Origin of the sequence: Nocardia sp. NPDC050713 (genome assembly GCF_040654315.1) — a bacterium.
Classification (GTDB): domain Bacteria; phylum Actinomycetota; class Actinomycetes; order Mycobacteriales; family Mycobacteriaceae; genus Nocardia.
In genome coordinates this window covers 342676-397999 of sequence record NZ_JBFAHS010000002.1, presented here as the reverse complement: position 1 = coordinate 397999, position 55324 = coordinate 342676, and the positions used below count along the sequence as shown (strand labels likewise).

At 68.8% G+C, this 55324-nt stretch carries 58 protein-coding genes (2 of these 58 running past the window's edge); 27 read left to right on the top strand and 31 right to left on the bottom strand.

The window, feature by feature from the left end; genetic code table 11:
- The 3 genes from AB0H49_RS05180 to AB0H49_RS05170 all read left to right on the top strand — a co-directional run.
- Positions 1-1028, top strand: the 3' portion of a protein-coding gene (locus tag AB0H49_RS05180) for a GMC oxidoreductase (protein WP_357247353.1). It extends 568 nt beyond the left edge of the window; only the last 1028 of its 1596 coding nucleotides appear in the window; its start codon lies beyond the left edge, outside the window; its stop codon occupies positions 1026-1028.
- 81 nt (positions 1029-1109) lie between these two features.
- Positions 1110-1781 carry a TetR family transcriptional regulator gene (locus tag AB0H49_RS05175; RefSeq protein WP_355001524.1) on the top strand — a complete coding sequence of 224 codons (672 nt, stop codon included), beginning with the start codon at positions 1110-1112 and terminating at the stop codon, positions 1779-1781.
- 113 nt (positions 1782-1894) lie between these two features.
- Positions 1895-2338: a nuclear transport factor 2 family protein gene (locus tag AB0H49_RS05170; RefSeq protein ID WP_357247350.1), complete on the top strand. Its 444-nt coding sequence runs from the start codon at positions 1895-1897 to the stop codon at positions 2336-2338.
- 2 nt (positions 2339-2340) lie between these two features.
- On the opposite strand, the gene AB0H49_RS05165 is transcribed toward AB0H49_RS05170, so the two are convergent.
- The gene (locus tag AB0H49_RS05165) at positions 2341-3090 is read right to left on the bottom strand and encodes a Mut7-C RNAse domain-containing protein (protein ID WP_355001526.1); all 750 of its coding nucleotides are present in this window, start codon (positions 3088-3090) and stop codon (positions 2341-2343) included.
- 49 nt (positions 3091-3139) lie between these two features.
- On the opposite strand from AB0H49_RS05165, the gene AB0H49_RS05160 reads away from it, so the two are divergent.
- Entirely contained in the window at positions 3140-4231 is a 1092-nt protein-coding gene (locus AB0H49_RS05160) for a CapA family protein (protein ID WP_357247347.1), read from the top strand.
- Positions 4232-4254: 23 nt separating this feature from the next.
- Here the strand turns inward: AB0H49_RS05160 and AB0H49_RS05155 are convergent, their stop codons facing one another.
- A complete protein-coding gene (locus AB0H49_RS05155; RefSeq protein ID WP_357247344.1) occupies positions 4255-7152 on the bottom strand; it encodes a UPF0182 family protein in 2898 nt (965 codons plus the stop codon).
- 139 nt (positions 7153-7291) lie between these two features.
- Here AB0H49_RS05155 and AB0H49_RS05150 point away from each other — a divergent pair, with 139 nt between their 5' ends.
- Complete coding sequence (locus tag AB0H49_RS05150; RefSeq protein WP_357247341.1) at positions 7292-8449, top strand: glutamate--cysteine ligase; 1158 nt, start codon at positions 7292-7294, stop codon at positions 8447-8449.
- Between the two features lie 26 nt (positions 8450-8475).
- On the top strand, positions 8476-9102 hold the full coding sequence (locus AB0H49_RS05145) for a UdgX family uracil-DNA binding protein (RefSeq protein WP_355001530.1): 627 nt from the start codon (positions 8476-8478) through the stop codon (positions 9100-9102).
- A 42-nt stretch (positions 9103-9144) separates the two neighbouring features.
- Here the strand turns inward: AB0H49_RS05145 and AB0H49_RS05140 are convergent, their stop codons facing one another.
- On the bottom strand, positions 9145-9378 hold the full coding sequence (locus tag AB0H49_RS05140) for a hypothetical protein (RefSeq protein WP_355001531.1): 234 nt from the start codon (positions 9376-9378) through the stop codon (positions 9145-9147).
- A gap of 94 nt (positions 9379-9472) precedes the next feature.
- Here AB0H49_RS05140 and AB0H49_RS05135 point away from each other — a divergent pair, with 94 nt between their 5' ends.
- Positions 9473-9868, top strand: a complete 396-nt coding sequence (locus AB0H49_RS05135) for an ankyrin repeat domain-containing protein (protein ID WP_355001532.1) — start codon at positions 9473-9475, stop codon at positions 9866-9868.
- Positions 9869-9936: 68 nt separating this feature from the next.
- Positions 9937-10350 carry a nitroreductase family deazaflavin-dependent oxidoreductase gene (locus AB0H49_RS05130; protein WP_357247336.1) on the top strand — a complete coding sequence of 138 codons (414 nt, stop codon included), beginning with the start codon at positions 9937-9939 and terminating at the stop codon, positions 10348-10350.
- 1 nt (position 10351) lies between these two features.
- Here AB0H49_RS05130 and AB0H49_RS05125 read toward each other — a convergent pair whose 3' ends face one another.
- A complete protein-coding gene (locus AB0H49_RS05125) occupies positions 10352-11725 on the bottom strand; it encodes an FAD-dependent oxidoreductase (protein ID WP_357247333.1) in 1374 nt (457 codons plus the stop codon).
- 175 nt (positions 11726-11900) lie between these two features.
- Between AB0H49_RS05125 and AB0H49_RS05120 the strand changes: the two genes are divergently transcribed.
- The 3 genes from AB0H49_RS05120 (at position 11901) to AB0H49_RS05110 (ending at position 14896) form a co-directional block, all read left to right on the top strand.
- The gene (locus AB0H49_RS05120) at positions 11901-12233 is read left to right on the top strand and encodes a hypothetical protein (RefSeq protein WP_357247330.1); all 333 of its coding nucleotides are present in this window, start codon (positions 11901-11903) and stop codon (positions 12231-12233) included.
- Between the two features lie 218 nt (positions 12234-12451).
- Positions 12452-14005 carry an amino acid permease gene (locus tag AB0H49_RS05115; RefSeq protein ID WP_355001536.1) on the top strand — a complete coding sequence of 518 codons (1554 nt, stop codon included), beginning with the start codon at positions 12452-12454 and terminating at the stop codon, positions 14003-14005.
- Between the two features lie 198 nt (positions 14006-14203).
- Positions 14204-14896: a hypothetical protein gene (locus tag AB0H49_RS05110; RefSeq protein ID WP_357247326.1), complete on the top strand. Its 693-nt coding sequence runs from the start codon at positions 14204-14206 to the stop codon at positions 14894-14896.
- Positions 14897-14903: 7 nt separating this feature from the next.
- Here AB0H49_RS05110 and AB0H49_RS05105 read toward each other — a convergent pair whose 3' ends face one another.
- Positions 14904-15386 (bottom strand): carboxymuconolactone decarboxylase family protein, encoded by a 483-nt coding sequence (locus tag AB0H49_RS05105; RefSeq protein ID WP_067777980.1) that lies wholly within the window; start codon positions 15384-15386, stop codon positions 14904-14906.
- Positions 15383-16462, bottom strand: coding sequence for a dihydrodipicolinate reductase (locus tag AB0H49_RS05100; protein ID WP_357247323.1), 1080 nt, complete (start codon positions 16460-16462; stop codon positions 15383-15385). Before AB0H49_RS05100 ends, AB0H49_RS05105 begins: the two co-directional genes overlap by 4 nt.
- A gap of 404 nt (positions 16463-16866) precedes the next feature.
- On the opposite strand from AB0H49_RS05100, the gene AB0H49_RS05095 reads away from it, so the two are divergent.
- Positions 16867-17985, top strand: coding sequence for a tetratricopeptide repeat protein (locus AB0H49_RS05095; RefSeq protein WP_355001540.1), 1119 nt, complete (start codon positions 16867-16869; stop codon positions 17983-17985).
- Here AB0H49_RS05095 and AB0H49_RS05090 read toward each other — a convergent pair.
- Positions 17979-18530 carry an NADAR family protein gene (locus tag AB0H49_RS05090; RefSeq protein ID WP_355001541.1) on the bottom strand — a complete coding sequence of 184 codons (552 nt, stop codon included), beginning with the start codon at positions 18528-18530 and terminating at the stop codon, positions 17979-17981. The genes AB0H49_RS05095 and AB0H49_RS05090 overlap by 7 nt on opposite strands.
- Before the next feature lie 369 nt (positions 18531-18899).
- On the opposite strand from AB0H49_RS05090, the gene erm reads away from it, so the two are divergent.
- On the top strand, positions 18900-19712 hold the full coding sequence (erm, locus tag AB0H49_RS05085) for an ErmE/ErmH/ErmO/ErmR family 23S rRNA (adenine(2058)-N(6))-methyltransferase (RefSeq protein ID WP_355001542.1): 813 nt from the start codon (positions 18900-18902) through the stop codon (positions 19710-19712).
- Between the two features lie 57 nt (positions 19713-19769).
- Entirely contained in the window at positions 19770-22022 is a 2253-nt protein-coding gene (locus AB0H49_RS05080) for a serine/threonine-protein kinase (protein ID WP_357247318.1), read from the top strand.
- On the opposite strand, the gene AB0H49_RS05075 is transcribed toward AB0H49_RS05080, so the two are convergent.
- Entirely contained in the window at positions 22023-23981 is a 1959-nt protein-coding gene (locus AB0H49_RS05075) for an AMP-binding protein (protein ID WP_357247953.1), read from the bottom strand.
- A 329-nt stretch (positions 23982-24310) separates the two neighbouring features.
- On the opposite strand from AB0H49_RS05075, the gene AB0H49_RS05070 reads away from it, so the two are divergent.
- Together AB0H49_RS05070 and AB0H49_RS05065 are read left to right on the top strand one after the other, a co-directional pair.
- On the top strand, positions 24311-24532 hold the full coding sequence (locus AB0H49_RS05070) for a hypothetical protein (protein ID WP_355001544.1): 222 nt from the start codon (positions 24311-24313) through the stop codon (positions 24530-24532).
- Entirely contained in the window at positions 24532-25755 is a 1224-nt protein-coding gene (locus AB0H49_RS05065; protein WP_357247314.1) for a hypothetical protein, read from the top strand. The genes AB0H49_RS05070 and AB0H49_RS05065 overlap by 1 nt, the downstream gene beginning before the upstream one ends.
- A 63-nt stretch (positions 25756-25818) precedes the next feature.
- On the opposite strand, the gene AB0H49_RS05060 is transcribed toward AB0H49_RS05065, so the two are convergent.
- From AB0H49_RS05060 to AB0H49_RS05020, 9 genes are all read right to left on the bottom strand, one after another.
- Positions 25819-26439, bottom strand: a complete 621-nt coding sequence (locus AB0H49_RS05060) for a hypothetical protein (protein WP_357247311.1) — start codon at positions 26437-26439, stop codon at positions 25819-25821.
- A gap of 302 nt (positions 26440-26741) precedes the next feature.
- Positions 26742-27494 carry a hypothetical protein gene (locus AB0H49_RS05055; RefSeq protein WP_357247308.1) on the bottom strand — a complete coding sequence of 251 codons (753 nt, stop codon included), beginning with the start codon at positions 27492-27494 and terminating at the stop codon, positions 26742-26744.
- On the bottom strand, positions 27491-28672 hold the full coding sequence (locus tag AB0H49_RS05050; protein WP_357247306.1) for a M64 family metallopeptidase: 1182 nt from the start codon (positions 28670-28672) through the stop codon (positions 27491-27493). Before AB0H49_RS05050 ends, AB0H49_RS05055 begins: the two co-directional genes overlap by 4 nt.
- Entirely contained in the window at positions 28659-29102 is a 444-nt protein-coding gene (locus AB0H49_RS05045) for a hypothetical protein (RefSeq protein WP_357247304.1), read from the bottom strand. The genes AB0H49_RS05050 and AB0H49_RS05045 overlap by 14 nt, the downstream gene beginning before the upstream one ends.
- Positions 29103-29426: 324 nt before the next feature.
- The gene (thpD, locus tag AB0H49_RS05040) at positions 29427-30323 is read right to left on the bottom strand and encodes an ectoine hydroxylase (protein WP_357247300.1); all 897 of its coding nucleotides are present in this window, start codon (positions 30321-30323) and stop codon (positions 29427-29429) included.
- A gap of 15 nt (positions 30324-30338) precedes the next feature.
- A complete protein-coding gene (locus AB0H49_RS05035) occupies positions 30339-30734 on the bottom strand; it encodes an ectoine synthase (RefSeq protein ID WP_355001551.1) in 396 nt (131 codons plus the stop codon).
- Positions 30731-32041, bottom strand: coding sequence for a diaminobutyrate--2-oxoglutarate transaminase (gene ectB, locus AB0H49_RS05030; protein ID WP_355001552.1), 1311 nt, complete (start codon positions 32039-32041; stop codon positions 30731-30733). The genes AB0H49_RS05035 and ectB overlap by 4 nt, the downstream gene beginning before the upstream one ends.
- Positions 32038-32616 carry a diaminobutyrate acetyltransferase gene (ectA, locus tag AB0H49_RS05025; RefSeq protein WP_357247296.1) on the bottom strand — a complete coding sequence of 193 codons (579 nt, stop codon included), beginning with the start codon at positions 32614-32616 and terminating at the stop codon, positions 32038-32040. The genes ectB and ectA overlap by 4 nt, the downstream gene beginning before the upstream one ends.
- Positions 32617-32734: 118 nt before the next feature.
- Entirely contained in the window at positions 32735-33445 is a 711-nt protein-coding gene (locus tag AB0H49_RS05020) for a response regulator transcription factor (RefSeq protein WP_357247950.1), read from the bottom strand.
- A gap of 316 nt (positions 33446-33761) precedes the next feature.
- Here AB0H49_RS05020 and AB0H49_RS05015 point away from each other — a divergent pair, with 316 nt between their 5' ends.
- Entirely contained in the window at positions 33762-38468 is a 4707-nt protein-coding gene (locus AB0H49_RS05015; RefSeq protein ID WP_357247293.1) for a cation-translocating P-type ATPase, read from the top strand.
- Between the two features lie 62 nt (positions 38469-38530).
- Here the strand turns inward: AB0H49_RS05015 and AB0H49_RS05010 are convergent, their stop codons facing one another.
- Together AB0H49_RS05010 and AB0H49_RS05005 are read right to left on the bottom strand one after the other, a co-directional pair.
- Entirely contained in the window at positions 38531-38803 is a 273-nt protein-coding gene (locus AB0H49_RS05010; protein WP_355001555.1) for a hypothetical protein, read from the bottom strand.
- Positions 38804-38840: 37 nt separating this feature from the next.
- Complete coding sequence (locus AB0H49_RS05005) at positions 38841-39239, bottom strand: hypothetical protein (protein ID WP_355001556.1); 399 nt, start codon at positions 39237-39239, stop codon at positions 38841-38843.
- Positions 39240-39432: 193 nt separating this feature from the next.
- On the opposite strand from AB0H49_RS05005, the gene AB0H49_RS05000 reads away from it, so the two are divergent.
- Entirely contained in the window at positions 39433-39786 is a 354-nt protein-coding gene (locus AB0H49_RS05000; RefSeq protein ID WP_357247290.1) for a hypothetical protein, read from the top strand.
- Between the two features lie 74 nt (positions 39787-39860).
- Here the strand turns inward: AB0H49_RS05000 and AB0H49_RS04995 are convergent, their stop codons facing one another.
- The 5 genes from AB0H49_RS04995 to AB0H49_RS04975 all read right to left on the bottom strand — a co-directional run bounded on the left by AB0H49_RS04995 (position 39861) and on the right by AB0H49_RS04975 (position 44873).
- Entirely contained in the window at positions 39861-40646 is a 786-nt protein-coding gene (locus AB0H49_RS04995; protein WP_067777991.1) for an RNA polymerase sigma factor SigF, read from the bottom strand.
- On the bottom strand, positions 40636-41067 hold the full coding sequence (locus tag AB0H49_RS04990) for an anti-sigma factor (RefSeq protein WP_357247287.1): 432 nt from the start codon (positions 41065-41067) through the stop codon (positions 40636-40638). The genes AB0H49_RS04995 and AB0H49_RS04990 overlap by 11 nt, the downstream gene beginning before the upstream one ends.
- Before the next feature lie 158 nt (positions 41068-41225).
- Positions 41226-41846: a PAS and ANTAR domain-containing protein gene (locus AB0H49_RS04985; protein ID WP_355001719.1), complete on the bottom strand. Its 621-nt coding sequence runs from the start codon at positions 41844-41846 to the stop codon at positions 41226-41228.
- Positions 41847-41971: 125 nt separating this feature from the next.
- Positions 41972-42397 carry an STAS domain-containing protein gene (locus AB0H49_RS04980; RefSeq protein WP_355001559.1) on the bottom strand — a complete coding sequence of 142 codons (426 nt, stop codon included), beginning with the start codon at positions 42395-42397 and terminating at the stop codon, positions 41972-41974.
- A gap of 340 nt (positions 42398-42737) precedes the next feature.
- Positions 42738-44873: a catalase gene (locus tag AB0H49_RS04975; RefSeq protein WP_357247284.1), complete on the bottom strand. Its 2136-nt coding sequence runs from the start codon at positions 44871-44873 to the stop codon at positions 42738-42740.
- Between the two features lie 223 nt (positions 44874-45096).
- Here AB0H49_RS04975 and AB0H49_RS04970 point away from each other — a divergent pair, with 223 nt between their 5' ends.
- Complete coding sequence (locus AB0H49_RS04970) at positions 45097-46335, top strand: glycosyltransferase (RefSeq protein ID WP_355001561.1); 1239 nt, start codon at positions 45097-45099, stop codon at positions 46333-46335.
- Here the strand turns inward: AB0H49_RS04970 and AB0H49_RS04965 are convergent.
- Both AB0H49_RS04965 and AB0H49_RS04960 read right to left on the bottom strand, forming a co-directional pair.
- Positions 46289-46801 (bottom strand): DUF6328 family protein, encoded by a 513-nt coding sequence (locus tag AB0H49_RS04965; RefSeq protein ID WP_357247281.1) that lies wholly within the window; start codon positions 46799-46801, stop codon positions 46289-46291. The genes AB0H49_RS04970 and AB0H49_RS04965 overlap by 47 nt on opposite strands.
- Positions 46788-47210: a ChaB family protein gene (locus AB0H49_RS04960; protein ID WP_355001720.1), complete on the bottom strand. Its 423-nt coding sequence runs from the start codon at positions 47208-47210 to the stop codon at positions 46788-46790. Before AB0H49_RS04960 ends, AB0H49_RS04965 begins: the two co-directional genes overlap by 14 nt.
- Positions 47211-47333: 123 nt before the next feature.
- On the opposite strand from AB0H49_RS04960, the gene AB0H49_RS04955 reads away from it, so the two are divergent.
- From AB0H49_RS04955 to AB0H49_RS04945, 3 genes are read left to right on the top strand one after another with little or no spacing between them, the layout of a single operon-like run.
- The gene (locus AB0H49_RS04955) at positions 47334-47912 is read left to right on the top strand and encodes a hypothetical protein (protein ID WP_355001563.1); all 579 of its coding nucleotides are present in this window, start codon (positions 47334-47336) and stop codon (positions 47910-47912) included.
- 4 nt (positions 47913-47916) lie between these two features.
- Positions 47917-48180, top strand: coding sequence for a BON domain-containing protein (locus AB0H49_RS04950; RefSeq protein ID WP_355001564.1), 264 nt, complete (start codon positions 47917-47919; stop codon positions 48178-48180).
- Positions 48181-48184: 4 nt separating this feature from the next.
- Entirely contained in the window at positions 48185-48925 is a 741-nt protein-coding gene (locus AB0H49_RS04945) for a metallophosphoesterase (protein ID WP_355001565.1), read from the top strand.
- 47 nt (positions 48926-48972) lie between these two features.
- Here AB0H49_RS04945 and AB0H49_RS04940 read toward each other — a convergent pair whose 3' ends face one another.
- The gene (locus AB0H49_RS04940) at positions 48973-49392 is read right to left on the bottom strand and encodes a CBS domain-containing protein (protein ID WP_355001566.1); all 420 of its coding nucleotides are present in this window, start codon (positions 49390-49392) and stop codon (positions 48973-48975) included.
- Between the two features lie 212 nt (positions 49393-49604).
- On the opposite strand from AB0H49_RS04940, the gene AB0H49_RS04935 reads away from it, so the two are divergent.
- From AB0H49_RS04935 to AB0H49_RS04920, 4 genes are all read left to right on the top strand, one after another.
- Complete coding sequence (locus tag AB0H49_RS04935) at positions 49605-50540, top strand: glycosyltransferase (RefSeq protein WP_355001567.1); 936 nt, start codon at positions 49605-49607, stop codon at positions 50538-50540.
- A 70-nt stretch (positions 50541-50610) separates the two neighbouring features.
- Complete coding sequence (locus tag AB0H49_RS04930) at positions 50611-50925, top strand: hypothetical protein (RefSeq protein ID WP_355001568.1); 315 nt, start codon at positions 50611-50613, stop codon at positions 50923-50925.
- A gap of 2 nt (positions 50926-50927) precedes the next feature.
- A complete protein-coding gene (locus tag AB0H49_RS04925; protein ID WP_357247275.1) occupies positions 50928-51425 on the top strand; it encodes a hypothetical protein in 498 nt (165 codons plus the stop codon).
- A 25-nt stretch (positions 51426-51450) separates the two neighbouring features.
- Positions 51451-51762: a hypothetical protein gene (locus tag AB0H49_RS04920; RefSeq protein WP_355001570.1), complete on the top strand. Its 312-nt coding sequence runs from the start codon at positions 51451-51453 to the stop codon at positions 51760-51762.
- 72 nt (positions 51763-51834) lie between these two features.
- Here the strand turns inward: AB0H49_RS04920 and AB0H49_RS04915 are convergent, their stop codons facing one another.
- Positions 51835-52080, bottom strand: a complete 246-nt coding sequence (locus AB0H49_RS04915) for a CsbD family protein (protein WP_355001571.1) — start codon at positions 52078-52080, stop codon at positions 51835-51837.
- 174 nt (positions 52081-52254) lie between these two features.
- Between AB0H49_RS04915 and AB0H49_RS04910 the strand changes: the two genes are divergently transcribed.
- Complete coding sequence (locus AB0H49_RS04910) at positions 52255-53760, top strand: FAD-dependent oxidoreductase (RefSeq protein ID WP_357247271.1); 1506 nt, start codon at positions 52255-52257, stop codon at positions 53758-53760.
- A gap of 14 nt (positions 53761-53774) precedes the next feature.
- Here AB0H49_RS04910 and AB0H49_RS04905 read toward each other — a convergent pair whose 3' ends face one another.
- The 3 genes in view from AB0H49_RS04905 to AB0H49_RS04895 are tightly spaced (at most 19 nt apart) and all read right to left on the bottom strand, a layout consistent with a single transcriptional unit that may run on beyond the window.
- Positions 53775-54329: an AAA family ATPase gene (locus AB0H49_RS04905; RefSeq protein ID WP_357247268.1), complete on the bottom strand. Its 555-nt coding sequence runs from the start codon at positions 54327-54329 to the stop codon at positions 53775-53777.
- Positions 54330-54348: 19 nt separating this feature from the next.
- Positions 54349-55005, bottom strand: a complete 657-nt coding sequence (locus AB0H49_RS04900; RefSeq protein ID WP_357247265.1) for an FHA domain-containing protein — start codon at positions 55003-55005, stop codon at positions 54349-54351.
- Positions 55005-55324, bottom strand: partial view of a VWA domain-containing protein gene (locus tag AB0H49_RS04895; protein WP_357247262.1) — the 3' end only. It continues 967 nt past the right edge of the window; 320 of the gene's 1287 nt are visible here — the last part of the coding sequence; its start codon lies off the right edge, out of view; its stop codon occupies positions 55005-55007. Before AB0H49_RS04895 ends, AB0H49_RS04900 begins: the two co-directional genes overlap by 1 nt.

Genomic DNA, 55324 nt, shown 5'->3' with positions numbered 1-55324 from the left:
AGTTGATCGCGACCGAGAACTATCGGGCAGCGCGCGTCTTCGCCGACCGGGTGCGCCGGGCGGGAATGCCGCTGTCGAAGATCCCGATGCCGATCGATTGGGATTTCGCGCTCGCCGAGCTGCGCGGGGAGATGAAGGCGTCCTACACCAACGGCGATGGCGCCATGGGCGTGAACAACGGCGGAAAGCACTCCGTCGACGTCACCTACATCGCCGCCGCCGAAGCCACCGGATTGGTGCGGGTCGAAACGCTGCACGAGGTCACCGATGTCGAGCGCGCACCAGACGGTCGCTGGACGGTGCACGTGCAGCGCTTGGACACCAGCGGCGCGGTGGTCGAGAACAAGATCCTCACCACGCGCGCGTTGATCATGGCCGCCGGCAGTCTCAACACCACGCGATTGCTGGTCCGCGCCGGCGCGAAGGGGCTGATCCCCGATCTGCCGGACGGACTCGGTCAGGGCTGGGGCACCAACGCCGACCGCATCTACGTCTGGACCGATCCCTCCGCGGAATTCGGTGCGCCGCAAGGCGGTCCGGTGATCTACGGCAGCAAGAACTGGACGGATCCGCGGGCCGCCTACACCGTGATCCAGGCGTCCATCCCACCGCTCTCGCTCGATCCCGCCAGCACGATGCTGGTCGGCTACGGCGTCAGCGACGGACGCGGCGCGTTCACCTACGACGCCGCCCGCGACGACGCGATCCTGCACTGGCCGGAGCACGGCGACCGCGGCATCCAGGACAGCCACATCGGTCCCGCCGTGCACGAGATCGCCGGGCCCGACGGCATGCTGCTCGACACCAACGCGCTGTTCCCCTCGACCTGGCACCCGCTCGGCGGTGCGAGCATGGGCGCGGTCTGCGATCTGGACGGCCGGGTGCACGACCAGCCGGGACTCTACGTCCTCGACGGTGCGCTGATGCCGGGCAACACCGCGGCCTGCAATCCCTCGATGACCATCGCCGCGGTCGCCGAAAGGGCGCTGGACAATCTCGTCGCACACGACGTGGGAACGCGCATCTGATCGTCTTCGCCGAGCCGCCCTTCGCGGCGGCTCGGCGGTGCGGCGCCCGCGGTCATCCGACGACTGGATTACGGTTGGCGGGTGGCAAGGACTGGTGAGACCGAGACGGCAACCAAGATCATCGACACCGTGCTCTCGCTGCTCGACTCCGACGGTTACGACGCGGTTCAACTGCGCGCTGTCGCGAAGCAGGCGCACGTCTCGCTGGCCACGGTCTACAAGCTGTATCCAACGCGGGACGAACTGATTCTCGCCGCGGTCGAACAGTGGATGGCCACGAACATCTACACCGAACTGGCGCCGCCGCAGGAGAACGAGTCGCTGGCCGACGGTCTGCTGCGGTTGGTCCGGTACGTGTTCGAGCCGTGGGAACGCAACCCTCGGATGCTGACGGCCTATTACCGCGCGCGGTCCGGCCCCGGCGGTCAGCGACTCGACACCCAGGGCTTCGACGCCGTCCTGCCCGCCGCGACCGTTCTCTTCACCGGGATCGACGCCGACTACATCGCAGACGTGGGGCTGGTCCTGAGCAATATGGTCTATGCCCTCGTCGGTCGCTTCGCCAACGAGGATCTGGCGATCACCGAGATTTTGCCTGCGCTCGAACGAACCGTCCACCGGCTCACCGGTAACAACGAACCCCTTGCGGCGGCCGCTGGAACGCCCGCTTCCGACTCACCACCCTTCACCTGGAGCCCCGCGATCGTTTCGCCGTACTCCCCCGGTCCGGACGGCGCCGACCAACCGTCGTAGCAGTTCGACGCGTCCAGCGCGAATGGCTTTGCGGGTGCGGGATTTCCGGCGCGGCGCAGGAACGTGTTCTAGTGTGGGGCGACGCCCGCCGTATCGGAGCTTCGGAGGCACCCATGCTGTCATTGCAGGAGATTTCGGACCGGCTCGAGATCGAGGACCTGATGGTCCGGTACTCGCACGCCGTCGACACGCGGCAGTGGGACCTGCTCGACGAGATCTTCACCGCCGACGCCCACATCGATTACACGGCCATGGGCGGGCCCGCGGGCGATCTGGTTTCCACCAAGCAGTTCCTCGCCGCCGTCATGCCGAACTTCCCCGCCTTCCAGCACCTGGTGAGCAACTCCTCCATCACGGTGCACGGCGACACCGCGACGGCACGCACCATGTGCCACAACCCGATGCTCGTCGCGGGCGAGGACGGCGCGCAGAGTCTCATGCTGTGCGGGCTCTGGTACCTCGACACCTTCGCCCGCGTCGACGGAAGCTGGCGCATCCGGCAGCGCGTCGAGGAGAAGAGCTACATGTTCCTCGCGCAACAGGTGAGCGGCACGTGACCTCATCCACTCGCGGCGCGTATTCGGGCGACCATGTCGTCGAGCCGACGCTGATGTGAGCCCGGCCAGTAGACGCGGCCGCAGTCCGCGCACTGGCGGAAGGTGTCGTAGTAGCGGCGGGTGAGTGGTTCGAGCCGGTCGATGACGTCCCTCTTGGCGACGTCGGCGAGGAGGCCGCCGCAGCGCAGGCAGCGACTGAACGGCGCGAGCCGATCGGTCAGATCCAGTCGGCGGATCAGCTCGACGATCTGCTCGAACGGACGATCCGCGTGCACGAAGACGCCGTGGGTGACGGCGCGCCGCGCCAGCAGTCCGCGGTCGCGGGTGAGCAGGATGCGATGTTCGGCGGCCGCGATCTCGGCGAGGGCGGCGTCGTCGGCGTCCCATTCACAGCGGGCGTCGAGTCCCATCAAGCGCATGAGCCGCGCCAGCCCGCCGAGGTTGACGTCGACGACGAAGCGCGGATCGCGTAGCGGGCGGGCGCGCACCCGGGTCAGCGGCCCGACGTCCAGCGTCTCGAACATCGGGTACACCGCGAGCCGATCGCCGGGGCGCGGGTGGTGGCCGAAGTCGACGGAAACGCCGTTCACCAGCATCAGATCGATCTCGGTGTGCGGAACGCCCGCGGCTTCCACGATGTCCTTCACGGTCTGGTGCGGACGCATCGGGCGCCGCTGCGCCGTGTACCGGAGGTCCGGGTGCAGGAAGTCGTTCAGCTCGGCGTAGACGCGCAGTTCGACACCGGCGGTCATACGACCATTGTCGTCCCCGGACCGGCGCTCGGTGATCGACAATGGTGGTATGCCGACGGTGCTGCTCGGCGGCGATGTCATGCTGGGCCGCGGGGTGGATCAGATCCTGCCGCATCCCGGCGACCCGCTGCTGCGCGAACGGTATGTGCGCGACGCGCGGATGTATGTCGAGCTGGCCGAGGAGGCGAACGGCGTCTTCGACCTTCCGGTGGATTTCCGGCGGCCATGGGGCGACGCGCTGCCACTGCTCGCGCAAGCCGACGCCCGACTGATCAACCTCGAGACCGCCATCACCGCCGACGGAACGTTCGCACCCGCCAAGGGCATCCACTATCGGATGCGGCCGGACAACATTCCCGTGTTGACCGCCATCGCGCCGGTCGTCTGCGCCCTGGCCAACAATCATGTGCTCGATTTCGGTGCGCACGGGCTGACCGACACCCTCGACACCCTCGATGCCGCGGGCATCGACCACGCCGGAGCGGGAACGGATCTCGACGGCGCCCGCGCCCCGGCGACCGCGGAACTCGGCGACGGCAGCCGGGCGGTGATCGTCTCGGTCGCCGCCGGCTCGAGCGGGGTTCCGGAATACTGGGCGGCGCGTCATGATCGGCTCGGCCTGTGGCGGATCGGTGAGACGCCGAGCGCCACCGCCGCCGACGAGGTGGCCGCCGTGGTACTGGCCGCCACCGGCGATCAGGACGTCGCGATCGTCTCGATCCACTGGGGACCCAACTGGGGCTACCGTGTGACGCCGAGCGAACAACGCTTCGCGCACCGGCTGATCGACGCGGGAGTCGATGTGGTGCACGGACATTCGGCGCACCATCCGCGGCCCATCGAGTTCTACCGCGGCAAACCGATTCTGTACGGGTGCGGCGATGTCATCGACGACTACGAAGGCATCCACGGTCACGAGAGCTATCGCACCGACCTGCGCCTGCTGTTTCTCGTCGATCTGGATTCCGGAGCGGGACGGCTGCGCATGATTCCGCTGCGGATGCGGCGCATGCGCCTGGAAACGGCCGAACCCGACGAGGCACGGTGGCTGTGCGAGACCATCCGGGAGATCAGCCGCGGGTTCGATACGCGCGTCGACGCGCGGCCCGACGACCTGCCGGTGGTGTATCGCAGGAACTGACGAATACCCTTCGGCGACAACGACTATCGACCGGGAATGCCGAGTTCGTTCAGCTCCCGCTGGAGCCGGTCGAGGGCTTCGCGCATGGCGTCGATCTGCGCGTTGAGCTCGGCGAGCCGCGCCTGATCCACCGGTGGCGGGGCCTGTGCCTGCGGCGGTGGCGCCGGGAGCGGCTGCTGCCCCGGTGGCGGCGGCGCCGCGGGACCACCGCCGGGTGCGGTGGCGAGCCGACCCGTTTCGGGACCGAAGACTTGGACGAGCGCCTCGGCGATGGTCGGGGCGTAACCGACGAGGACGCCGCCGGTGCCTGGCTCCCGATAGCTGACGAGCACCCGCGCGAGCTGCGGGAACGTCGATCCGTTGGGCGCGTTGGATATTCGCTCGGTGAACAGCGGTTCGACATAGAGCACACCGCCGTCGGCGATCGGCAGGGTCAGCAGGTTGCCGTACTGGATCCGGTTCGAGCGCTCCAGCAGCGTCCGCTCGGAGGCGACCCTGGTGTCGGAGATCATCGAGTTCTGGATCTGCTGCGGACCCTGGGTGAGGGTGTCGGTGGGCAGTTGCAGGACGGTGATCTTGCCGTAGTTCTCCGGATCGGAGTCCGCGGAGACATAGGCGGAGAGGAATTCCCTGTTGAATCCGACCATCGCGGTGGCGAGCCGGAACGTCGGCTCGGCGCTGCCCGGGTCGCCGACGAGGACGTAGAACGGGGGTTGGTGCGGGTTGGTCTCGACGGTGGGATCGCTGGGCACCGACCAGAAAGCATTGGTGGTGAAGAACTCTCGCGGCTCGTCCACGTGATACTTGGCCAGCATCTCGCGTTGGATCTTGAACTGGTCCTCCGGGTAGCGGAAGTGCGCCCGCAACTCGTCGGTGATCGACTCCTCGGGTTCGACCGTGCCGGGGAATACCTTCATCCACGCGGCGAGCACCGGGTCGTCCTGGTCGACCTGATACAGGGTGACGGTGCCGTCGTAGGCGTCGACGGTGGCCTTGATCGAGTTCCGCAGGTAGGAGATGTCGTGCGATCGCCCACCGGTCTCGCCGGGCGGCTCGAGCATGTCGAGTGAGGTGTGCTTGGCGTAGGGGTAGCCGTCGATGGTGGTGTAGGCGTCGACGATCCAGACGATTCGCCCGTTCACGACCGCGGGATATGGGTTGTGGTCGGTCGTCAACCAGGGCGCGACGAGTTCGACGCGATGGCGCGGGTCCCGGTTGAAGATGATCTTGGAATCATCGCCGATCGCCTTGGAGAAGATGATGTTTCGTTCGGTGTAGAAGATGGTGAAGGCCATCCGGTTGAACCAGTTACCGATCGGCACGCCGCCGGAGCCGGTGTAGGTGTATTTCGTCGCGTCGGTGTCGTATTCGCGGGGTTCGGCGCCGCCGCCGACGATGGCGTAGTCCGGGTCCGACTCGGCGATCACTTCGCCGAAGTAGATGCGCGGCTGATCGACCGGAATCACCTGCTGCCCGGAGGATTGGGAGGCGATGTCGCTCACCGTGTAGATCGGGTATCCGCTATTGCTGCTCGCGGCGTCGCCCGCGGCCTCGCGCACCGCGGCGTTGACGCGATTGGCGGGCGCGGCGACGAATCCGTTTCCGTGCGTGTAGACGGTGTGCCGGTTGACCCAGTGCCGCTGGTTGCCGCTCAGCGCGTTCGGCGTCAGCTCGCGGGCGGCCACCACGTAATCGCGCAGTTCCCCGTCGATGCGGTAGCGATCGAGGTCGAGATGCGCGGGGAAGCTGTAGAAGTTCTTCAGCTGTTGCTGCTGGGTGAAGGTTCGCGAGAGGACGTTCGGATCCAGCAGGCGCGCGTTGGCGATCGTGGTCACGTCCGCGGGCACCTCCGGCGGCGGTTTGGTGCCGATTCCCGGGTAGTCACGGTATTCGACGTGGTCGCCGCCGATCGCGTACGCCTGCCGGGTGGCCGTGATGTTGCGTTCGATGTAGACGCGCTCCATATCGGCGGCGTTCGGGCGGACCGAGAGCTGCTCGACCAACAGCGGCCAGACCGCGCCGACCAGAATCGATGACAACAGCAGCAGCGCGGCGGCCATCGCCGGGATGCGCAGGTCCCGGACCACGACGGCGGCGAAGACCGCCACCGCGCAGATGACCGCGATCGCGAAGAGGATCAGCCGGGCGGGAAGCACCGCGTTGATGTCGGTGTAGCCGGGACCGGCGAAGGTGGGCTCCTTGCTCCGGGTGGACAGCAGCGAGTAGCGGTCGAGCCAGTAGGCGGCCGCCTTGAGGGTGATGAATGTGCCTGCCAGCACCGCGAGTTGGACGCGAGCCGCGTGGCTCAACCCGCTCGCCTTCCCGGAAAGGAGTAGGCCGCCGAACAGGTAGTGCGCTGCCAGGCAGGCCAGGAACGCGAGGACCGTCGCGACGAACAGCCAGTTGACCAGCAGCCGGTAGAACGGCAGATCGAAGACGTAGAAGCCGACGTCGTGGCCGAACTCGGGATCCGAGAGCCCGAAGGACCCGCCGTGGATGAACAGCTGAACCGTCACCCAGCCCGACTGCCCGATCAGACCGCACAGCAGGCCCAGCGCGGCGGCGATGCCGAGGCCGAACAGCCGCGGCCGTCGCAACACGGCGGTGCGATAGGGACGCAGGACGTCCTCGTCCCCCGTGTCGGGCAGCACGAGCGGACGAAATCGGTACGCCAGCCACATCGCCCCGAACAACGCGCCGCCGATCAGCAGCGCGACGAGGACGAACAGCGCGAGCCGGGTGAGCAGCACGGTGAGCCAGACGCCGCGAAAACCGACCTCCCCGAACCACATCCAGCTGACGTACGCGCCGACCAAGCGCGGAACGACGATCAAGGCGGCCAGCAACAGCACGGCCGTGATCACCAGCACCCGAGTGCTGTGCGGCAACCGCCGCAGGCCGAGACCGTCGCGTGCGCTCATCACCCACTCTCCCGTGGTCGCGCAGGCCGAGAGCAGGCACGGCCGACGCTAGACCGCCTGGTCCGATTCTACCGGGGCCGCTGCCCGAATTAGCTCGAGCTCGAGGCATAGCCTCAGGTCAGCGCGGTAACCTACCCACATGGACGTGGACTCGTCTACGGTCGGGGTCGAGGAGGAATTCCTCCTCGCCGATCCGCGCACGGGTGCTCCTACCGCCAAGAACGACGCGGTCGCCCGGACCGCCGAGGATCTCGGTCTCGACCTGCAGTTGGAGCTGACGCGCTGCCAGATCGAGACCAACACCGGCGTTCACACCCGCACCGGCGACCTCGCCCAGCAACTGCGCGATCTGCGCCGCGGCGTCGCCTCCTGCGCCGAGATGAACGACGCCCGCCTGCTCGCCGTGGCGATCCCGCCGACGGTCCCGCTCCACTACCCCGTCACCGATACTCCGCGCTATCGCCGCATCGCCGACGGTTTCGGAATGCTCGCCCACGAGCAGGGTCTGTGCGGCTGCCATGTCCACGTGGCCGTACCCGATCGCGAGACCGCCGTGCAGGTGAGCAACTACCTGCGGCCGTGGCTTCCGCTGTTTCTCGCGCTGACCGCCAATTCCGCGATCTACCGCGGCGTGGAGACCGGGTACAAGAGCTGGCGCAACATCCTGTGGCGCCGCTGGCCTAGCGCGGGGCCGCCGCCGTACTTCCGTTGCGCCGACGACTACGACGATCTGGTCGGGATGATGCTGTCCAGCGGCATCATGCTCGACGAGAAGATGGTCTATTGGGACGTGCGCCGGTCGATCACCTATCCGACCGTGGAGATCCGGGTCAGCGATGTGCCCGCGACGGTGGCCGAGACCACGCTGCTCGCCACGCTGGTGCGCGCGACGGTGATCATGGCGCGTCAGTCGCTGGACGAGGGCAGGACGGCCCCTGCCGTCGCCGCGGAGATGCTGCGCGCGGCCTATTGGAAAGCGGCGCGAAGCGGCATCGACGGCGACGCGGTCGCGCCGATGGACGGGCGCGTGCTGCCCGCCCGCGAGCTGCTCGGCGAACTGGTGGAACACGTCGAGCCCGCCCTGAAGGAACTCGGTGATCGCGAGTTCGTCGCCGACACCATCGCCGCGGTGCTCGAGCGCGGCAACGGCGCGACGCGTCAGCTGCGCGCCTTCCGCGCGGGCGGTGACGTCGCCGACGTGGTCGCCGAACTGGCCGCCGCCACCCTGGAGGGCTGCGCGTTGCCCGAGGAGCCGCTCGGTTTCGGTGAGGCGGGCGCGGGTAGCCCGCACAGGTAGCTGATCGTCGGCGGAAGGAGCCGGTGATGGGTGCCGGAAAAGCCAAGGGCGCCGAGGAATTCGTCCCCGCGGGCGCGGACCTGGAAACGCTGCGCGCGGCCTCGTGCGGTTGCCACGGCTGCGAGCTGTACCACGACGCGACGCAGACCGTGTTCGGCGAAGGACCCGCGAACGCGTCCGTCTTCGTGGTCGGCGAACAGCCCGGCGACCGCGAGGACATCGAGGGACACCCCTTCGTCGGTCCCGCAGGCCGGTTGCTGGACAAAGCGCTCGAGGAAGTCGGCATCGACCGCGACACCGTCTACGTGACGAACGCGGTCAAACACTTCAAGTTCGAGGAACGCGGCAAGCGCCGGATCCACAAGACGCCGGGACGCACCGAGGTGGTCGCCTGCACGCCGTGGCTGACCGCCGAACTGGACGCGATACACCCGGAACTCGTGGTGTGTCTCGGCGCGGTCGCCGCCAAGGCGGTGCTCGGCCCCTCGTTCAAGGTGAGCGAGGAGCGCGGCAACGTGGTGTTCTCCGACGACTACCGGGTCGTCGCGACGGTGCACCCGTCTGCGGTGCTGCGCGCACCCGATCGCGACACGGCCTACAAGGGATTCGTCGCGGATCTACGCGCGGTGCGCGCCGCGATGGACGCGGGCTGAGCGCGGGCCGTCTCCGGCCCGCGCCGCGCCCCGCCGAGTGCCTCAGATGTGGTCGACGAGAGCGCGGTGACCTGCCTGGTGTGCGCAGTGCGCGCAGCAGTAGATCTGCTCGCCCGCCTGCACGCCGTGACCGAGAATCCGGCACGAGCAGTGCTCGCAGATCGGCGCCAGCGCGCTGACCGCGCATTCGAAGCTGTCGAATGTCGCCGACGAGCCGTTTCGGGTGACCGTGAACGTCTTCTCGTAGTCGTTGCCGCAGGTATCGCATACCGGCATCGAACTCGCCTCCTTGGTGTCGTGGTTCCGGCGTGATCTGCTGGCGCGGTACCCGAGGTTGCCACGGCGAAACCGCCGAACCTGGTAGGAAGAGGTGGTGAGCCCAGACGATTCCGATGCGGACAAAGTGATCGAACTGGCGGGCAAGGTCTTCGACCTGGCGCGTCACGGCGACGCCGACGCGCTGGCCGCTTACGTCGACGCCGGAGTACCCGCGGACCTCACCAACGACAACGGCGACACCCTCGTCATGCTCGCCGCCTACCACGGCCACCGCGACGCGGTCGCGATGCTTCTGGTGCGCGGCGCCGACCCCAACCGGGCCAACGACAAGGGCCAGACGCCGCTGGCGGGCGCGGTGTTCAAGGGCGAGGACGAGATCGTCCGCCTGCTGGTCGCGGCGGGCGCCGACCCGGACGCGGGCACCCCGTCGGCCCGCGACGCGGCCACCATGTTCGGCAAGACGGAGCTGCTCGACGCGCTGAACTGAGCCGGGCGGAATTTCCGCGGCCGACCCCAGGTTGGCCGTGAGGCAACCGGCGACCGGACAGGACCGAGATGAGCGATTTCAACGCACGGGTGATCGAGGAATTCCGCGCCAACGGCGGCCGCGTCGGCGGCATGTTCGAGGGTAGGACCAACATGGTTTTGATCACCACTACCGGGGCCAAGAGCGGACGGCAGGTCACCAACCCGCTGGTCTACCTGCCCGACGGTGACCGCATGGTGCTCATCGCGTCCAACGGCGGCGCCGACCGGCATCCCGCCTGGTATCACAATCTTCGCGCGAAACCCGAGCTCACCGTCGAGATCGGCACCGAGAAGTTCCATGGCGCGGCGGAATTCGTGACCGGCGCGGAACGCGACGAACTCTATGACCGGATGGTCGAGCTGATGCCCGCCTTCGGCGACTACCGCGCAAAGACCACCCGCGTGATCCCGGTGGTCGCGGTCCAGCGCGGCGACGGCTGACTCAGCCGCGCCGCCGTACCTCGGTCACCGCCTTGCGCGCCGCGACCAGCACCGGGTCCCACACCGGCGAGAACGGTGGCGCGTAGCCGAGATCCAGGGCGGTCATCTGCTCGACCGTCATCCGGGCGGTGAGCGCGACCGCGGCGATGTCGACCCGCTTGCCCGCGCCCTCACGGCCCACGATCTGCGTACCGAGCAGCCGCCCGGTGCGCCGTTCGGCCAGCATCTTCACGGTCATGGGCGCGGGTTCGGGGTAATAGCCCGCGCGGCTGGTGGATTCGATCGTGACGGTCACGTACTGCAAGCCCGCCGCGTGCGCGTCCTTCTCGCGCAGACCGGTCCTGGCCACCTCGAGATCGCAGACCTTGCTCACGGCGGTGCCGACCACGCCGGGGAAAGTCGCGTAACCCCCGCCGATGTTCGCGCCGATGATCTGGCCGTGCTTGTTGGCGTGGGTGCCCAGCGCGATGTGCCGCAGACGGCCGGAGACCAGGTCGAGCACCTCCACGCAGTCGCCGCCCGCCCAGATGTTCTCGTGGCCGTGCACCCGCATGGACAGGTCGGTCAGCAGGCCGCCGTACTCGCCGAGCGGCAGACCCGCGGCGCGAGCCAGCGCGGTTTCGGGGCGCACGCCGATGCCGAGCACCACCACGTCGGCCGGATATTCGCCGTCGGCGGTGGCGACGGCGCGGACGCGGCCGCTGTCGTCGGTGCGGATCTCGGTGACCTCTGCGGCGCTGACGATCTCGATTCCCAAGCCGCACATGGCCGTTCGGACCAGCGCGCCCATATCCGGATCGAGCGTCGACATCGGCTCGGCGCCGCGGTCGAGGACCGTCACCCGGTAGCCGCGATTGATCAGCGCCTCGGCCATCTCCACGCCGATGTAGCCCGCCCCGACGACGACGGCCCGTTTGCCCTCCGTCGCGACGAGGGTGTCGATGAGCGCCTGCCCGTCGTCGAGAGTCTGCACGCCGTGCACGCCCGCGGCGTCGATGCCGGGCAGTGCGGGCCGGATCGGGCGCGCGCCGGTGGCGATCACCAGTTGGTCGTAGCCGGTCCACGATTCGGCGCCGGAGCCCAGGTCGCGGCTGCGCACGCGCTGTCCCGCCACATCGATTTCGAGCACCTCGGTGTGTAGCCGCAGATCGATGTCGCGGGCGCGGTGTTCCTCGGCGGTGCGCGCGATCAGCGAGTCGCGTTCGGCGACCAATCCGCCCACCCAGTACGGGATCCCGCACGCGGAATAGGAGGTGAAGCCGCCGCGCTCGAACACGACGATCTCCAGCTCCGCCGGACCGGCCATGCGGCGGGCTTGTGAGGCCGCCGACATGCCCGTCGCGTCGGCGCCGATGACAACGAGACGTTCGGTCATGACGCTCACGCTACGTGGCGGACCGTCGCGGGCGCGCGTGGTGTCGGCGCGCTTGCGGGTCGGATTCGGGTGCGATAAGTTGCCCGTCGCTGGGGGCGGGGTCGTCCGCGCGAGGCCGCCGCCGGGGGCGTCGCGGGTCGTTTGGATTCGCCCGGACGAAACAGGGGTGGTGACGATGGGTGGCGTACGAGAACTACTCGCGGGGGTGGGAATTCCGCTGCTGGTGTTCGCGGCGGTGGCGTTCGTGCTGGCCGCGAGCTGGCGACTGGCGAATCCGCGGACCGCGGGCGCCGATCCGGCCGGGCGCTGGGACCGCAAACTCACCGACCTCGGTTTGATACTCGCGGCGGTCGGCGTCGTCGCCTCCGTCGCCGGGTTGGTTCCGGTGCGCTCCCCCGGCGGCGGCGAACCGAGCGGTTCCTGCTCGGCCGGTGCGGCGACGCTCGGCCGGGAGCACCGGTCGACGGATGCGTGCGCACGCGCCGAGGGCGGCGACCGGGGCCGCTGAACGTTCGCCCCGGAAGGCGATCGTGCCCCGCACCGCGCGGGCCCTCGTCGAGCGGCACGATCGAGAGTCGGCGGGACGGGCGAGGGGCGCGATAGCACACGGAACCGGTGACTGCCGCCCCGGGTTGACCGTTCGGCCGGTGATCCACCCGGCTTTACTTCACACTGAGCTTCTGGCAAACGCTGTATGAGGGCAGCGTTTTCACTTCGGGAGCGATCATGACCGAAACACCGTCCGAGGACGAACGCAGGCTCGCCGAACTCGGTTACAAACAGGATCTCGCGAGATCCTGGTCCGGATTCTCCAACTTCGCCATCAGTTTCACCATCGTCTCGATTCTCACCGGCGGATTGGCCAGTTACGGAATCGGTTTGGCGAACGGCGGCCCGATCACCATGGCGTGGGGCTGGCCGCTGGTGTCGATCATGGTGTTGTTCGTCGGTTTGGCGATGGCCGAATTGGCTTCCGCCTACCCCACTTCCGGCGGACTCTACTGGTGGGCGGCCGAATTGGGCGGCCCGGTCTGGGGGTGGTTCACCGGCTGGTTCAATCTCATCGGCCAGATCGCGGTGACCGCCGCCATCGATTACGGCGCGGCGATTTTCACCACCGTGGTGCTGAACGTGATCGGCATCGATATCGGTACGGACCGCACGGCGATCTTCCTGGTCTTCGCGGCGATCCTGGTGTTGCACGCGGTGTTGAACGCGATCGGCCCGCACCTGTCGGCGGTCATCAACAATATCTCGGCGTGGTGGCACGTCGGTGGTGTGGCGATCTTCGTCCTGGTACTCGGTTTCGGCGCGAAGAACCACCAGAGCGCCGGATTCGTGTTCACCGAGACCGTGGACAACAGCGCGGTCGGCTTCGGCGGCGTGGCGTTCAGTTTCCTGCTCGGTCTGCTGCACGCGCAGTACACGTTCACCGGCTACGACGCGTCCGCGCACATGTCGGAGGAAACCCACGACGCGGCCCGCTCGGCGGCCAAGGGCATCATCAATACGATTCTCGTCTCCGCGGTCGCGGGCTATCTGCTCATCATGGCCGTCACCTTCGCCATTCCGAATCTGGACGACGCGCTGGATCCGGAGAAGAACAGCGGCTATCCGGTGATCTACATCCTGGAGAATTCGCTCGACTCGTTCTGGTCGGGACTGCTGCTGATCATCGCGGCGGTCGCGCAGTTGTTCTGCGGATATGCCTCGGTGACCTCCGCCTCGCGGATGCTGTTCGCGTTCTCCCGTGACGGCGCGGTGCCCGGCTCGGCCTACTGGGCGAAGCTGTCGGCGAAGAAGGTGCCGGTGCACGCGGTGCTGTTCATCTCGTTCTTCGCGTTCGTGCTGCTGATTCCGTCGATGCTGGTGCCCGCCGCGAACGCGCCGACTGCCTACGCGGCGGCGACGTCGGTGGCAACGATCGGCCTCTATATCGCCTACGGCATCCCGATCCTGCTGCGGCAGCTGCACGGTTCGCGTTTCCAGACCGGCCCGTGGCAACTCGGGAAATGGTATCGGCCGATCGGGCTCGTCGCATTGGCGTGGATCGCGGTGATCAGCGTGTTGTTCATCCTGCCGACCGACGATCGCGGCTACCCGTGGAACGGCGACTTCACCTGGACCACGGTGAACTACGCGCCACTGACCTTGGTCGGGGTCGTCGGTGCGATCGCCATCTGGTGGTTCGTCTCGGCCCGGCGCTGGTTCACCGGGCCGAAGCGCACGGTCGGTGAGTCCACCGATCCGAGCGGTGACGAGGCGCCCGTGAACGCCTGAGGCGCAGCGGGCGTTTGGTCGATTTCGACCATGACACGCAACGGTGGCGCGGATCTGCTCCGCGCCACCGTTGCCGATCGTCGACGGTCGGATGAGCGAACTTTCCGCAGCACTTGAAAGCGTGTAAAAGTTTGTGCCTGGCGGTATTTCGGCATTCATCGGGGTGCGTACGCGGCGCGGCGCGGCTAGTTTGGTTGCGTGAGTTACGAGTACGTCGTCGTACCCGCGGGGGTCGTCGCATCGGCGGTGGAAGTGCCGTCCTATTTCCGTTCGCAGCAAGGGCGGCCCGTCGACGACGATCTACGGATCGTGGTGCTCGCCGGATTGGCGGCGTGGAACGCGGCGCTCCCGGCCTCGCGGCCGCACGCCGCCGTGCGGATCGAGGCGGCGGGCGACGCGGTGCGGGTCACGGCCGCCGACGATTTGGATCGGCGACGGACCAGGGGTTCGGCGGTGGACTACGCGGCGGGCCCGGTGCGGCAGCTGCTCGAGGATCTGATCACCGGCTTCGACTACGAGCTCTACGACGGGCGGCAGCGCACCCTCACCCCGGCCCCGGGCTTTCGCGTCGTCGACGTCGATATCGGCGGTGAGCGCAGCTACCGATCGATGACGAAAGACCAAGTGTTGAATTGGATTCCGAATCTAGCCCAGCTCGCGGCCACGCCGTTTCTCATCGTCAGCCGCCCCGACGATCGGGAGACCTTCATTCAGACCTATCGCGACGGGCCGATGGCGTACACGCTGGAAATACACGACAGCGCGCACACCGACCATTTCTTCGCGGCGGCGTTCTCGGATCCGAGTCTCGTCGCGCGATTGATCTGGGAGTGGGCCAGCGACGACTGGTCGACTCTGGACCGGGTGGAATGGATTCGGGAGGGGAAATAGGCCGGAATCAGGAGTGGCCGGGGAGCACGCAGGCGGTGTCCAGGCCGAGCACATGATTCAGCCGCCCGAACGCGAGCCAGGAACCGATGCTCATGCTGAGCTCGACGATCTCGGTCTGGCTGTAGTGCGCCTTCATCCGCGCCCAGAATTCCTCGTCCAGGTTGTGGTGATCGGTGGCGTAGCGTTCGGCGTATTCGGCTGCGAGCCTGGTGCGTTCGTCGAAGGCGTCGGTGGTGCGCCACGCGGTCACCGCGTCGGCGAACTCCTCCTCGACCTTCACACCGTCACGCTCGGTGCGCCAATCCAGACAGAACACGCAGCCGTTGATCTGGGCGATGCGCAGCCGGGCCGCCTCGAACTCGCGCAGGCCGAGCGTGCTGTGTTCGTACACCGCGAGCGAGAAGCCGGACGCGGCGATCCCGATGCCGGGGACCATCTCGCCCCACACGTAACCGATGGGATCCTTGCCCTGGGGAACGTCGACGATCATGGATTCTTCCTTCCGAGTTTGCCGACCGCTGGGCGCAGCGGGACGTCGAGTGCGTCGTAGAGTCCGGGCTCGGCGGCCACCAGCCAGTCGATCGCGCCGACCAATCTGCCCACCGCCGTGGCGTTGCCGCCCGCGGAACGATTACCGCCCTCGTCGGTGGCCTCGACCGTCACCTCGATGCGCGGGCGGCCCTCGATGATCACCCGGTGCGCGCCGTCGCCGTCGGGCGGCGTCGGCCAGTCGGGCGCGCACGAGGCGTGGATGCGGGTGACGTGCTCGATGACGATGCGCGGTTCCCCGCCCACGATGCCCTGCACCTCGAAACGCACCGCGCCCTGGGTGCCTTCGGCGAACTCGCCCATCTTCGCCGTCCGCACGGTGGTCTCCAGCGCGCGCCGGTCCAGGGTCTCGCGGATCTCGTCGAGTTCCACGCCGAGCGCGCGGGCCATCAGCCGAATCTGCCCGCCCCACACCATGGTCGGCACCGTCGGCGCGAGCATCGGCGGTTGGTAGTCCATCGGCTGGCCCATGCCCACCAGGTAGCGCACCGAGTCGGGCTGGTCGTAGGTGGTGTAGTCGAAGATCTCCTGGCAGCGCACCACGTCCACGGTGCTCGCCAGCCCGCTGATCAGCACCGGCAGCACATCGTTGCCCCAGCCGGGATCGACGCCGGAGACGAACAGCGAACCGCCGCCTTCGGCGATGGCGGCAAGGACCGGCTCGCGCAATTCCGTTGGGGCGCTGCGCGGGTCGTAGAGCGCGTAGAGCGCCGGGGTGACCACGACCGCGCCCGCCCGGATCGCGCGAACGATGTCGGCGAGGGCGTCGCCGGGCCGGATGTCGCCGGAGGCGGCATAGACGACAGCGCGCGGGCGAGCGGCGAGGATCGCGTCGATGTCGTCGGTGGCCGCGATGCCCAGTTCGCGGTCGAGTTCGGCGAGCGCGCCCGCGTCGCGCCCGACCTTGGCGGGATCGTGGACTAGCACGCCGGTGAGACCGAGGGCCGGATGGGCATCGACGGCACGGATGGCGGCACGGCCGACATTGCCGGTGCCCCAGACGATCGTGGAGATCATCGCGTGAGCGTAGCAAGCGCTTGGTTTGGTGTCCGGGGGTTGACGAGATCGCGCTCACTTCAGTGGGCGGGATCTGTTCTCGTGGGGTAACGTAAGCGTCAGTCAGCGCCCCCATGAGTGCGCATTCGCCATTCGGCATCTTCGAATCAGAAGAGAATTAACTGTAACCAGAGGTTACATGTAACTATGAGTTACGCATACCTTGGTGGTCAGTTCAGCGGTGCTTTCCGCGCCCGAAATCGCTTCCGGACCGGGGAAAGAACTCATCTTCGTAACAGTCCTGCGCGGAAGGCCTGATCGGCCCCGGATTGGTCCGCCGAGGGCCGTCGCGACTAGTACGGTATAGCCCGCCGCGAGGCGCAGAAGTAGGACGAGCATCCGGCGGAAAGGCGGGACGCCAGCATATGAACGAGCCGTATTCGCAGTGGCATCCCCAGAATTCGGCCCCCGACCTCCCCCTCGCCGCGCTCTACAAGTCCGCCGAGCCGATCCGCTGGAACGGCAGCATGGTCTATCCGATGTACACCGAGCAGTTCGGGCGCACCACCACCCTGCTCAGCATGACGCTGCTGTCCGCCGCGCCGCCCGCTGGACTGCGCGGGCACGGAATCGGTCTCTCGGTGGTCGGTGGTTACATCGACCTCGAAGGACGCCAGCTCGCCGGCCTCGACGTGTGGAGTGACGCGCTCGCCCGCGGCACCACCGTCACCCTCACGCCGACCGGCCCCGACGCGCTGTTCACCCTCACGCCGGTCTGGGTCGACCAGTCCGGCGTGCAGCGCTCCTGGATGGGCAATTACGGCATCCTCATCGAGGACACGCCGGACGGCCGGATCGCGCTGTGGTGCAGCGTCGGCGAGGGTCCGCCGAACTTCGCCAACCTGGTCGTCGGCCTCGGCACCGCGGCCGCTCCCGTCATCGCTACCCCGAAAGAACCTGTGGCAGAAACGATTACGAACACCGAAATGCCGAACGCCGGGACGCCGGGCTCGCTGCCGTACCCCAACGGCACGCCGGCCGGATACGCCGCGACGTCGTCTCCCTCCACCACCGCCCCGAGGAGCGCCACAAGCGCGGCGGCGCAAGCGTATTCGCCGTCGGCCACGTCCGCCGAACAGAATCGTGCGGCCGAATCCGTCGCCCCCGCGGTCGGCGACCCTGGAGAGCCCCGTCCGGTCGAACGCGGATCCGACACCGGGTATCGCGGCGCGCTCTACGATCTCGGCGTCGCCATGTTCGGCCGCGGCGAGGAAGAGCAGGCGTGCGGACTGTGGGCGCAGGCGGCCGCGGCCGGGCACCCCGGCGCCGGATACGACCTCGGCGTCGTGCTGTTCCGGCGCGGTGATCTCGCCGGCGCCGAGGGCTGGTGGCGCCGGGCCGCCGAACTGCGCGACCTACGCGCGATGGCCGGGCTCGCCGAGCTGCTCGACCGGCGCGGTGACCACGCGGAAGCCCGGGTGTGGCGCGCCCGCGCCGCCGACGAGCGGGCCGCCGAAGCAGGCCAGCCCGTCGGCCCCTACTGAGCCGCGCCGAGTTCCTCCCGCACCCGCATCAGCGCGAAACCGAGCAGGTTCGCGCCGAGCCAGCGCGTCGGTTCCGTGAGGTCCGGGTGATCGGCGGCCAACCCGATCCCCCACACCCGGTCCACCGGACTGGCCTCGACCAGCACCCGTTCGCCGGTGCCGAGCAGGAATCGGCGCAGCTCGTCGTGGGTGCCGAACTTCGTCAGGTTGCCCATGACGACGATCTCGAAACGCTCGGCGTCCCAGAGCTTCTCGTCGAAGTCGCGGACCTGGCGGCCGAGGTCCTTGGCTTGTTTCGGGTGCTCGACGGTGAGCACTTTCGCCGCGGTCTCGGTGTCGCCGAACAGCAGCGCCTTGCGCCACATCATGTAGTGCTCGGCCGTCGCGAACGTCGTGCCGTCCACGTCGAACGGTGCGGGCCACCACTGGCTGAAGCAGCCCTTGCCGACACTGCCGTCGGCCTGTGGACGATGGCCCCAGAACGGCAGGTACTTCACGGCGCCACCCGCCGCGGTGAATCGGATCAGATCGTCGACCGAACGCATGGCGCGAGTCTGCCCGACTCGGCGCGGTGCACGCCTTCGATTTATCGCAGCCGGGCCGCGAAAAGAAGTGGCATCGGGTTCGGGTGGGTCGGTAGGTTGGCGGCCATGGGAGGTCCAGGCATCAACGGAGCGTGCGCGGTCGGCGCGTACTTCATCCGGCTGCGCGCGGAGGCTCGGGCCTAGCCAGCGCACCGCACCGCTCCGGCATCACTTCGATCCGGCTTCTTCGACGCCGAGCTGATCCAGCAGCTCTTTCGAGCTGAGCACGCGCCGACCGACGACCGCGTCCGCGGTCCGTCGACTGTGCCCTGGCATGGGTCCGGGCGAATCACCTTTTCCTGATTCGGCCACTCCGTTCGGAGGACACCCATGTCCCGCAATCGTTTCCTGCCGCGCTCCCGCGACGCGCGCGGCCATTCCGGCGTCAGCCCGCGCAAGCGGCTGAGCCAGAACTTCCTCGCCGACGCCGGCACCGCGCGGCTGGTGGTGCACGCGTCGGGAATCGGCGCCGAGGATCTCGTGCTCGAGATCGGACCCGGCGCGGGCATGCTGACGCGTCAGCTGGCCGCCACGGCCGGTCGCGTGCTGGCCTACGAGATCGACCCGCGCTACGCGACACTGCTGCGCAAGCGCTACGCGGGCGACGCGACGGTCCGCTGCTTCCAGGCCGACTTCCGGTCGGTGACCACGCCGCGCGAGCCGTTCGCGGTCGTCGCCAACATCCCGTACGCCAGCACCACCGACATCGTCCGGTGGTGCCTCGCCGCGCGGCACCTGACCTCGGCGACCCTGCTGACCCAACTGGAGTTCGCGCGCAAACACTCCGGCGACTACGGCCGCTGGAGCAAGCTGGCCGTGACGCACTGGCCGATCACCGAGTTCACGATGGGTCCGCGCGTCGACCGCACCCGCTTCCGGCCCGTCCCGCGGGTCGACTCGGCGGTGCTGCACCTGCGCAACCGGTCGCGGCCACTGCTCGCGAAGGATGCCTTGCCCGGCTACCGGCGACTGGTGGAACTGGGCTTCTCCGGCGTCGGCGGGTCGCTGGCGGCGTCCTTGACGACGGCGTTTCCAGCTCGCCGGGTGCGTGCGGCGTGCCGAAGCGCGGATGTGCCCGCCGACGAAGTGGTGGCGACGGTGGACCCGAACCGCTGGATCGCGCTCTACAAGTCGCTGTCCTAGTCGATCTCGTTCCAGAATGCACTGATCAGCGCCACGCCCCGGCGTTAGTATGCGCACATGGCGCACCCCGCTACACCGGTACCCGGGGCGACGGTCGCAACGGGCTCGTCGCCCGCCGCGGCCGGGCGCGGTACCGGTGTAGCGGAGGTGGTCGCGCGGTTCGAGGAGGCGTGGCGGGACGCGCCGGCCCCGCCGGACCTGCCCGCCTTCCTGCCCGACTCCCCCGCCATCCGCCGGGTGTCGTTGATCGAGCTGATCAAGGTCGATCTCGTGAACCGGTGGTCGCGCAACACCGCGCCCAAGCGCCTCGCCGAATACGTCGAGGAGCTGCCGGAGCTGAGTACCTGGCCGTTGCCGCCGGATCTCATCTACGAGGAATTCCACGTGCGCAGGCAGGCGGGCACCTCGGTGCAGGTCGGCGAGTACACCGCCGCGTATCCCGCACAGGCCCAAGAGCTTTCGGAGATGCTGGCCACCGACGACTACCACAGCACCATGCTGACGGCGGCCACCGAACCGGTCCGCCTCGACGACGTCGACGTGGGCCAGCGCATCGATGACTTCGACCTGATGACCAGCCTCGGCCGCGGCGCCTTCGCCAAGGTGTTCCTGGCCAGGCAGCGGTCCATGCAGCGGTTGGTCGCGCTGAAGATCTCGCGCGACAAGGGCGCCGAGCCGCAGACGCTGGCCCAGCTCGACCACGAGTACATCGTGCGGGTCTTCGATCAGCGGGTGCTGCCGTCCCGTCACCTGCGCCTGCTGTACATGCAGTACGTGCCGGGCGGCACGCTGTTCTCGGTGCTGGAGCGGGTGCGCGCGACGCCGCCCGGCGAGCGCCGCGGTGCGCTGCTGCTCGAGGTCGTCGACGCGGTGCTGGCGAGCAAGGGCGAGATCACGCCGGTCGAGTCGTCGGTGCGCGCCGAGCTGGCCGGCCTGTCATGGCCGGAGACCATCGCCTGGCTCGGCCGTCGGCTGGCCGAAGCGCTCGACTACGCGGGCCGCCGCGGTGTGCTGCACCGCGACATCAAACCCGCCAACGTCCTGCTGACCGCGGAGGGCATTCCGAAGCTCGCCGACTTCAACATCAGCTTCAGCGGCAACGTGTCCGGCGCGAGTCCGGTGGCCTATTTCGGCGGTTCGCTGGCGTACATGTCACCGGAGCAGCTGGCGGCGGTGCATCCCGACAAGCCGGGCACGGCCGCCGATCTCGACACCCGCAGCGATCTGTACTCGCTCGCCGTGGTGCTGTGGGAGCTGCTGACCGGAGGCAAACCGTTCCACGACGACGCGGTGACCGGCGGTGACCGAACCACCTTGGACGGCATGCTGGATCGCCGCGCGGCGGGCACGGACGCGCTGCCCTACGAGGACCTGCCGCCGGATTGCCCGGCCGCGCTGCGCCGCGCGCTGGTGCGCGCCCTCGAACCCGATCCCGACCGGCGCTGGGAGTCCGGCGCGGAGATGGCCCAGCAACTCGACGTCTGCCTGGACGCCCGCGCCCGCGACCTGGTCGATCCGCCCCCTGGCAGCTGGCGGACGCGCGTCTGGCAGCTGATGATTCCGGTCATGGCAGGCGCCATCGGCGTGCCGAACTGGTTCGCCATCTGGTACAGCTACCAGCACAACCGGACGCTGATCATCGACAAACTGGACGATCAAGCCCAGGAACAATTCCGCCAGATCGCGCTGAACGCCTACGGCCTCTGCTTCCTGATCGGCTTCATCGTCACCAACGTGCTCATCGCCGATCTGTTGCCGATCGCCTTCGGCTTGCAGAGGGGACGCGAGTACGACGCGGCCCGGCTCGCCAAAGCGCGTTCGGACACCCTGCGACTCGCCCAGCGCAATGTGCTGACCTGCTTCGCGCTGTGGGCGTTGTCCGGCATCGTCGTGCCGGTGACGGTGCAGGCCTCGGGCAACCAGCTCACTTCGGAGGCGTACCTGCACTTCTTCATCACCCAGATCGTGTGCGGAGCCATCGCGATGGCCTACCCGTACTTCCTGGTCAGCTTCTACGCGGTGCGCAGCCTGTATCCGAGATTCCTGCCGCATGGCGGCCTCGGCCCGGCGGACGCGATCCAGCTCGAGCAACTGGACGAGCGCAGCACCTACTTCCTCGCCATCGCCGCCGCGGTGCCGCTGCTCGGCGTCGCGGGCGCGACCTTCATTCCGGCCGAGGACATTCCGGCCGTCATCGTGGCGCTGCGGGTGCTGTGCGTGGGCAGTGCCGCCGCCTTCGTCGGCGTGTACTGGCTGTTCCGCATGCTGGAGAAGGACCTAGCCGCGCTGGAGCGCATCGTCGCGCGGTGATCAGCCGGGCCGGACGAGCGCGCGCTTGAGGATCTTGCCCGTCGCGTTGCGCGGCAACGCCTCGAGGAACGTCACGTCGCGCGGCACCGAGAAGCGGCTGAGCCGGTGCCGGATGTAGTCGCGCACCATCTCCCGATCCATCCGGGCGCCATCCCGGGTCACCACGAACGCCGCGAGCCGCTGCCCGAATTCGCGGTCCGGCACGCCGACCACGGCTACCTCGCTGACCTGCGGCAGCCGCAACAGCGCCTCCTCGACCGGGCGCGGGAAGACGTTCTCGCCGCCGGAGATGATCATCTCGTCGTCGCGTCCGGCGACGAACACCAAGCCGTCGGCGTCGACGTAGCCGAGATCGCCGGTGTCGAGCATGCCGCCCGCTTCGGTGGGCGGCGCGGCATCGGTGTAGCCGTCGAAGAGCATGTGGTTGTTGACGAAGATGCGGCCGGTCACCCCGCGCGGCACCGGACGCAGGTCGGCGTCGAGCACCGCGACTTTCGTGCCGAGCGGCGGGCGGCCTGCGGTGGTCGGCGCGGCGCGCAGGTCGGCGGGGTCGGCGATGGTCGCCCAGGACACCTCTGTGGAGCCGTAAATGTTGTAGAGGACGTCGCCGAAGGCGTCCATGAACCGCAGCACCGCCGAACCGTCCAGCGGCGCGCCGCAGCTGGCGACGATCCGCAGGCTGGAGGTGTCGTAGCGGGCCCGCACGTGCGCGGGCAGGTCCAGGATCCGGTTCACCATCACCGGCACCACGACCATCGCGCTGACGCGGTACCGCTCGATCAGGCGCAGGCATTCCTCGGCGTCGAAACGCTCGGTGAGCAGCACGCTCGCCCGGATCGGCGTGCTGATCTGCAAAGCGGCCAGACCCCAGGTGTGAAACAGCGGCGTGGGCAGGAGCATCGTCTCGTCCATCCGGAACGGGATGCGCGAGAGCAGGGCTGCGACGGTGCCGAAACCTTTGGGCTGCGGGCGTCGTGCGCTCTTGGGCGTACCGCTGGTGCCGGAGGTCAACACGATCAGGCGGCCGGGTTGGGCCGGTCTGGTGAAGGGCGGGGTGTCCCAGGCGACCAGGTCGTCGACCGTCGCGGGACCGCCCTGGTACGGGTCGGAGGTGGAGTAGCGCGGCAGCTCCGGCGACACCGAGCGCAGCAGCGGATCGAACTCGTCGTCGCGGAATACCGCGGCGAGATCGTGCTTCTCGATCACGTCGCGGATCTGGCGCGCGGAAAGCCCGGTGTTCAGCAGCAACGCGTCGACGCCGACCTTGCCCGCGGCGACCATGCACTCCACCATCGCGGCGCTGTTGCGCGAGAGCACCCCGATCGCGCTGCCCTCCCCCATGCCGAGCGCGACCAGCGCACCGGCCAGTCGATGCGTGCGGCCGTGCACTTCGGCGAAGCTGTAGGTCGTCCGGGCGTCGATGAGCGCGGGCCGCTGCGGGGTGTAGGCCGCGGCGGCCGCGTAGCCGCCCGCGAGGGTGAAGCCCCATTTGGCAAGTCCGCCCAGCTGTTTCAGCCCGCGGTCGGGACGATAACTGCGCACCACGCCGGTGCTGACCAGCTGCCGAGCGACGCCGATCTGCAAGCGTGCCAACGAATCCTCGCCATTGACCAGCACCGAGGTCGGCGCACCGCGCACCGCGTCGGCGATCCGGTCCAATCCCGCACTGGTCCAGGCGATCACCGCCGATTTGTCGAACGCGGCGATGCTCGGATGCACCCGCCCCAGCCCGACGTAGGTCACGGTGACCCGGGTGCGTTCTTCGTTGCCGCGCAAGCGAACCGAGGCGAATCCGCCCGCGCCCGGACATTGGAATTCGAGAATTTCGCGCTCCCGCGCGACAACCAGATGAATGGGCGGTACGGTGATCTCGGTGTCGGGCCCAGCGGCGCGAACTATCAGAATGGTTTGCGTTTCTGATGTTTCGGCGCGCTCGCAGGATCCGACCCCCTGAAACATTCGCGCGTAGGTCTGCGGTTCGGTGAGCAGATCCCACACCGCCGTGCGGTCGACTGCGTACTCGGCATCTACGGTGATGACATCGGTAACCAACTGTGTGCATTTCTCTCCGGCCCACCCGTGTGCGCGGGTCGGCGTGGTCACGTATTTGTACCGACAGGTAACAGTTAGGTCAAGGCCCGGTGGAATCCGCCGGACGCGCCGGTGACTTTTCGGTCAAACGTCCAATTATGGGAATCCGTCCCGCATTCCGTGCGGACCTGCACAATGTGATCGAGAAAAGCCTTCGCGGCCCGCCACGGTCGCGGAGGCCGCACGACGGGAGAACGATGACCGCCAGAGCCCACCTGGAGCGCGAATTGGGCGGACCGTTCGCCGCCCTCGATCTGCTGACCGAGCAGGAGATCGACGAACTCGCCGAAATGGTCGACGCCGCACTGCGTACCGAGACCGCTACCCTCGCCGACTCCGTGGACGCGGTGGTCGGCGCGCTGCCGTGGCCGCTGCGCACGGCGGCGAAGAAGATCATGTTCGGAAACCGGCTCGGCTGATGACCGACCTGGTCACCAGGGCACAGCTCGTCCTGCTCGCCCGCACGCTGCACGTCCCCGCCGAACGCCTCGCGCACCTCGAGAAGCTGGGCGCCGCACGGCTGCACGAACTGCAACAGCGCATCGCGCGCCGGATCTTCGACGAGCACACGGCCACCTTCCGGCGCGTCGGCATGCTGGTTCCGGTTGTCCCGCTGAGCATTTCGCTGCCGCTGGTCCAGCGCATGGTGCCGCCGACGATGGCGGGCCGCGCCGCGGGCGCGGTCGGCGTCGAGCATCCGAGGAAGGCCGCCGAGGCGCTCGGCATGCTGGAGGTCTCCTACGCCGCGGACTGCGCGCCGTATCTGGATCCGCGCACGGTCGGCGAGCTGGCCGACGTCGCACCGCCGGGGCCGGTCGTCGCGATCACCAACGAGCTGCTGCGCCGGGGCGACTACGTCACCGCGGGTCCGTTCCTCGCCTACGCCACACCCGCGCTCATCCGCGCCGTCGAGGCGGGCGTGCACGACGACGAAGGCATGATCCGCTCGGCCGCCTACGCGTATTCGAGCGCGAGCATCAGCGCCGTCATCCGGGAGATGCTGCACGGTTCCGCGCAGCGGATCCCGCGCCTGGCCGCCACCCTCCTGTCCGGTTCCGCGGAGCTGCGGCTGACCGCGCTGTCGGTCTTCGCGCGCTGCGACGAGGACGTGATCGCCGCGCTGGGCGGCATTCTCATCGATGTCGGCACCGTCGAGCAGAACGGCGACCTCGTCCGTGTCGCGGCCGAGGCGGGCGCGATCCGCGAATTGCTGACGCTCGTCGGGCATCTCGGCCCTTCGGCGCTCGACACGCTGGCCGCCAATCCGGTGACCGCCGACCACGCCGTCATGTCGGCGCTGGTGGCAGCGGTCGCCGAACAGCTGGAGCCCGCGACGCTGCGCGGTCTGGTGAATCTGCTGGAACGCGCCGACGCCGAGACGACGCGTCGGTGGGGCAGGCTGCTGTTCGAGTCGGCCGACGCGGTGCTCGTCGAGTTGCCCGTGCTCGTCACCGAGGCCAGACTATGGCCCGCGCTGCTGCGGATACTGGCCGAGATCGACGGTGAGACCCAGACCCGCCTCGGCGAGGCATGGGCGAAACTGCCCGCGGCGGACCGCGAGACGCTCGAACGGCGAGTCCACGAACTACGCCTGGACACCCGCCTGGCCACGCTCACCGTCACGATGAACATCTACGGCTGACGTGTCTCCTTCGCGAACGGGTCCCGTGGTAATCCGAAGACCAGCGGATATGACTGTCGGATCTCATGCCGAGGCAAGTCGCCGGGCGATCGCGGCGGCGATCGGAAGCCCGGCCTGCTGCTCGTAGTACGAGAACGCAGGGCTGGGATTGGCCTCGAAGCACACGGCTTCCCCTTCCGGGGTGATACGAAGATCGATTCCGGCGAGCTCCAGCCCCAAGGTTCGGGATAAACGAACACAGCGTCCAGCCAGTTCGTCATCGATCGAATACGCGTCGACCACCGCGAGCGGTGCCCCACTTGCGGACCCGTATCGATAGTCGGTGGCCCAGCTCGTTACCCGCGCGGCGAAAGCGTCGTCGCCGACGGTATGGACGCGGACATCTACGCCGTCCACGTAGGACTGGAACTGGACCGGACACCCTCGGATTCGGTCGAGACGACCGATGTCCAGGTCGGTGAGCAGCTTGACCACAGAACGAACACCGCTCATCGACTTGTAGACGATCCGGCCGTGGCGCGCCCGAAATTCGAGGACCTCGGCGGGATCGCTCGTGATCAGCGTCTCCGGGACGTTGAATCCTGCTGCCGAAATGAGTTGCAGCTGATACGGCTTGGACGCATTGCTGGTCTGGGCCGATGCTCGGTTCACCACCAGCGCGGGGGTCATCTCGAGCCAGGTCATCAGCTGGTCGTGCAGGGTTCGGCGGTGCATGCGGCCAGGCGAGTCGACCGGCTCCGACGCGATCTCAGGAAGGAGTCGATCGTCCATCGTGCGGACGTAAACGCTGCGGATCGACTCCAGTTCGGCCCGCCCCGAGCAGTCCTCGATCGTGCCACCCACGCGCCCGTCCGCGACCTCCAATCGCAGGGTGGTGACGAGAGCCTGTCGCTGATCGAACCAGCGAAACGGGGTTCGCATACGCTCCAACTCGACGGCTACCAGAGCCATTGGCGGCTCCGAACGGATCCCGCACAACATGACGGTCATCGGCTCAGGACCTTCGACAAGGCATCGATCGCCCGGTCACCGGCCACGCGTAGATCGGCCATCGGCATTATCCCCGTGAAGACCGGCGACGTATCAGGTGACCGATCGAGTCCAATGTGGAGCAACGACACTTCGGCGAGATCGGCCAAGCGGCGGCAGGCCGAGCGAACGTCCTCCGAGAGCGGCGGATCCGATAGGACGATGTCCCCGATCACGAGCGCCCAAGACGTCCATTCGTTGTCGGCAGGACATGATTTCGGCATAGTGTCATGCCAGCGCCATGGACGGTGGGGCAAGCCGGCCCGCGTGGCCAGCAGATACCATTCTGCGGGCGAACGCCACCGCCCTGCCAGAACATAGGGATGCGGCAGCTCGACCACGTGCGCTCCCGTCCGACACATCGAGTGCAACGCACTGCACAGCAGGGCGCGGAACTCCTGCTCGGTGTATTCCACATCCTCCTGCTCGATCCTGGCGAGGTAGGACGACGGAATCTGCACGAGGCGATTGAGGACCCAACCGACATCCTCTTGATGTATCCGCCGTCCGTCGGCGAGCACCACGTCGAAACGTGCGCCCGCTGGTCCGACAGTGTGACGCCAGCGCGATCCCGAGCAGAGCGCTTCGGTGGTGACGACTTGCGTGGCAGCTCCGCGCCTGCGCAGCTGCTGATCCACCCATCCGGCAACGGGATCGCCGGGCTCGCACAGGATGAGCCCGAAACGCCGCGCCGCCGCGTGCCCGATCACTCGCGTGGCGGTTCGTTTTGCAGGGCACCGCGACTCGAATCGGGCCGTTGCTCACGCTCGATGAAGTGCGCGATGCGGGCCACCGTGTCCTCGAGCCGGTCCAGACGTTGCCCGATATCGACCAGATCCCCGGACTGCGTCCCGGCATCCGGCATCGGATTCCCGAGTGCGGGGTTGCTGACTTCCACCTCGAGCTTCTCCAGCTTGATCTCCTTGAAGACCTCCTTGATCTCGATCTTCTCGAGCTTGATCTCTTTGAACTCCTTGATCTCCTTCAACTCCTTGACGATCGTCTTGGACGGCAGGAGCGGGGTGAGAGTCTCGGTGATCCGTCGGCGGCACACGGCGCAGAAGGGCCGCGGGGAACACCTGTCCACGGTCCGCATGCGGCAGTCGAACTGCGGGCGGAAGACGCCACAGTGATAGTAGTTCGCGCCCTCGTACGCACCCACCGTGTCCGGCGCGCGCGGATTGGACTGCGGATCGCATATCGAGCAGTCTGTGTTGGACGTCGTCGGCATCGGGGTGCCGGCAAGCACGAGGTCTCGCCATTTGATCGTCGCGCGGTTGCTGTCGATGGTGACGTTCGGAAAGTCCGGCTCCACCGTGGGATGGCGGTCGCGGCCCACATCTCGCCCGCATTCCAGGTAGTACTCGTACTCGTCGGCGAGACCGAAAGCCGTGTGCCCCATTTCGTGGAGTCCGATCTCGGCTGCTCCGGCAGCCATGGAAAAGACTGCCACGGCGCCCCCGGATCCGCCGTAAACCTTGGAGTTGACGAGGACCATGATCATGTTCCAGGCGGGCACATTGGCCCCGACCGTACTCATCACGGTGGCGGTGTCGACGACCAAGAGCCGTCGGGCACCGCTGTTGCAGAAACTGGCGTCGAAGTACGTGGCCGCGACCGAGCCTGTCCCGCAGCACGCAGTGGGATCGTCCGCGCCACTGTCTGTGGACGCCACGTCCAGGCGATAGACGTTCAGGGCCGCTTGCAGCCTGTCGAACGGGGCGGTGCCGAGGAGTGTGCCGACAAAGCTCTGCGCATCCGTCGCGAATTTCTCGATCTCGGCGGCCCGGTAACCCTCGGCAACGAGAACCAACGTCCAGCGATCGCTGTCGGGCCCGTGATCGAGGATCTTGGTAGCACCCAGGACGCTGCCGTCACCGATTCCCATGGGCACGGCCTCGCTTTCGGCGCAGTGGGAAGTGCGCAAGCGGTTCAGCGGGCCCCCCACTCCTCTCGGGATCGAGGGGACTGCTCACCAGTACCAGGCTGTCCGCCGCTGGTAGATCCGGGATGAGGATCGCGAACACGCCGTGCGGCCGGTCCACCTTGTGGCGCTGCGCACCCGTGTCGGGTTCGTGCGCCTCCGCGTCGAACCGGATGGGGTTACTCGCGACGCGCCGGTAGATGACTTTGCCCTTCGCGTCTCGCACCTCGAACCAGAAGCCGCTGCGGCCCTCGTAGCCCTTCAGCGCATCGCTCGGCGGCACCGCCATCTCCACCTCTTGCCGGTCGCTGACCGCGACTCTCCGGCCGTCGTACTTCATGAGGAGACGCAGCGCACGGTTCGGCTGCGGCTGTTGCTCGCTTCTGACACTCACCGACCGTCCTGGCATTTTCGAATTGTCCGACCGAGGAGTGCCACCGGGCGTGAGTACTGCACTACTCGTATTGCGAGCACGCAGAACTTCCCGCGTGGGGACGGCATTGTCGCCGTGCCCCTTGGCTCGCGACGATCGATCACGCGAGCTCATCGGTACCGGGGAAGCAGCCGGGGAGTGGGCGCATACCCACGACCGAAACACCGCGCCGTGCGCATCCCGTGAGGGACGCGCACGGCGCGGTATCGGAATCGCGCACGTCGTTGTGCGAAATCCCGCCGCGGCGCCGACCCGACATCACACACCGCGGCGCTGGAGCACCGGCTACACGGGGGTGAAATCCCGGCTGCCGATGTAGGTGGGTCGCCGTCCCGGCGCGGCGAACGGCTCCTCCAAAACGTTCTCCACGCTGTTGAACACCAGGAAGATGTTCGAGCGCGGGAAGGGAGTGATGTTGTTGGACGAGCCGTGCATGATGTTCGAGTCGAACAGCAGTGCCGACCCCGCCCGACCGGTGAACTGCACGATGCCGTGCTTGCTCGCGAGCGTCGCGATGTCATCGGTGGTCGGCACACCGATCTCCTGCTCCTGCAACGACTCCCGGTAGTGCTCGGCGGGCGTGCTGCCCTGGCACGGGACGAAGGTGCGGTGCGAGCCGGGCATCACCATCAGGCTCCCGTTGACCGGGTGGTTGTCGGTCAACGCGATCGACAGGCTCACCGCGCGCGGGCTCGGCATGCCGTCCTCGGCGTGCCAGGTCTCGAAATCCGAGTGCCAGTAGAACCCCGTTCCGCGAAAGCCGGGCATGTAGTTGATCCGGGTCTGATGCAGATAGACATCCGATCCGAGCACCTGCCTGGCCAGCCCGGCCACCCGCGATTCGCGCACCAACTCGGCGACCGCGTCGCTGAGCTTGTGCACCTCGAAGATGGACCGGACGCGGCGTGACGCCTTCTCCACGATGAACCGGTCGTCGTCGGTCAACGCCGGATCGGCGGCGAGCCTGCCGATCTCGGCGCCGAACAGGGCCACCTCGTCGGCACTGAGCAGGTCCTCGACGACCGCGAATCCGTCGCGATCGAAGGTGGCCAGCTCCTCGGACTCGATCGTCCCCCACACCGTGGGGTCGGGTCGCTCGATGTGCCGTGGGCGCGCACCGGTTCGGGTGGGGTACCGATCGATGCGCTCGACCTCGTCGCGCTCGATGGTCTGTGGCAACACTTCTCGCCGCTCCTTTCAGCCGATCGGCGCCGCGACCAGCGGGTAGACGCCGTTGCTGTCGTGAACCTCCTGCCCGGTGACCGGCGGGTTGAACACGCACATCATCCGCATGGTGCTGCGCACCTCGAGACGGTGGCGTTCGTTGCCGTCGAGCAGGTACATGGATCCGGGGCCGAGCTCGTAGGTGACGTCGTTGTCCAGGTCCGTGAGCGTGCCCTCGCCCTCGATCAACCACACCGCCTCCACGTGGTGGCGGTAGTGGAACTCGTGCACGGTCCCGGCCTCGATGGTGGTCTCGTGGAAGGAGAAACCGACGCCGTCGCCGCCGAGCACGATCCGCTTGCTGCGCCAGCCCTTGCCCGCGACGTCGCGTTCGGTGCCGGTTATCTCCGCGGTGCTGCGCACGATCACTGGAGCTCACCGCCCTCGGCCGGGCCGCGGTGGTGCAGGCGGCCCCAGCCGGTGCACACCGTGTCGATGGCGCCGGTGAGCAGCTGCAAGCCGTGGTCGAGCTCCTCGTCGCTGATCGTCAACGGCGGCAACAGCTTCACCACCTCGTCGGTGGAGCCGGAGGTCTCCACCAGCAGACCGCGCTCGAAGGCCACCTGGCAGACCTTGCCCGCCTGCGACGGGTCGTCGAACGCGATGCCGTGCACCAGGCCGCGGCCGCGGGTGGACAGGCCGGGGAAGTGCGCGGCCGCCGCGCCGAGCGCCGTCGCGATGCGCTCGCCCTTGGCGTAGGTGGCGCGCTCGAGCGTGTCGTCGGACCAGTAGTGCTGCAGCGCGGTCTGCGCGGTGACGAAGGCGGGGTTGTTGCCGCGGAAGGTGCCGTTGTGCTCGCCGGGCGCCCACTGGTCCAGCTCGGACTTGAAAAGCACCAGGGCCATGGGCAATCCGTAGCCGCCGATGGACTTCGACAGGGTCACGATGTCGGGGGTGATGCCCGCGACCTCGAAGGAGAAGAACGGGCCGGTGCGGCCGCAGCCCATCTGCACGTCGTCGACGATCAGCAGGATCTCGCGCTCCTCGCACAGCTTGGCCAAGTGCCGAAGCCATTCGGCGCGAGCGACATTCACGCCGCCCTCACCCTGCACCGTCTCCACGATGACCGCGGCGGGGCGGTCGAAGCCCGAGGAGGTGTCGTCGAGCACCCGCTCCATCCACTGGAAGTCGGCGGTGGTGTTGTCGAAGTAGCCGTCGTAGGGCATGTGCGCCGCGTGCACCAGCGGCACGCCCGCGCCGGCGCGCTTGGCGGCGTTGCCGGTCACCGACAGCGCGCCGAGGGTCATGCCGTGGAAGGCGTTGGTGAAGCTGAGGATGGTCTCGCGGCCGGTCACCTTGCGGGCCAGCTTGAGCGCGGCCTCGACGGCGTTGGCGCCGGTCGGTCCGGGGAACTGGACCTTGTAGTCCAGGTCGCGCGGCGCGAAGACGGTATCGCGCAAGGTCTCCAGCAGCTTGCGCTTGGCCGCGGTGGACATGTCCAAGCCGTGCGTGATGCCGTCACTGGCGATGTAGTCCAGCAGCGGCTGCTTGAGGATCGGGTTGTTGTGGCCGTAGTTCAGTGCGCCAGCGCCCGCGAAGAAGTCGAGGTAGTCCTTGCCCTCCTCGTCGCGCAGCCAGGCGCCCTTCGCGGTGGTGAACACGGTGGGCCAGGCACGGCAGTAGCCGCGCACATTCGACTCGAGCGACTCGAAGACGGTGGTTTCGGCGGTGATCATCGAAGCTCCTTCTCAGGCTTTCGCTGCGCGGTCGGCGCGATGCGGTAGAGGTCTTCTGCGGCGTGGTTGTCGGGGAAGACGCCAGGATCGAACAAGGGGCGCTTGGTCATTCGCGCGCCGCGACGGCGGGCCACCGCCGCGAACATCGCGATCGAGGCCGGATTGTCCGGCGAGACGGTGGTTTCCAGCGCCGTGACCCCGTGCGGGGCGACGGTGTCGAGCAGGTGCTCGATCAGCGCGGAGCCGGTGCCCCGGCCGCGCTCGCTGTGCGAAACCGCCACTTGCCAGACGAATACGGTGTCCGGAGCCTGCGGCCGCAGGTAGGCGATGACGAAGCCGACGACCCTGCCGTCCACCTCGGCGACCACCGTCGTGCCGGGGAAGTCCCGACACCACAGCAGGTACGCGTAGCTCGAGTTGGTGTCGAGCACGTGCGAATCCTTCGCGATCCGCCAGATCTGGGCGGCGTCGCCCAGCTGTGGCGCACGAAGGAGTGGAACACCGATGCGGTCGGATCTGTGCCACGCCGTCGCGGCGCGATCGATCGTTTCCGTGGACAAGGTTGGCAGTGACATACAACTCCCAGGTCGGGTCTGCAGTACTTATCCAGGCTTACGAACCAACTTTGAGCTGAAGTGGTCGATCTCTTTGCGGTTGTATTACGAACAGATCACGAGGCAAAACATAATGTGATCAACGTTGCACGTCGAGGCGATATCCGAGCCCGCGCACAGTGACCACGACGCACGGATCCGATGGATCGCGCTCGATCTTCGTTCGCAACCGCCGCATATGGACGTCTACAATGCGCTCGTCGCCGAAAAACCCGTCGTCCCAAACTCGTTCGAGCAAGAGGGCGCGGCTGAGCACGCGCCCCGGCGATTCGGCGAGTTCGCAGAGGAGTCGAAACTCGGTGATTGTCAGGCGTATTTCCTCGGCGCCGCGGCGTACCGCGCCGCCGTCTTTGTCGAGGACGAGCGGCGCGCCCGGATACGCGTCGAGCACCATTTCTCGCGGCGCTTCGCGCTCGGCGGCCAATCGCGCTCTGCGGCGTAGTGCGCGCATGCGCGCGGAGATTTCCTTGATTTCGAATGGCTTGGTGACGAAATCGTCGGCGCCCGCCTCGAGCGCGGCCACGACGTCGTGCGTGTCGTCGCGCGAGCTGATCACGATGATCGGGACGTCGTGGTCGCGGCGGATCTCGCGGATGCAGTCGAAGCCGTCCATGTCGCCGAGCATCAGTTCGACGATCATCACATCGGGGGCGCCGTTGCTGCGCAGACGCGACAGCGCGTCCTCGGCCTCGTTCGCCTCGGCGACGTCGTAGCCTTCGTCCTCCATGGCCATCCGCAGCGCGCCGCGGATCTGGTCGTCGTCGTCGACGATCATCAGGTTCGCGCTCAAGACCCTCATCCCTTGCAGACAGGCGGAAGCGCGGCGTGATGCGGAAATCGCATGCCCAGACGACGCGACAGTCCGCTTCGAGCAGCTTGCCGACCACACGAATACCCGTACCGACCGCTCGGTAAACATCGGGTGGCTGGCGGGTGCCGCTCCGTTCGGGTACCCACCCTTACCCGCGCGCGCATCAATGGCAAATCGGCAGTGATCCTCGCCACGTCGTCTCGGCGGCGCGAACCGGCCGAACAGCGCCGTCGGAACCGCTTCCGCGCTGTTTGTCCGGTGCACTGCCGGGTAGCTGACCGGTATGGGCTTATCGGTGCGCAATATCGTGTTCAACCCGCTGGTCTCCTCCGTCGCGGGCACGGCGGTCGACGTCGCGCGCTCCGGGGTGGGGCTCGCCGTCGACACCGGGATGAAAGCCGCCACCGTGCCGATCCGCGTCGCCGAGACCGGTGTGCGCGCCGCCGTCGCGGGCGCGGAGCTGATGCTCCCCGACGCCGCCGGCCACCTGCGTGACGACCTGGCCGACCTGGTCGACCCGCACACCGGACGAACCCATCGCCGGATCGCCGTGAGCGAGGATCGCGCGACGGTCGAGGTGCGCGGCCTCACCGACATGGACAACCCGGCCATCACCAAGGCGCTCGGCAAGCGACTCGACCGGCTGCGCGCGGTGCGCTGGTGGGAGGTCAACGCGGTCACCGGACGGGTGGTCGCGGCGCTGGCCAACGGCGCGGCGGATCTGCCCGCACTGCTCGCCGAGGTGGAGCGGACCGAGCGCGAGGTCAAGGTCGCGGATCGGGAGTGGAACCGTCGCGCCGAGTTCCCCTCGGATCGAGAACCGTTGCTGGTGGCGGGGATTCAGGTCGCCGGGGATCTGTGCGCGATGGCCGTGGCGACCACGAGCTGGCTGCTGCCGATCAAGCCGCCGGTGCGGGTGCTGCGCTCGATGGCCGCGTTCACCGACGCCCAGCCGCGGCTGCGGCGCGTGCTGGAAGATCGATTGGGCCGTCCGAGAACGGATCTGGTGCTGAGCACCGCGATGGCGATCGGCAACGCGATCGGCAACGCGCCTGCCGCGGGCATGGCGAACCTGGTCGTCGACACGATGCAGCGCACTATGGTGCTGACCGAGGTCGTGGCGCGACGCGCCCAGTGGCGCGACTGGGAGTGCGAACTCACCACGCACGAGGCGCTGGCCGTCGACGATCCGTTGCCCGAGCACTCCAGGCCCGCCGAACTGCCGCGCGGGCCGGTGGAACGGGTCGCCGACGAGGCCTCGGCGGGCGCGCTGCTCAGCGCGGCCGCGTTCGGCGCCTCTCGGCGCGGGGGCGCGGCGTCGGAGGCGCTCGAGCTCGGCGCGCCGAAGGCCGCCCGAGCGACGCGGGAGGCGTACGCCGCCGCCGTCTCGATGACCCTGTCGCGCGCGGGTGTGCTCACCCTGGAGCCGGTCGTATGGCGTCGGTTGGATCGCCTCACCGCGCTGGTGGTGGACGGCGAATCGTTGCTGACCTCGCGCCGCCTGGTGCTCGCGGCCGAACCCATCGACCCGCGCTGGCGGGACCCACGCAGGCGTCGGCGGCGGGACGGCGCCGCCGCGACGGACAGCTCGTCCGAGACCTCACGGGTGTCGACCAACGGGTCGCGACCGACGCACGACGAGCTCGACGAGCAAGTGAAAGCCGACGAGGAGCGCGCCGCGGCCCACGTGTGGAGCGCCGCGCAGCGCCTGCTGCGGTCCGCGGACGGCTTGGACGACGAAGCGGGGCCGAGTGGTTCGCACGGGTTGCGCTTGGTCCAGCCCAAGAGCGGAGCGCCGGATCGCGGCGTCACGGTGCGCCCGGTCTGGCGCGAACTGCGCGACGGCGGCCGCCCGGTGGGCCGGGTCCTGATCGGGCGCGAGCTGGACCGTCGCGCGCACGCCTTGCTCGGCGCCGCGCGCACCGCGGGTCTGCGGGTGACGCTGGTCGGCGGCGAGGATGTCGCGGAATTGCGTTCCCTCGCCGACGAATTCGTCTCCGCGGGGGTGTCGATGAGCAAGCTGGTGAACGGCGCGCAGCAGGACGGTCATGTCGTCGCGGTGCTGAGTCCGCGTGCGCACAAGGCGCTGGCCTGGGCCGACGTGGCGATCGGCGTGTGCGGCGGCGAGTGCGAGTCGATGCGGCCACCGTGGAGCGCCGATCTGATGTGCCGCGATCTGAGCCAGGTCCAGCGGGTGCTGGCCGCGGTGGTCCCGGCCAGGCAGGCCAGCGAACGCGGCCGCGCGCTGGCGCTGTCGGCGTGCGCGCTCGGCGGATTGCTGCTGGCGACCGGTCCGGCGCGGCGCGGACGCAGCTCGCCGATGGTCACCGCGCACTTCGTCGGCCTGGTCAACGGCGCGTTCGCGGGTTGGCAGGCCGTGCGCGGCGAGCCGCGCGCCACTCTGGCGCCGCTGCTGCCGTGGAACGCGCTCGAACCCGACGAGGTGCTCTCCCGGCTACCGGAGCCGCAGGCGCTGGACGCGCGGGTCACCGAGGAATCGCGCACGCCCGCGCTGCTCGCGCCCTTCGCGTCACTGATCTCGTTCGCCGGGCAGCTTCGCCGTGAGCTGGCCGACCCGCTGACGCCCATCCTCGGTGTCGGCGCCGTCGCCACCGCCATCCTCGGCTCTCCCTCCGACGCCCTGCTGCTCTCCTCGGTGCTGACCGTCAACGCGCTGGTCTCCGCGCGGCAACGCCAGAAGGCGGAGAACGCGCTGCACCAGCTGATCGCCGAAGAAGAGGTGACCGCCCGGCTGCTGGATCGCGCCGCGGTGGGCGAGGGCGGCACCGAGCCGGCCGCCGACGCCGACGAGCGGATCGTGCCCGCCCACCGGCTCGTCCTGGGTGATGTCGTCGCGCTGCGGGCGGGCGACGTGGTGCCCGCCGACGCGCGTCTGCTCTGGGTGGACGACCTGGAGATGGACGAATCCGGACTGACCGGCGAATCGGTCACCGTGGAGAAGCAGCTGGCCGCCACGCCGGGCGCCGAGCTCGGTGACCGGGCGTGCATGGTGTTCGAGGGCAGCACGGTGGTGACCGGCGAGGCCTGCGCGGTCGTTGTGGCCGTCGGCGCCGACACGCAGGCCGGGCGCGCTACCGCGGGCGCGGTGCCGCCCGAAAAGGGCGGTGTGCAAGCGCAATTGCGACGTCTGACCGAGCGCGTGCTGCCGCTGACCCTGGCGGGCGGCAGCGCGGTGACGGCGCTGGGCGGCCTGCGCGGACAACCGCTGCGCATCGCGATCGCCGACGGCGTCGGCGTGGCCGTCGCCGCAGTACCGGAAGGGCTGCCGCTGGTCGCCACCGTGGCGCAGCTCGCCGCCGCCCGCAGGCTGTCCCGGTATGGCGTGCTGGTGCGGGCCAGCCGCACCGTCGAGGCGCTCGGCCGCGTCGACACGCTGTGCTTCGACAAGACCGGAACTCTCACCGAAGGGCGATTGCGGCTGACCACCCTCGCCGACTTGGATCGGCAGTGGCCACACGACGCCGATGTCTACAACGCGCGCCGTCTGCTGCGCGCCGCCGCGCGAGCCTGCCCCGACCCGGACGACGGTCCGGTGCTGCACGCCACCGATCGCGCGGTCCTCGATGCCGCCGACGTGCTCGGCGACGACGACCAGTGGGACCCGATCGAGGAGATCCCGTTCGAGTCCAACCGCGGCTACGCCGCCGCGCTCGGGCACACCACCCGCAGGCTGCGCCTCGTCGTCAAGGGCGTCCCCGAGGTGGTGCTGCCCCGCTGCGCGAAGGTGCGCACGGGCGATGAGGACAAGCAGACGCTCACCGACCACCATCGCGAGCGCGCCCAAGCGGTGGTGCGTGATCTCGCCGAACAGGGCCTGCGGGTGCTGGTGGTGGCCCGCCGCGACTTGGCCGAGAAGCCGGCGGACGTCGAGGAGGCGGTCGGCGAACTCACCCTCCTCGGCTTCCTCGGGTTGGCCGACACGCCGCGCCCGCAGACGCTTCCGCTCGTGCAGGCGTTGCGCGAGAACGGCATCGGCATCCGCATGATCACCGGCGACCATCCGGTGACCGCGGCGGCCGTCGCACGACAGCTCGGCATCGACGCGGAGTCGGTGACCACCGGCGCCGATCTGGACCGCCTCGACGACAGCGAACAGACGAAGCTGATCGAGCGGACGACGGTGTTCGCCAGGGTCGCCCCCGAGCAGAAGGTGCGCATCGTCGCCGCGCTGCGCCGCGCGGGGCATGTCGTCGGCATGACCGGCGACGGCAGCAACGACGCAGCCGCGATCCGCAGCGCCGACGTCGGAATCGGTTTGGCCGCACACGGTTCCGCCGCCGCCCGCAACGCCGCCGACTTGGTGCTCACCGAACCGGACCCGACCGCCCTGCTACACGCGCTCGTGGAGGGACGCGGCATGTGGCAGCGGATCAACGACGCCGTCGGCGTGCTGGTCGGCGGCAACGCGGGCGAGGTGGCGTTCACGTTGTACGGCACCGCCGTCAGCGGACACGCGCCGCTCGGCACCCGCCAGTTCCTGCTGGTGAACATGCTCACCGACATGTTCCCCGCGCTGGCGCTCGCGCTCTCCCCCGACCGCGCCGAACAGGACGCCACCGATCCCGAAGAGCGCGCCAGGCAGTTGTCCGAAATCCCGCCCGCGCGGCTCGGACCGGAGCTGGCGCACACCATCGCGGTCCGCGGCGTCACCACCGCCGCAGGGGCGGCGACCGCGTGGACCATCGCCCGCTACACCGGGTCACAGCGCCGGGCCGCCACCATCGGTCTGGTCGCGCTGATCGGCACCCAGCTCGGGCAGACGCTGGTCTCCGGGCACCGCAGCCCGCTGGTCTGGGTGACCACCGCGGCCAGCGGCGTGGTGCTCGGGGCCGTGGTCATGACCCCGGGTGTGTGCGGCTACTTCGGCTGCACCCCGCTGGGCCCGATCGGCTGGACCATCGCGGCGACGACCGCCGCCGCGGCCACCGCGGGCTCGGTGGTGCTCCCCCGCTTCCTGCCGGCACCGGCGGCGACGGACTGACCGCGGACGCGAGAAGATCGGCGCGGCAACCGGTGCCGCGCCGATCGCTCGGTCGTTTCCGGTCAGGACTCCTCGGGGCCCCTGGTGAGCGGGGGCTGGTCCGGAGCGACGTCCGGTTCCTCTGCGTCGAGACGCTCGCCGATCGACTCGCCCGCGCGCTGCTCGGCAGGCGACCGGGCGTAGCGCTCGGCGCCGGACCACGCGTCGGGCGGGTCCATCGCCTGCTCGAGCGGGTCGGCGTCGAGTTCGTCCTCGTCGAGCTGTTCGGTGGTGGACGGAATCTGATCGGTCCACGCCGTGTCGTCCAGCGGCTCCTCGCCTATCGGTTCACTCATGCTTGGGGTTTTGCCGCTGCCGAGCCGACGAAACGGATCAGCGGTCCTCGCGGCGCGGTCGCTCCAGCCGGTTGAAATTGCTCGGCGAGCCGTCGGCCCGTTGCTCCTGGTAGAGGAAGCGCAGCCGCCGGTCGTCGAAGGTCTCGAACCACTCGTCCCAGCCGACCGGGCGCAGCACCGCCCCGCCGTAGCCGGGGAAGTCGAAGCGCAGCACGCCGAGGCGGCCGTTGTACTCGCTGCCCGGCATGGTGGCGGGACGAGCTCCGCGCTCCTCGGCCCACCGTCTGATCACGTCGTGGTTGCGCGTGATCAGGGTGCGGCCCGCTCGGTCCGGCCGCTGCGTCGGCGAGGTGATCTCCTGTGCCTGCTGCAGCGACCTCGAATGCCCGGGTCCGGTGTACGGAGTCCGGGTGGCGGGTCGTCGTTGATCGTCCATGACGACTCCCTCTGCGCCCTCGTATCTCTTTGTCCGGTTGTTCCCCCTTTACCCGAACCGGATCGTCGGCAAACGAGAGTGAGGCGTACACCGCACCCGATTCGTCCCGTGCTGGGTGGGTACCCGGCTCGGTGACCGGCCCGCTCCGCCGCGCGGTTTCCGGCGCCGCGGGTCACCACCGAGGAGATGTCGCATGGACGACCACACGCCACAGCCGATGCCCGATCCCATTCCGCCGATTCCGGAGCCCGACCCGGTGCCGACGCCGCCGGAGCCGATCCCGAATCCGGACCCCGCGCCGCATCCGTTCCCGCCCCCGTTCCCGCCCGATCCGGGTCCGTCGCCGCTGCCGCCGGAACCAGATCCGAGCCCGGCGCATCCGTTCCCGCCGGAACCGGATCGGCCCACGCCGCCGGTGCCCGGCCCGGACCCGCGCGAACCCGGTACCCCGCCGGTGCCGGGCCCGGGTCATCCCCCGCCGGAACCGTCGCCCAGTCGTCCTACTCCGGGGCCGGATCCGGCGCCCCCACCGCCGAATCCGGTGTGAGCCGCGCGGGCGCCGCGCCAATGAATCGCAAAGCGCCGTGGGCCCGTGCCAACGAGTCGCGGACGTCGCGTCGATCAGTCGCGCAGCGCTTCCTCGCGCAGCCAGCGCAGTGTCTTGGCCAGGATCCGGGAAACGTGCATCTGGGAGACGCCGAGGACGTCGGCGATCTGCGTCTGGGTCTTGCCCTCGAAGAAGCGCATGACGAGGACCTGCCGTTCGCGGTCGGGCAGGTCGGAGATGAGCGGCTTGACTGCCATGAAGTCCTCCACCAGGTGGTAGGACGGTTCGTCTGCGCCCAGGCTTTCCAGCAGCGGAAGCGGGGCGCTGTCGATGTCGTCGCCCGCGACGGCGTCGATAGACGACGATTGGTAGGCATTGCCCGCGATCAGGGCCTGGGTGACCTCGACCAGGTCGACGTCGAGTTCGTCGGCGATCTCCCTGGCGCGCGGCATCCGGCCGAGCCGTTGCGAGAGCGCCTCCACGGTCGCGCCGATGCTGAGCTGAATCTCCTTGGTGCGCCGTGGCACCCGCACGGCCCAGGTGTTGTCGCGGAAGTGCCTGCGGACCTCGCCCATGATGGTGGGCACCGCGAACGCCAGGAACGACGAGCCACGGCTCACGTCGAACCGGTCGGCGGCCTGCACCAGGCCGAGGCGCGCGACCTGGAGCAGGTCGTCGAAGATCTCACCGCGCCCGGAGAACTTGCGGGCGATGTGCTCGGCCAGCGGCAGGCACCGCCCGATCAGTTCCTCTCGGAGGGCTGCGCGGCGCGGGTCGTCGGGGCCGAGGGCGGCGATCTTCTCGAAGAGCGGCTCGATGTTGTCGTAGCTGTCGCCCGCCGATTTCGATTCACCCGCCATCGGCGCCCCCTCGCACCCAGGTGAAGTCGACAACCGTCGGATACCCCGACAGCGCTCCGTCGTAAGGCTCCTGCTGCGCCGCGATCGATTCGGTGAGGGTCCGCACGATGTGCCATCCGAAACCGGCCTGTTCCACTACCGATTCGGTCGTGGCCACCGAGGAGACGTGGACGAACATGCGATTCTCGTCGTAGGTGAAAGCGCAGTCGACATTCGAGCCGGGCACCGCGTCCAAGATCAGCGCGGTGGCGACCTCGTCCAAGGCCAAGCGGATGTCGGTCACTTCATCGATGGCGAAATCCGCGATGAGGGCCACGGTTTCGGCGAGCGCGCGGAGCATCGTCAGCTGCTCGAGGCGCGCGGGCACGCGCACCCCGATGGTCGTCGTTTCCGTAGAGGACTGAGAGGTCCACTCCCCCATAACCCATCACCACCTTGTTTCGCGCGGCCGATCCGTCAGGCTACCGCGCAACAATCACCGAACACCTCGAGGTGAGGCGACCGCGGCGTCCCTCATCGTTGCGCTTACCCGTCGGACACGAACTGAAACGTCGGTTGTCGCCGACGCGGGTACCCACCCTACCGCCGCACCCGTTCGTGGGCGGTCAGCAACAGGTGATCGAATTCCGTGCGCAGGCCGACGGCGACCTGCGTCGTGGCATGCATATCGGCGATCAACTGGGAGGCGAGCGAGCGCAGTTTCACGTTGGTTTCCTGGGAACGCCAGCTCAGCACTCGGAAGGCCTGTTCCGCGCTGATGCCGTACACCAGCATCAGCGCGCCCTTGGCCTGTTCGATGATCGCGCGCGCCTCGTACAACTCCGGCAGCGTGTCGTCCAGCGTCTCCTGCCGGTGCTCCTCGAGCGTGTCGGTGACATCGATGTAGTAACCCGCGGTGCCGACCACCTCGCCGGATTCGTCGGTCATCCGGTCGGCCACCACGATCATGTGGTGCACCGTGCCCTTCGTGTCGATGATCCGGTGCCTGCTGGAGAACGGCTCGCCGGTCTCGATGGAGTTCGCCAATACCGTGGCGACCTGCTCACGGTCCTCGGGATGCTTGTGCGAGAGCAACAGTTTCGTCGTGGGCCGCACCGTTCCCGGCGAGTACCCGTGCATCAACGCCACCTCGTCCGACCACTCCCACCGCTGGTCCGCGAACCAGAATCGGAAACTGCCGACACTCTGCGGCGTCCCCATACCGATCACCCGGTTCAGCGCGAACGCGTCTTCGGGCTGAACCGACCCACTCTCCGTCACACGGCAAGTATCCGTCCTCGCCGGGTGAGCGGCGAGCAGATCGGTGCGGCCGAGGACTATCGGCCTCACGCGTCCAGCGCGGCGCGCATGGAGGGGTAGCGGAAGAACAACGAGCGAACGCCCGCGACGTCGAGCGCCCGTTCGATCTCGGCCCGACCGGCTACGACGCGCAGGTCGACGCCCGCGCACGCGGCCCGTTGCCGGAGCGCGCCCAATGTGCTCGCGGTCCGGATGCTGAGGAATCTGGCGGCGCGTAGATCGACGACCACGGCCTGGCACCCCGCTCGCGTCGCATGTTCGACCGTTTCCTGGAATCGGTCGTGCACGAGCGCGTCGATTTCGCCCTCGACGCGGACCACGACGCACTGTCGGCGCCGGTCGACCCGCTGCGACCACATGCGGCTGTCGTGCTGCGAGTGCGCACCACCTGGACGAGCGCTCGGATCGACTCCGTCGATGCGGTGCCGGGGTAGAGCGGCGTCAACTGGCATGGCAAACCTCCCTTGGCAAAGGGATGTCCGGCTCGGTGCGATCGGCTCGGTCGACGGACGAGCGCCGTCGATGGGAGGGGGCACGGTGGGATGACGGCCCGCTGTCGGGTACGCGGTGCGTCGAGCCGCCGCGTGCCGGGCCTGTCAGCCACCTGGCGGCGCGCTCGGAGTTCGTCCCAGCGCGCCCGCCGATCGGCATCGATCGGCAGTTGCCGTCACGCTCCCGTCCGAATGATCGCGGTGGCCCGTCGTCTGGGCCGACCGCGTCGAACCGGGTTCGGCTGTAGTCTCAACCTCCCTACAGTCTGGCACGTCCGCCCGGCGGTGTCAGGGACTTGTCTCAGGCAGGCACCGCGGCGGTCGCCCGGCGCCAGATGCGGTGCCTGGCCAGCGCGTCGGCGAAGGCGTCCACGAAATCCCCAGGTAGTGAGCCGCCGCTCGACTCAGTGGTGACCACGCCCTGTTCGATGCCGAGCCCGCCATCCGGTGGCGTCTCGGGGATGATCCCGGAGATGCGCAGCACCGAGACGCCCGCGCCGAAGGCGGCGACGGCTTTCGCGTGCTTGAACGCCTCCAGCACGAAGTGCACCGCGGAACCGTTGCGCGCCAACGTCTCCGCCGCGCCGGGACCGCCGGGGACGACAACGCCGTCGTAGAGCACCGAGGCGGCGGTGGCCAGCGACCGGTCGACATCGAGCTGGTCGCCGTCGGATCCGTCGCCCCTGATTCGTCCGCCGTGCAGGCCGAGCACCTCGACGATCGCGCCGCGTTCGGTCAGCGCCGCGCGCAGCGCGCGCACCCCGGCCGCGTCGATGCCGTCGGCGGCCAGCACCGCGATCTTGCGGGTCTGGATCGTGTCCATCGCGGTGTTGGCCTGGGACAGCGCGGGCGAGACGAAGGAATCGGAGGTGTCGATGTCGGACTCCGGGGCGGAAGTGCCCAGCTTGCCCGCCACCCGCACCGCGAGGTCGGTGTCGATGCGGACCAAATGCTCCACGACCCGCTCGCGGATCTCCGTCCGGTTCACCTTGCCCAGCTCGAAGGCGAACGCGTCGACGATGTGCTCGGCCTCGGGCGGGGACATGCTGCGCCAGAACATCCTCGGCTGCCGGTAGTACTCCTTGAAGCTCTCCGCGCGCTTGCGCTGCGCTTCGCCGTCGATCCGTTGCGGATAGTGTTGGTAGGCACCGGAATCGGCCAGGAACGGGCACCCGCCGCCGATGCTGTTCTTGGTGTAGGAGGCGGGCCCGACCGGGATGGCGTGCTGGCCGTAGCCGTCCTGCTGGTGATTGCGGACCTCGGCCACCGGCCGGTTGATCGGCAGCTGGGCGAAATTGGGACCGCCGAGCCGGATCAACTGGGTGTCCAGGTAGGAGAAGTTGCGCAGTTGCAGCAGCGGATCGTTGGTGAAGTCGATGCCGGGCACCAGGTTCGCGGTGTGGAAGGCGACCTGTTCGGTCTCGGCGAAGAAGTTGTTCGGGTTGCGATCGAGCACCATGCGCCCCACCGGGCGGACCGGGACCTGCTCCTCGGGAATGATCTTGGTCGCGTCGAGCAGGTCGAAATCGAAGTCGAACTCACGCTCCTCGGGCACCAGCTGAACGCCGAGCTCCCATTCGGGGTACTGGCCCCCCTCGATGCAGTCCCAGAGATCGCGGCGATTGAAATCGGGATCGCGCCCGGCGATCTGCTGGCATTCGTCCCACACCAGCGAGTGCACGCCGAGCTTCGGCTTCCAGTGGAACTTGACGAAGGTGCCCTTGCCCTGCGCGTTCACCAGCCGGAAGGTGTGCACGCCGAAGCCCTGCATCATCCGGTAGCTGCGCGGCAGGGCCCGGTCCGACATCAGCCACATGATGGCGTGCAGGGTCTCCGGCTGCAGCGACACGAAGTCCCACAGGGTGTCGTGCGCCGAGGCGGCCTGCGGAATCTCGTTGTGCGGCTCGGGTTTCACCGCGTGCACGAAGTCGGGGAACTTGATGCCGTCCTGGATGAAGAACACCGGGAAGTTGTTGCCGACCAGATCGAAATTGCCCTGGGCCGTGTAGAACTTGGTGGCGAACCCGCGCACGTCGCGGACCGTGTCGGCGGAACCGCGGGATCCGGCGACGGTGGAGAACCGGACGAAGACCGGGGTGCGCACGCTCGGGTCGGTCAGGAACGCCGCCGCCGTGACGTCGGCGAACGCGTTGTCGTAGGGCTGGAAGTAGCCGTAGGCGCCCGCGCCGCGTGCGTGCACCACGCGCTCGGGGATGCGCTCGTGATCGAAGTGGGTGATCTTCTCCCGCGCGTGGAAGTCGTCCAACAGCGTGGGTCCGCGATCCCCCGCGGCCAGCGCGTCGTCGGTGCTCTCGACGCGCACGCCCTGCTGGGTCGTCAGATAGCCGCTCTCCCGATCGACACGGTGCGCGTCCAGCTGTCGCTGCTTGGAATCGGCACCGGATCCGCCGACGCCGTTGTCCGATCGCTCGTTCACTGGCTTCCTCCTGCCTGCCGTCAATCGCTCTCGTCCGGCCGACTGCCCGCATTCGGTGCAGGTAAACCGAGCTCATCCGGGCATTTCCAGCCGAAAAGGCCGGGCCGCACCGTTTGCGCGCCACGGTGGCGGGCATATCCCGCACATATCGCCGACGACACGTCCGGCCATGGCCGCGCCGAGTATCGGCATGCGCCCGCCTTCTCGCCGGAACGGAGTAGCCGTGAAGATCGCCATGGTTTCCGAACACATCAGCCCGCTCTCGGATCCCGGCGGCGGCGCGGGCGGTCAACAGGTGCACGTCGCGGCGCTGTCCGCGGCGCTGGCCCGTCGCGGGCATCGGGTCACCGTCTACACCCGGCGTGACGACCCGCACGTCCGGACCGAGGTGGCGACCCGCGACGGCTACCGCGTCGTGCACGTCCCCGCCGGGCCGCCGCGGCCACTGGGCCGCGACCAGACACTGCCCCACCTCGGCGAATTCGGCACGTTCCTGCGCAAGCACTGGGCCATCGACACCCCCGATCTGGTGCACGCGCACTTCTGGATGTCCGCGCTGGCCGCCGAGCTGGCGGCACGGGCGCACGACATTCCGGTGGTGGTGACCTTCCACGCGCTCGGCACCGTCAAGCGCCGCCACCACGGACTGGCCGACACCAGCCCACGCTCCCGAATCCGATTCGAGCGGCTCATCGCGACGAGGGCCGCGCACGTACTGGCGACCAGCGCCGACGAGGCCGTCGAACTCGTCAGGATGGGAGTGCCGCGTTTTCGTATCTCGGTGGCGCCCTGCGGAGTCGATCTCGGGACCTTCCGTCCCGAGGGTGGCGTCGCCGACCGCAAGGCGCGCCACCGGATCTTCGCGGCGGGCCGACTGGTGCGCAGGAAGGGATTCGACCTCGCGGTGCGCGCCATGCCCGACCTGCCCGACACCGAACTGGTGATCGCGGGCGGTGCGGTCGGCGACGACGTGGACGACGACGCCGAAGCCAAGCGGTTGCGTCGCATCGCCGTGGAAAACGGTGTGCACGAACGGGTTCGGCTGCTCGGCCGGGTCTCGCACAGCGCGATGCCGCGGCTGTACCGCTCGGCCGACGTGGTGCTGTGCACGCCCTGGTACGAGCCGTTCGGCTTGGTTCCGCTGGAGGCGATGGCCTGCCGGAAGCCGGTGGTTACCACCGCGGTCGGCGGCATGCTCGACACCGTGGTGGACGGAGTCACGGGCAAATTCGTCGCACCGCCCGAGCCGGATGTCGTGGCCCGTGCGGTGCGCCCGCTGCTCGAGGACGCGACATTGCGCGAAACCTGGGGCGCGGCCGGGTATCAGCGGGCGAGCAGCCGCTATTCCTGGGATGCGGTCGCCGCCGCGACGCTGTCGGCGTATCGGCGTGCCGCGCCCGCGCGGGCCTCAGTGGTCACGGGTGCCGTTGGCTCCGGGCGCGCCATCGCCACGGCGCGATGAGCCAGGCCGCGGCGAAGAGCACCGCGGCGACGACGCCCGCGATCACGCCCGCCACGTCCCCGGCGACCACGTCTACCACCAGGATCAACGCCCCCGTCAGCGCGATACCGAGCAAGGCGACACCCGCCATGGCGCACCGATGCGCGGCCGAGACGACGTTACCCAGCCGATGCCTGCGGAACAGGATGCGATGCCAGGACACCGGCGCCACCAGGAACACCGTGGCGCCGAACGCCGCGCAGACGGTCACCAGATACAGCGTGCGCATCTGCTGCGACACCACCGCGAACTCGGGTTGGAAGGGCAAGAGCAGCAGCGCGCCGATGAGGAACTGCACGCCGGTCTGTACGACGCGCAGTTCTTGGATCAGGCTGGCCCAGTTGCGGTCCAGTCGTTCGAGCTCGGTTTCGTCCCGTCCCTCGTAGGCCCTTGCCGGGCGCTGCGAGGGGTCCTCATTGTCGTGCACTTGCGGTCTTCCGGCGATTCTCCTTCTCGATCGCCGAGATGAGCTCTTCTTTGGTCATCTTCCAGCGCCCGGTGATCGACAGGCGACCGGCGACATTGATCAGGTGCTTCTTCGTCGCATTGGCGTTCACGCCTTCGGCCGTCCGGCCCCGGGCGTTCGGGCCCCCGCTCTCGGCGCGCTCGTCGGAGGGTCCGCGCCGCTCTTTCGGCTCCCAATGGTCGCCGATCTTCTCGTAGCTGTGCTTCAACGCGCTGTAGCCCACACGGTAGGCGCGTTCTTCGCTGCCGTACTCCTCGAGGGCGGCGTCGTGCGCCTTCGCGAACGTTCGCTGCGCCTTGTCGTCGGACCGGCGCACGGTGCTCGGCAGCTCGGACTTCTTCGCCTCTCCACTGCGGGTTGTCTTCGGCATGTCACCGCCCCTTCCTAGTGGTCGGCCGCGGTCGTTTCCGGCCGAGGTGTACGTCATCGCATACCCGGTCAGGCCCTGATTAACCCGGAATCCGCCGGGTACCACCGCAGCATGGTCGCGACGATGGACGAACTGCTGCACGCGCTGACCCGCGCCGCCAACACGCTGCTCGACGCGGAGATCAGGTTCGCGGTGGCGGGTGGCTGCGCGGTGTACGCCCGCGGCGGTCCCGCGTCGGATCACGATGTGGATCTGTTCGTGAAACCCGCCGATACCTCGCGCGCCATCCAGGCACTCGCGCGGGCGGGTCTGCGGGTGTGCCAGCCGCCCGAGGACTGGCTGTCCAAGGTCTACGACGGCGACACCCTGATCGACGTCATCTACCGGCCCAACTGCCGCGACGTCACCGACGAGTTGCTGGACCGTGCCACGGTCATGCGCGTCGGGCCCACGGTGGCGCCGGTGATCAGCGCGACCGACCTGATGATCGACAAGCTCCTCGTCTTCGACGCGCACCGGCTGGATCTGAGCCCGCTGCTGCACATCGCGCGCGATCTGCGCGAGCAGGTGGACTGGTCCGTTGTGCGCAGTCAGACGAAGGAATCGCCCTATGCCCGAGCTTTTCTCGGCCTGGTCGACGACCTCGGTATCACCGACGCGGGCCGGGCCGACCCGGGCACTCGAGACCGAGAAGAAGGCTGAGCCGATGGAAAAGCCCCAGTACCTCGTGGCCCGTCTGCGCCGCGCGCTCGCCGAGGACCCGCGCACCGCCGAACTCGGCGTGCAGGTCACCATTCGCGGTGAGGTGGTGGTGCTCGACGGCGAAGTGACGAGCGAACAGCGCAAACAGCAGATGGAAGCGGTCGTGCGCGAACAGCTGCCGGGCGTCGTCATCCACAACGACGTGCGCGTCTCGGTGCCCACCGCACCGACCGGAACCGAACACCTGTCGACGCACGAAGGGAGCTGACGCCATGCGGATCGCCGCGGTAGGCGACATACATCTGGGCGCCGAGTCCTCCGGACAGCTGCGCCCCGTGCTGCGCGAACTCCCCATGCGCGCCGACGTGCTGCTGCTCGCCGGAGACCTCACCAGGCACGGCACGCTGGACGAGGCGCGGGTGGTGGCGACGGAGTTCACCGATCTCGGCGTGCCCGTCATCGCCGTGCTCGGCAACCACGACCACCACAGCGACGCCCAGGACGACATCACCGCCCTGCTCGGCGACTACGGCATCACCGTGCTCGAGGGCAGCTCCACCACCGTCTCCGTCGACGGGCAGACGCTCGGCGTGGCGGGCACGAAGGGCTTCGGCGGCGGGTTCGCCGGTAAGTGCGCCAGCGTGTTCGGCGAGCGGGTGATGCGCGAATTCGCCTGCCACACCGTGGCATTGGCCGATTCGCTGCGCGACGCGCTGGCCGAGCTGGACACCGACGTGACCGTCGTGCTCACGCACTATTCGCCCGTCAGCGACACCCTGCACGGCGAGCCGAGGGAGATCTACCCGTTCCTCGGCTCCTATCTGCTCGGCGAGCCGATCGACGAATTCGGCGCGGATCTGGCGCTGCACGGCCACGCGCACGCGGGCACCGAGCGCGGAACGACGCCGGGCGGCATCCGGGTGCGCAATGTCGCCGAGCCGGTGATCCGGGCGGCCTACGCGATCTACGAGCTGGAACCCGCCAGGCAGCGGGTCGTCAGCGCGCCTACGTGACCGTGCGCCGCGATGAGCGGCGCACGATCGGTGGACGGGTTCCCGCATCAGAAGTCCAGCGAGACCGCCTCCACCATGTTCCCCGCCTGCGCGTTGCCCAGGGCGGTCGCGACATCGGCTTGGGCGATGATGCCGACCAGCCGCCCGCGATCGAGCACCGGGATGCGCCGCACCTGGTGCTGGGCCATCAGCGACACCACCTTGCGCACGCCGTCGGTGACGTCCACCGTGTACGGCACACCGCCCGCCAGCTCCCCCGCCGTCACCTGCTGCGGATCCTTGCGCGCCGCAACGACTTTCACCACGATGTCGCGGTCGGTGAGGATGCCGTGCAACCGGTTGTCCTCGCCGCAGATCGGTAACGCGCCGATGTCGAGTTCGGCCATCTGGTCCGCAGCCTCGGCCACGGTGTCGCCCGCGCGAATACAGTGCACGCCCGCCGTCATGATGTCGCCTGCCGTTGTCATCCCCGACCTCCCTGGTCCACGTGAGAGGCGCCACGGTATGGGCGCCTCGGTGACCGCGTACCCGGGTCGCGCTCGGGTACACGGGTTCTCGGGTATCCAGGTTTCGGGCGAACGCGCCGGGGCACACCGGGCGTATGGAAGCTCCGACGATTACTTCGAACGGGGCGGCCGGACCGCTGAACGTCCTGGTGTGGCACGCGCACAGCCCGTGGATGACAGCTTTCGTCCAGGGCGGGCACCGCTATCTGGTGCCCTACGACGCACGCCGCGGCGAGTGGGCGCGTGGCCGGTGCGGTCGTCCCTGGCCCGCGAACGCGGTCGACATCGCGCCCGCCGATCTGGTCGACACCGACATCGATCTCGTTGTCCTGCAACGCCCGAGGGAGATGGACCTCGCGCACGAATGGCTCGGTCGCGCGCCGGGCATCGACGTGCCCGCGGTTTACGTCGAACACAACACGCCACATCAGCACGCGGCGCTGACCAGGCATCCCCTGGCTGGCCGCTCGGACATCCCGCTGGTGCACGTCACCCAGTTCAACCGGCTGATGTGGGACAACGGCCGCTGCCCGAGCACGGTCATCCGCTACGGGATCCCCGATCCCGGCCAGCGGTACACCGGTGAACTGGCCAGGGCCGCGACGATCATCCACGATCCGGTGCGCCGCTGCCGCATCACCGGCACCGATCTGCTCGCGCCGCTCTCCGAAGCCGCGCCGATCGATGTCTACGGCGCGGGCACCGAACGGCTGGCTGCCGCGCTGCACCGCCCGCCCGACCGGATCACCGGCGCGGGCGATCTCGAACAGGACCGGCTGTACGAGGAGCTGGCCCGCCGCCGCGTGTTCCTGCACGTGCCGCGCTGGACCTCGCTGGGCATGTCGGTGCTGGAGGCGATGTATCTGGGCATGCCGATCGTGGCGCTCGGCACCACCGAGGTCTCCGCCTCGATCCCCGCGGAGGCCGGGGTGGTGTCGACCGAGCCGGAGATCCTGGCCGAGGCGGTCCGGCAGTTCCTGCACGAACCCCTGTTCGCCGAGCTGGCGGGCAAATCGGCAAGGCAGTGGGCGCAGGCCAATTTCGGTCTCGCCGAGTTCCTGCAAGCCTGGGACCGGCTGCTCACCGACCTCGTCGCCAGCCGCCGCTGATTGACCGGTGATTCCCCGGGTACCCGTCGAACGGCACCCGTTCGCTGGTTGCACTCGGAAGGAGACCACTATGCGTGCCGAGAACAATTTCCGAGACGACAAGAAGCCGGAAGGCGTATTTCCAGACCACCACCGCACCACCCGGACACACGCGGGCGAGGCGATCGAGGACGCGAAGAACTGGCCGGGCATGGTCCTGGTCGGCGTCGGCATCGTGCTCGTCGCGCTGACGCTCACCGCGGCGGGCTACGGCTTCGAGGGCTGGGCGATCGTCGCGGGCATCGCGGCCGGGCTGAGCATCGTCGTCGGCGCCGCGCTGGTCTTCGCCGAACACAAGCGCGTCCAGCGCAAGCACGGCGACTTCTACGACGACCGGGGGCACTGATCGTGCACCACCGATCACCGGAAGCCGACGGCCGAACTCGGCTGCCGAGCCGGAGCCTGGCCGTGCTCGCCGGGCTGGTGACCGTGGGCTCGCTCGTCGCCGGATGCGGCGGCGACGGCAACACCGACCCGGTACCCGCCACCCCCACCGAGGGCACCATCTCGCTGACCATCGCGGCGCCGACGAGCGCCGACGTGCCCGATCCCAACGCCGACGTGCCCAATCCCGACGAGGTGACGCCCGAGGCCGCCGCGCAGCTGTGCGACATGATGCGCGCCGAGGTCGGCAACTGGAGCGAACAGGGTGAGATCGTCGGCCGGGTCAGCTTCAACGGCACGGTGCACAACTGGGCGGTGCGCAACGGCGGACTCAACGACGCCGTGCTCGCGGATCAGTCGATCATCGACACCGCCACCATCCAGCAGTGCCCCGACGTGCGCCAGCAGGTGCTCGACGCGCTCAACCTCGATGACCTGGCCGCCGGCCTCGCCGGATTCTGAGCCGCCCCGACACAGGAGAGTTTCGATGAGAATGCGTAGCCTCGCCGTCGCGGCGCTGGCCTCGGCCGCGATGTTCGCGGCGGGTTGTGCGGAGGCCGAGAAGGCCGTCAACAAGGGCGGCGACACGCCGTGCAGCGAGTTCGTCGAGCAGGACGCCGACAAGAAGCGGACCACCGTCACCAAGTTCCTCGAGCAGGAGCGCAGCGGGCAGGAGGCGCCGGACGACCGCATGGTCGACGCCGCCATCGCCTCGATCGAATTGATGTGCACCGCGCAGGCCAATCCGGACACACCGATCCGGAAAGCGGACCTGACCGGCATCTTCGTTCCGAAGTAAGACAACGAAAAACGGGGTGTCCGGCTCGAGCCGGACACCCCGTTCTTTCACCGCGTGGCGCGGGTGCGGGGACTACTGCCCCTTCTGGTGAGCGCGCTGACGCTGCTCGTCGGCCGACGCCTCGGCACGCTCCTTCTCGGCTGCGGCTTCCTTCTGCGCGGCCTCGCGCTGGGATTCGGCCTTGTCCTGCTGGGCTTTGCCCTCGTCGCGCAGATCGTCGTTTCCGAAGACGCTTCCGGCGGCCTCCTTGGCCTTGCCCTTGACGCCTTCGACAGCGCCTTCGACGCCTTCCCGGGGACCACTCTTGTGCTCGGACACGATATCTACCTCCGAAATATCGGTTATCAGGTGGACAGTGGCGGTCTACCCGGCCGAGGCGGGCTCAATCAGCGGTGCGGATATTCGCCGAAGTCGATCACGCGTGGTCGCCCGTTGGAAGATCGGCCGGTCAGCGCCGGGTTTCGGGCCGGGTCGATCGGCTATGTCCCGACTATGACGTCCTTGTGGATGAACGACGCGCAAGTACCCGCCCGACTGCGGCTGACGCCCGGCTCGCGTTTCGACACCGTCGTGATCGGCGCGGGCATCACCGGGCTCGTCACCGCGCTGCTACTGGCCCAGAACGGCATCCAGGTCGCGGTGGTCGAGAGTCGGCGCGTCGGGCTCGGGACGACCGGTGGCACGACCGGAAAAGTCAGCCTGCTCCAGGGAACTCGCGCGCAGAGCATCGCCGGGCGGCACGGTGTCGGCACCCTCGCGCAGTACCTGGCGGCGAATCGGGACGGCCAGGATTGGCTGTTGCGCTTCTGCGACGAGCACGGAATCGCCTATCAGCGCGCCGCGGCGGTCACCTACGCCCAGTCCGAACGCGAAAAGCGCTCGGTACAAGCGGAATTCGAGGCGACAAGGGCGGCGGGACTGCCGACCGAGCTGGTCGACGACCTGGAAGCGCCCTTCCCGGCGTACGGCGGGGTCCGGTTGATCGAGCAGGCCCAGATCGACCCGATGGCCGTGCTCGCCGCACTGGCCGCCGAGGTGGAGTCGCACGCCGCCCCGATCTACGAATCGACCCTCGCGCAAGGGGTGCATCACGGCTCCGACGGTGAACTGCTCGTGCAGACCGAACACGGCGACCTGACCGCGGGCACGGTCGTGCTGGCCACCGGGACCCCGATGCTGGACCGGGGCGGGTTCTTCGCGCGGCTCACGGCACAGCGCTCGTACCTCGCGGCGTTCCGGGTGCCCGGTCCGGTGCCGCACGACATGTACATCAGCGCGGGGCAGCCCATCCGCTCGCTGCGCTACCACCCCACCCCCGAGGGCGACCTGCTGTTGGTCGGCGGCAGCGGCCACCCGGTCGGGCGGACCGACGAGGCCGCCGAGCACGCCGACGAACTCCTGGACTGGACCGCCGCCTGGTTCCCCGGCGCGGAGGTGCTGCACCGCTGGTCGGCTCAGGACTACCACCCGGTCGGTGAATTGCCGTACGTCGGCTCGCTGCTGCCCGGCCAGGACGACATCCTGGTCGCCACCGGCTACGCCAAATGGGGCCTGACCAACGGCGTCGCCGCCGCGCTCGCGCTGGCAGGCAGGCTCACCGGCAAGCCGCCCGCCTGGTCCGGCACCTTCACCACCTGGCGGCCCGCCGAACTGCGCTCGCTACTGTCCGGTGCGAAAGCGAACACGGCTGTTGCCCAACAACTTTCGACGGGGTGGCTGCGCATGCTCGGTGGCGGCTCGGCGAGCATGCCCGAGGAGGGCTGTGGGCGGGTCGAGCGACACGGGCTCACGCCCTCGGCGATCTGCACCGTCGACGGAGTCACCACCGAAGTATCGGCCGTCTGCCCGCACCTGTACGGCATCCTGCGGTGGAACGACGCGGAACGGTCCTGGGACTGTCCACTACACGGCTCCCGCTTCGCGCCGGACGGCGCGGTCCTGGAGGGACCGGCGACCAAGCCGCTCGCGCGGCGCGCGGTCTTGCGCAAGGACGTGTAGGTGACGGCCGGGGCCTAACGGCCCGCTCGGGATCGGTCCTGTTGCCGCGCGATCGGGCGCGCGGTGTCGAGGATGACGTCGACGGTCTCGGCGACGGTCAGCTCCGACGTGTCGAGCCATAGACCGAGGCGGGGTGTGCTGTCGCGCAGCACGGCGTCCAGGGCCGCCACGGTGAAGGTGTCGTAGGCGTTCTTGTCGCGAGCCGACTCACGGGCGGCGATCGCTTCGTGGCTGGGCGCGAGCACCACCACGTAGAGCGGATCGGTGCGGATCTGGTCGATCGTGAACGGCAGGAACTCGCCCAGCACCACGTCTTGCAAGATCGCCGTGAACCCCGCCGCGGCGTACTCGTCGGCGACCGACGCGGCGAGCCGATGGCGCAGCCGCAGCTGATCGAGGGCGGCGGCAGACGGTTCCGGACCCATCTCCGCGCGGCCACCGACCACGAATCTGCGAAAGGTATCCCCGCGCACGTGCGCCGAACGGGGCAGGCGCTCGGCCAGCGCCTGGGCCACCGTCGACTTGCCCGCGGCTTGGATACCGGTGATCAGATAGACAGCGGAGGCCATCCGGCCATGATCGCAGACCTCAGGCCGGTTCCACGGTGAGGGTGATGGTGGTCCATGCCCCGACGTGGACGCGGTCGCCACTGCGCAGCGCGACCGGCTGCTCCGCCGGGATCAGGTCGTCGCTGTCGTTGAGGCTGGTGCCGTTGGTGGAGCCGAGATCGGTGACGGTGAGACCGGTCGGAGTCAGGTGCAGCAGCGCGTGCGCCCGCGAGACGCCCGCGTCGGCGGGGGCGATGCCTAGATCGATGTCGGGGTTCAGGCCCTGCGAGACGCTGCGCTTGCCGATCAGGATCTCGCTGCCGCGCAAGGCGATTCGGCGCGGCGGATAGTATCCGGGGAACTCCACGCGATCCGCGTCCGGACCTTCGCGCGCCAGCACGCGATCGTAGAAGGCGCGATCGGCGGTGACGGTGGCGATCCAGGTGACGGCCGGTGGCCGCGCGGTGGCCGAATCGGCGACCTCCGGATCGACTTCGCGCGGAACGGGTTCCGGTGTGGACGGCGCGGGCAGCGCCGAATCGTGACCGCAAGCCTCGCAGAAGCGTCCGCCGCTCGGCGCGCCACAGGCCGGGCAGCGTGGCGCGGCGACCGTCGTCGGCGACGCGCCGATCGGTGCTCCGCACACATCGCAGTAGTCGACCGCCGCCGACGGGTGTCCCTCCGGGCAGGTGACCATCAGGACTCCTTGCGTACCCGCGCCGTCTTGGTGGAGCGGGCGTCCAGTGCCATCTCGTCCTCGGCCGCGACACGCGACCGCAGCCGCACCGTGCCGTTGCGCTCGTCCACCTCGACCACGCCGCGCAGCAGCTTCGCGGTGCTCTCGTTGCCCGACTCGGCGGCCAGCTGGACCGCGCGCCGCAGTTTGGCCGTCGCGGTCTCCACGTCACCGTTCTTGCGGGCCGCCAGCCCCTCCTGCACCGCATCGGCCAGCTCGGCCTGACCGGTGTAATGCGCGACGCGCCTGCTGATCCGGGCCGACAATTCCGTCTCGGTGG

Excerpts from the sequence above, each read along its gene's own strand:
- AB0H49_RS05170 (WP_357247350.1), top strand. The coding sequence starts at position 1,895 with ATGCTGTCATTGCAGGAGATTTCGGACCGGCTCGAGATCGAGGACCTG.
- AB0H49_RS05165 (WP_355001526.1), bottom strand. The coding sequence starts at position 3,090 with ATGACCGCCGGTGTCGAACTGCGCGTCTACGCCGAGCTGAACGACTTC.
- AB0H49_RS05160 (WP_357247347.1), top strand. The coding sequence starts at position 3,140 with ATGCCGACGGTGCTGCTCGGCGGCGATGTCATGCTGGGCCGCGGGGTG.
- AB0H49_RS05155 (WP_357247344.1), bottom strand. The coding sequence starts at position 7,152 with ATGAGCGCACGCGACGGTCTCGGCCTGCGGCGGTTGCCGCACAGCACT.
- AB0H49_RS05150 (WP_357247341.1), top strand. The coding sequence starts at position 7,292 with ATGGACGTGGACTCGTCTACGGTCGGGGTCGAGGAGGAATTCCTCCTC.
- AB0H49_RS05145 (WP_355001530.1), top strand. The coding sequence starts at position 8,476 with ATGGGTGCCGGAAAAGCCAAGGGCGCCGAGGAATTCGTCCCCGCGGGC.
- AB0H49_RS05140 (WP_355001531.1), bottom strand. The coding sequence starts at position 9,378 with ATGCCGGTATGCGATACCTGCGGCAACGACTACGAGAAGACGTTCACG.
- AB0H49_RS05130 (WP_357247336.1), top strand. The coding sequence starts at position 9,937 with ATGAGCGATTTCAACGCACGGGTGATCGAGGAATTCCGCGCCAACGGC.
- AB0H49_RS05125 (WP_357247333.1), bottom strand. The coding sequence starts at position 11,725 with ATGACCGAACGTCTCGTTGTCATCGGCGCCGACGCGACGGGCATGTCG.
- AB0H49_RS05120 (WP_357247330.1), top strand. The coding sequence starts at position 11,901 with ATGGGTGGCGTACGAGAACTACTCGCGGGGGTGGGAATTCCGCTGCTG.
- AB0H49_RS05115 (WP_355001536.1), top strand. The coding sequence starts at position 12,452 with ATGACCGAAACACCGTCCGAGGACGAACGCAGGCTCGCCGAACTCGGT.
- AB0H49_RS05105 (WP_067777980.1), bottom strand. The coding sequence starts at position 15,386 with ATGATCGTCGACGTTCCCCAGGGCAAGGATCCCATCGGTTACGTGTGG.
- AB0H49_RS05100 (WP_357247323.1), bottom strand. The coding sequence starts at position 16,462 with ATGATCTCCACGATCGTCTGGGGCACCGGCAATGTCGGCCGTGCCGCC.
- AB0H49_RS05095 (WP_355001540.1), top strand. The coding sequence starts at position 16,867 with ATGAACGAGCCGTATTCGCAGTGGCATCCCCAGAATTCGGCCCCCGAC.
- AB0H49_RS05090 (WP_355001541.1), bottom strand. The coding sequence starts at position 18,530 with ATGCGTTCGGTCGACGATCTGATCCGATTCACCGCGGCGGGTGGCGCC.
- erm (WP_355001542.1), top strand. The coding sequence starts at position 18,900 with ATGTCCCGCAATCGTTTCCTGCCGCGCTCCCGCGACGCGCGCGGCCAT.
- AB0H49_RS05080 (WP_357247318.1), top strand. The coding sequence starts at position 19,770 with ATGGCGCACCCCGCTACACCGGTACCCGGGGCGACGGTCGCAACGGGC.
- AB0H49_RS05075 (WP_357247953.1), bottom strand. The coding sequence starts at position 23,981 with ATGTTTCAGGGGGTCGGATCCTGCGAGCGCGCCGAAACATCAGAAACG.
- AB0H49_RS05070 (WP_355001544.1), top strand. The coding sequence starts at position 24,311 with ATGACCGCCAGAGCCCACCTGGAGCGCGAATTGGGCGGACCGTTCGCC.
- AB0H49_RS05065 (WP_357247314.1), top strand. The coding sequence starts at position 24,532 with ATGACCGACCTGGTCACCAGGGCACAGCTCGTCCTGCTCGCCCGCACG.
- AB0H49_RS05060 (WP_357247311.1), bottom strand. The coding sequence starts at position 26,439 with ATGACCTGGCTCGAGATGACCCCCGCGCTGGTGGTGAACCGAGCATCG.
- AB0H49_RS05050 (WP_357247306.1), bottom strand. The coding sequence starts at position 28,672 with ATGGGAATCGGTGACGGCAGCGTCCTGGGTGCTACCAAGATCCTCGAT.
- ectB (WP_355001552.1), bottom strand. The coding sequence starts at position 32,041 with ATGATCACCGCCGAAACCACCGTCTTCGAGTCGCTCGAGTCGAATGTG.
- ectA (WP_357247296.1), bottom strand. The coding sequence starts at position 32,616 with ATGTCACTGCCAACCTTGTCCACGGAAACGATCGATCGCGCCGCGACG.
- AB0H49_RS05010 (WP_355001555.1), bottom strand. The coding sequence starts at position 38,803 with ATGAGTGAACCGATAGGCGAGGAGCCGCTGGACGACACGGCGTGGACC.
- AB0H49_RS05005 (WP_355001556.1), bottom strand. The coding sequence starts at position 39,239 with ATGGACGATCAACGACGACCCGCCACCCGGACTCCGTACACCGGACCC.
- AB0H49_RS05000 (WP_357247290.1), top strand. The coding sequence starts at position 39,433 with ATGGACGACCACACGCCACAGCCGATGCCCGATCCCATTCCGCCGATT.
- AB0H49_RS04995 (WP_067777991.1), bottom strand. The coding sequence starts at position 40,646 with ATGGCGGGTGAATCGAAATCGGCGGGCGACAGCTACGACAACATCGAG.
- AB0H49_RS04990 (WP_357247287.1), bottom strand. The coding sequence starts at position 41,067 with ATGGGGGAGTGGACCTCTCAGTCCTCTACGGAAACGACGACCATCGGG.
- AB0H49_RS04985 (WP_355001719.1), bottom strand. The coding sequence starts at position 41,846 with ATGGGGACGCCGCAGAGTGTCGGCAGTTTCCGATTCTGGTTCGCGGAC.
- AB0H49_RS04980 (WP_355001559.1), bottom strand. The coding sequence starts at position 42,397 with ATGCCAGTTGACGCCGCTCTACCCCGGCACCGCATCGACGGAGTCGAT.
- AB0H49_RS04960 (WP_355001720.1), bottom strand. The coding sequence starts at position 47,210 with ATGCCGAAGACAACCCGCAGTGGAGAGGCGAAGAAGTCCGAGCTGCCG.
- AB0H49_RS04955 (WP_355001563.1), top strand. The coding sequence starts at position 47,334 with ATGGACGAACTGCTGCACGCGCTGACCCGCGCCGCCAACACGCTGCTC.
- AB0H49_RS04950 (WP_355001564.1), top strand. The coding sequence starts at position 47,917 with ATGGAAAAGCCCCAGTACCTCGTGGCCCGTCTGCGCCGCGCGCTCGCC.
- AB0H49_RS04945 (WP_355001565.1), top strand. The coding sequence starts at position 48,185 with ATGCGGATCGCCGCGGTAGGCGACATACATCTGGGCGCCGAGTCCTCC.
- AB0H49_RS04940 (WP_355001566.1), bottom strand. The coding sequence starts at position 49,392 with ATGACAACGGCAGGCGACATCATGACGGCGGGCGTGCACTGTATTCGC.
- AB0H49_RS04935 (WP_355001567.1), top strand. The coding sequence starts at position 49,605 with ATGACAGCTTTCGTCCAGGGCGGGCACCGCTATCTGGTGCCCTACGAC.
- AB0H49_RS04930 (WP_355001568.1), top strand. The coding sequence starts at position 50,611 with ATGCGTGCCGAGAACAATTTCCGAGACGACAAGAAGCCGGAAGGCGTA.
- AB0H49_RS04920 (WP_355001570.1), top strand. The coding sequence starts at position 51,451 with ATGAGAATGCGTAGCCTCGCCGTCGCGGCGCTGGCCTCGGCCGCGATG.
- AB0H49_RS04910 (WP_357247271.1), top strand. The coding sequence starts at position 52,255 with ATGACGTCCTTGTGGATGAACGACGCGCAAGTACCCGCCCGACTGCGG.
- AB0H49_RS04905 (WP_357247268.1), bottom strand. The coding sequence starts at position 54,329 with ATGGCCTCCGCTGTCTATCTGATCACCGGTATCCAAGCCGCGGGCAAG.
- AB0H49_RS04900 (WP_357247265.1), bottom strand. The coding sequence starts at position 55,005 with ATGGTCACCTGCCCGGAGGGACACCCGTCGGCGGCGGTCGACTACTGC.